The sequence below is a fragment of the Catellatospora methionotrophica genome (genome assembly GCF_011297335.1).
In the GTDB taxonomy this organism is placed as follows: domain Bacteria; phylum Actinomycetota; class Actinomycetes; order Mycobacteriales; family Micromonosporaceae; genus Catellatospora; species Catellatospora methionotrophica.
In genome coordinates this window covers 1,599,653-1,641,278 of sequence record NZ_JAAOTJ010000001.1, presented here as the reverse complement: position 1 = coordinate 1,641,278, position 41,626 = coordinate 1,599,653, and the positions used below count along the sequence as shown (strand labels likewise).

59 protein-coding genes and 1 pseudogene (1 of these 60 only partly in view) are annotated in these 41,626 nt (G+C 70.3%); 37 read left to right on the top strand and 23 right to left on the bottom strand.

Annotated elements, in window-relative coordinates; genetic code table 11:
* Positions 1-39 precede the first annotated feature (39 nt).
* Positions 40-2,784 carry a beta-L-arabinofuranosidase domain-containing protein gene (locus HAV40_RS07340; RefSeq protein ID WP_166379974.1) on the bottom strand — a complete coding sequence of 915 codons (2,745 nt, stop codon included), beginning with the start codon at positions 2,782-2,784 and terminating at the stop codon, positions 40-42.
* A gap of 263 nt (positions 2,785-3,047) precedes the next feature.
* On the opposite strand from HAV40_RS07340, the gene HAV40_RS07335 reads away from it, so the two are divergent.
* Positions 3,048-4,076: a LacI family DNA-binding transcriptional regulator gene (locus tag HAV40_RS07335; protein ID WP_166379973.1), complete on the top strand. Its 1,029-nt coding sequence runs from the start codon at positions 3,048-3,050 to the stop codon at positions 4,074-4,076.
* Here the strand turns inward: HAV40_RS07335 and HAV40_RS07330 are convergent.
* Positions 4,073-4,597 carry a GNAT family N-acetyltransferase gene (locus HAV40_RS07330; RefSeq protein ID WP_166379972.1) on the bottom strand — a complete coding sequence of 175 codons (525 nt, stop codon included), beginning with the start codon at positions 4,595-4,597 and terminating at the stop codon, positions 4,073-4,075. The two genes, HAV40_RS07335 and HAV40_RS07330, sit on opposite strands and share 4 nt — an antisense overlap.
* Positions 4,598-4,697: 100 nt before the next feature.
* On the opposite strand from HAV40_RS07330, the gene HAV40_RS07325 reads away from it, so the two are divergent.
* Positions 4,698-5,765, top strand: a complete 1,068-nt coding sequence (locus tag HAV40_RS07325) for a DUF2855 family protein (RefSeq protein ID WP_166379971.1) — start codon at positions 4,698-4,700, stop codon at positions 5,763-5,765.
* Positions 5,766-5,844: 79 nt separating this feature from the next.
* On the opposite strand, the gene HAV40_RS07320 is transcribed toward HAV40_RS07325, so the two are convergent.
* Together HAV40_RS07320 and HAV40_RS07315 are read right to left on the bottom strand one after the other, a co-directional pair.
* Positions 5,845-6,408 (bottom strand): YdeI/OmpD-associated family protein, encoded by a 564-nt coding sequence (locus tag HAV40_RS07320; protein WP_166379970.1) that lies wholly within the window; start codon positions 6,406-6,408, stop codon positions 5,845-5,847.
* Positions 6,409-6,481: 73 nt separating this feature from the next.
* A complete protein-coding gene (locus HAV40_RS07315; RefSeq protein ID WP_166379969.1) occupies positions 6,482-8,497 on the bottom strand; it encodes a cellulose binding domain-containing protein in 2,016 nt (671 codons plus the stop codon).
* Between the two features lie 179 nt (positions 8,498-8,676).
* Here HAV40_RS07315 and HAV40_RS07310 point away from each other — a divergent pair, with 179 nt between their 5' ends.
* Positions 8,677-9,765: a hypothetical protein gene (locus HAV40_RS07310; RefSeq protein WP_166379968.1), complete on the top strand. Its 1,089-nt coding sequence runs from the start codon at positions 8,677-8,679 to the stop codon at positions 9,763-9,765.
* 66 nt (positions 9,766-9,831) lie between these two features.
* Here HAV40_RS07310 and HAV40_RS07305 read toward each other — a convergent pair whose 3' ends face one another.
* The 3 genes from HAV40_RS07305 to HAV40_RS07295 all read right to left on the bottom strand — a co-directional run bounded on the left by HAV40_RS07305 (position 9,832) and on the right by HAV40_RS07295 (position 12,213).
* Complete coding sequence (locus HAV40_RS07305; protein ID WP_166379967.1) at positions 9,832-10,008, bottom strand: hypothetical protein; 177 nt, start codon at positions 10,006-10,008, stop codon at positions 9,832-9,834.
* Positions 10,009-10,127: 119 nt separating this feature from the next.
* The gene (locus HAV40_RS07300; RefSeq protein WP_166379966.1) at positions 10,128-10,517 is read right to left on the bottom strand and encodes a hypothetical protein; all 390 of its coding nucleotides are present in this window, start codon (positions 10,515-10,517) and stop codon (positions 10,128-10,130) included.
* 220 nt (positions 10,518-10,737) lie between these two features.
* Positions 10,738-12,213 (bottom strand): MFS transporter, encoded by a 1,476-nt coding sequence (locus tag HAV40_RS07295; protein ID WP_166379965.1) that lies wholly within the window; start codon positions 12,211-12,213, stop codon positions 10,738-10,740.
* 88 nt (positions 12,214-12,301) lie between these two features.
* Between HAV40_RS07295 and HAV40_RS07290 the strand changes: the two genes are divergently transcribed.
* Positions 12,302-13,024 (top strand): TetR/AcrR family transcriptional regulator, encoded by a 723-nt coding sequence (locus HAV40_RS07290; RefSeq protein WP_166379964.1) that lies wholly within the window; start codon positions 12,302-12,304, stop codon positions 13,022-13,024.
* Here the strand turns inward: HAV40_RS07290 and HAV40_RS07285 are convergent.
* A complete protein-coding gene (locus tag HAV40_RS07285) occupies positions 12,987-13,568 on the bottom strand; it encodes a hypothetical protein (RefSeq protein WP_166379963.1) in 582 nt (193 codons plus the stop codon). The two genes, HAV40_RS07290 and HAV40_RS07285, sit on opposite strands and share 38 nt — an antisense overlap.
* 131 nt (positions 13,569-13,699) lie before the next feature.
* Here HAV40_RS07285 and HAV40_RS07280 point away from each other — a divergent pair, with 131 nt between their 5' ends.
* Positions 13,700-14,167, top strand: a complete 468-nt coding sequence (locus HAV40_RS07280; RefSeq protein WP_203671474.1) for a GNAT family N-acetyltransferase — start codon at positions 13,700-13,702, stop codon at positions 14,165-14,167.
* A 72-nt stretch (positions 14,168-14,239) separates the two neighbouring features.
* Here the strand turns inward: HAV40_RS07280 and HAV40_RS07275 are convergent, their stop codons facing one another.
* Positions 14,240-15,430 carry an RICIN domain-containing protein gene (locus HAV40_RS07275; RefSeq protein WP_166379962.1) on the bottom strand — a complete coding sequence of 397 codons (1,191 nt, stop codon included), beginning with the start codon at positions 15,428-15,430 and terminating at the stop codon, positions 14,240-14,242.
* 98 nt (positions 15,431-15,528) lie between these two features.
* Positions 15,529-16,053 (bottom strand): GNAT family N-acetyltransferase, encoded by a 525-nt coding sequence (locus HAV40_RS07270; RefSeq protein ID WP_166379961.1) that lies wholly within the window; start codon positions 16,051-16,053, stop codon positions 15,529-15,531.
* Between the two features lie 126 nt (positions 16,054-16,179).
* Here HAV40_RS07270 and HAV40_RS07265 point away from each other — a divergent pair, with 126 nt between their 5' ends.
* The gene (locus HAV40_RS07265) at positions 16,180-17,343 is read left to right on the top strand and encodes a hypothetical protein (protein ID WP_166379960.1); all 1,164 of its coding nucleotides are present in this window, start codon (positions 16,180-16,182) and stop codon (positions 17,341-17,343) included.
* Positions 17,344-17,349: 6 nt separating this feature from the next.
* On the opposite strand, the gene HAV40_RS07260 is transcribed toward HAV40_RS07265, so the two are convergent.
* Genes HAV40_RS07260 through HAV40_RS07230 form a run of 7 tightly spaced genes read right to left on the bottom strand, consistent with a single transcriptional unit; the run spans position 17,350 to position 23,242 of the window.
* Positions 17,350-17,685, bottom strand: coding sequence for an STAS domain-containing protein (locus HAV40_RS07260; RefSeq protein ID WP_166379959.1), 336 nt, complete (start codon positions 17,683-17,685; stop codon positions 17,350-17,352).
* A 12-nt stretch (positions 17,686-17,697) separates the two neighbouring features.
* Positions 17,698-19,242 carry a fused response regulator/phosphatase gene (locus HAV40_RS07255; protein WP_166379958.1) on the bottom strand — a complete coding sequence of 515 codons (1,545 nt, stop codon included), beginning with the start codon at positions 19,240-19,242 and terminating at the stop codon, positions 17,698-17,700.
* A complete protein-coding gene (locus HAV40_RS07250; RefSeq protein WP_166379957.1) occupies positions 19,239-20,567 on the bottom strand; it encodes a sensor histidine kinase in 1,329 nt (442 codons plus the stop codon). Before HAV40_RS07250 ends, HAV40_RS07255 begins: the two co-directional genes overlap by 4 nt.
* A complete protein-coding gene (locus HAV40_RS07245; protein WP_166379956.1) occupies positions 20,564-21,568 on the bottom strand; it encodes a SpoIIE family protein phosphatase in 1,005 nt (334 codons plus the stop codon). The genes HAV40_RS07250 and HAV40_RS07245 overlap by 4 nt, the downstream gene beginning before the upstream one ends.
* A complete protein-coding gene (locus HAV40_RS07240) occupies positions 21,565-21,978 on the bottom strand; it encodes an ATP-binding protein (RefSeq protein ID WP_166379955.1) in 414 nt (137 codons plus the stop codon). Before HAV40_RS07240 ends, HAV40_RS07245 begins: the two co-directional genes overlap by 4 nt.
* A complete protein-coding gene (locus tag HAV40_RS07235) occupies positions 21,975-22,385 on the bottom strand; it encodes an STAS domain-containing protein (protein ID WP_166379954.1) in 411 nt (136 codons plus the stop codon). Before HAV40_RS07235 ends, HAV40_RS07240 begins: the two co-directional genes overlap by 4 nt.
* Positions 22,385-23,242, bottom strand: coding sequence for an STAS domain-containing protein (locus HAV40_RS07230; RefSeq protein ID WP_166379953.1), 858 nt, complete (start codon positions 23,240-23,242; stop codon positions 22,385-22,387). The genes HAV40_RS07235 and HAV40_RS07230 overlap by 1 nt, the downstream gene beginning before the upstream one ends.
* Before the next feature lie 289 nt (positions 23,243-23,531).
* On the opposite strand from HAV40_RS07230, the gene HAV40_RS07225 reads away from it, so the two are divergent.
* Both HAV40_RS07225 and HAV40_RS07220 read left to right on the top strand, forming a co-directional pair.
* A complete protein-coding gene (locus tag HAV40_RS07225; protein ID WP_166379952.1) occupies positions 23,532-23,708 on the top strand; it encodes a CsbD family protein in 177 nt (58 codons plus the stop codon).
* Between the two features lie 184 nt (positions 23,709-23,892).
* Positions 23,893-24,303 (top strand): ATP-binding protein, encoded by a 411-nt coding sequence (locus HAV40_RS07220; RefSeq protein WP_166379951.1) that lies wholly within the window; start codon positions 23,893-23,895, stop codon positions 24,301-24,303.
* A gap of 40 nt (positions 24,304-24,343) precedes the next feature.
* Here HAV40_RS07220 and HAV40_RS07215 read toward each other — a convergent pair whose 3' ends face one another.
* Positions 24,344-24,673 carry a YkvA family protein gene (locus tag HAV40_RS07215; protein WP_166379950.1) on the bottom strand — a complete coding sequence of 110 codons (330 nt, stop codon included), beginning with the start codon at positions 24,671-24,673 and terminating at the stop codon, positions 24,344-24,346.
* 43 nt (positions 24,674-24,716) lie between these two features.
* A complete protein-coding gene (locus HAV40_RS07210; RefSeq protein ID WP_203671473.1) occupies positions 24,717-25,766 on the bottom strand; it encodes an arabinan endo-1,5-alpha-L-arabinosidase in 1,050 nt (349 codons plus the stop codon).
* A gap of 284 nt (positions 25,767-26,050) precedes the next feature.
* Between HAV40_RS07210 and HAV40_RS07205 the strand changes: the two are divergent.
* A pseudogene (locus HAV40_RS07205) lies at positions 26,051-26,575 on the top strand (membrane protein); the annotation flags it as partial.
* A 12-nt stretch (positions 26,576-26,587) separates the two neighbouring features.
* Here HAV40_RS07205 and HAV40_RS07200 read toward each other — a convergent pair.
* The 3 genes from HAV40_RS07200 to HAV40_RS07190 form a co-directional block, all read right to left on the bottom strand.
* Positions 26,588-28,027 carry a recombinase family protein gene (locus tag HAV40_RS07200; RefSeq protein WP_166379948.1) on the bottom strand — a complete coding sequence of 480 codons (1,440 nt, stop codon included), beginning with the start codon at positions 28,025-28,027 and terminating at the stop codon, positions 26,588-26,590.
* Positions 28,028-28,031: 4 nt separating this feature from the next.
* The gene (locus tag HAV40_RS07195) at positions 28,032-28,469 is read right to left on the bottom strand and encodes a hypothetical protein (RefSeq protein WP_166379947.1); all 438 of its coding nucleotides are present in this window, start codon (positions 28,467-28,469) and stop codon (positions 28,032-28,034) included.
* 184 nt (positions 28,470-28,653) lie between these two features.
* On the bottom strand, positions 28,654-29,151 hold the full coding sequence (locus HAV40_RS07190; RefSeq protein WP_166379946.1) for a helix-turn-helix domain-containing protein: 498 nt from the start codon (positions 29,149-29,151) through the stop codon (positions 28,654-28,656).
* Between the two features lie 154 nt (positions 29,152-29,305).
* Here HAV40_RS07190 and HAV40_RS07185 point away from each other — a divergent pair, with 154 nt between their 5' ends.
* From HAV40_RS07185 to HAV40_RS07065, 25 genes are all read left to right on the top strand, one after another.
* Positions 29,306-29,560, top strand: a complete 255-nt coding sequence (locus HAV40_RS07185; protein WP_166379945.1) for a hypothetical protein — start codon at positions 29,306-29,308, stop codon at positions 29,558-29,560.
* On the top strand, positions 29,557-29,721 hold the full coding sequence (locus tag HAV40_RS07180; RefSeq protein ID WP_166379944.1) for a hypothetical protein: 165 nt from the start codon (positions 29,557-29,559) through the stop codon (positions 29,719-29,721). Before HAV40_RS07185 ends, HAV40_RS07180 begins: the two co-directional genes overlap by 4 nt.
* Before the next feature lie 162 nt (positions 29,722-29,883).
* Positions 29,884-30,231 carry a hypothetical protein gene (locus HAV40_RS07175; protein ID WP_166379943.1) on the top strand — a complete coding sequence of 116 codons (348 nt, stop codon included), beginning with the start codon at positions 29,884-29,886 and terminating at the stop codon, positions 30,229-30,231.
* Entirely contained in the window at positions 30,228-30,959 is a 732-nt protein-coding gene (locus HAV40_RS07170) for a hypothetical protein (RefSeq protein ID WP_166379942.1), read from the top strand. The genes HAV40_RS07175 and HAV40_RS07170 overlap by 4 nt, the downstream gene beginning before the upstream one ends.
* Positions 30,959-31,255: a hypothetical protein gene (locus HAV40_RS07165; RefSeq protein WP_166379941.1), complete on the top strand. Its 297-nt coding sequence runs from the start codon at positions 30,959-30,961 to the stop codon at positions 31,253-31,255. Before HAV40_RS07170 ends, HAV40_RS07165 begins: the two co-directional genes overlap by 1 nt.
* Positions 31,255-31,533, top strand: coding sequence for a hypothetical protein (locus tag HAV40_RS07160; RefSeq protein WP_166379940.1), 279 nt, complete (start codon positions 31,255-31,257; stop codon positions 31,531-31,533). Before HAV40_RS07165 ends, HAV40_RS07160 begins: the two co-directional genes overlap by 1 nt.
* Positions 31,534-31,637: 104 nt before the next feature.
* The gene (locus tag HAV40_RS07155; protein WP_166379939.1) at positions 31,638-31,844 is read left to right on the top strand and encodes a hypothetical protein; all 207 of its coding nucleotides are present in this window, start codon (positions 31,638-31,640) and stop codon (positions 31,842-31,844) included.
* Positions 31,841-32,089: a hypothetical protein gene (locus HAV40_RS07150; protein ID WP_166379938.1), complete on the top strand. Its 249-nt coding sequence runs from the start codon at positions 31,841-31,843 to the stop codon at positions 32,087-32,089. The genes HAV40_RS07155 and HAV40_RS07150 overlap by 4 nt, the downstream gene beginning before the upstream one ends.
* On the top strand, positions 32,086-32,313 hold the full coding sequence (locus HAV40_RS07145) for a hypothetical protein (RefSeq protein ID WP_166379937.1): 228 nt from the start codon (positions 32,086-32,088) through the stop codon (positions 32,311-32,313). The genes HAV40_RS07150 and HAV40_RS07145 overlap by 4 nt, the downstream gene beginning before the upstream one ends.
* Positions 32,310-32,567: a hypothetical protein gene (locus tag HAV40_RS07140; RefSeq protein WP_166379936.1), complete on the top strand. Its 258-nt coding sequence runs from the start codon at positions 32,310-32,312 to the stop codon at positions 32,565-32,567. The genes HAV40_RS07145 and HAV40_RS07140 overlap by 4 nt, the downstream gene beginning before the upstream one ends.
* Positions 32,564-32,986, top strand: a complete 423-nt coding sequence (locus HAV40_RS07135; protein WP_166379935.1) for a hypothetical protein — start codon at positions 32,564-32,566, stop codon at positions 32,984-32,986. The genes HAV40_RS07140 and HAV40_RS07135 overlap by 4 nt, the downstream gene beginning before the upstream one ends.
* Positions 32,983-33,369: a hypothetical protein gene (locus HAV40_RS07130; RefSeq protein WP_166379934.1), complete on the top strand. Its 387-nt coding sequence runs from the start codon at positions 32,983-32,985 to the stop codon at positions 33,367-33,369. The genes HAV40_RS07135 and HAV40_RS07130 overlap by 4 nt, the downstream gene beginning before the upstream one ends.
* A complete protein-coding gene (locus tag HAV40_RS07125; RefSeq protein ID WP_166379933.1) occupies positions 33,366-33,557 on the top strand; it encodes a hypothetical protein in 192 nt (63 codons plus the stop codon). Before HAV40_RS07130 ends, HAV40_RS07125 begins: the two co-directional genes overlap by 4 nt.
* Positions 33,557-34,399, top strand: a complete 843-nt coding sequence (locus HAV40_RS07120) for a hypothetical protein (protein WP_166379932.1) — start codon at positions 33,557-33,559, stop codon at positions 34,397-34,399. The genes HAV40_RS07125 and HAV40_RS07120 overlap by 1 nt, the downstream gene beginning before the upstream one ends.
* On the top strand, positions 34,396-34,830 hold the full coding sequence (locus tag HAV40_RS07115) for a hypothetical protein (protein WP_166379931.1): 435 nt from the start codon (positions 34,396-34,398) through the stop codon (positions 34,828-34,830). The genes HAV40_RS07120 and HAV40_RS07115 overlap by 4 nt, the downstream gene beginning before the upstream one ends.
* Positions 34,830-35,909 (top strand): hypothetical protein, encoded by a 1,080-nt coding sequence (locus HAV40_RS07110; RefSeq protein WP_166379930.1) that lies wholly within the window; start codon positions 34,830-34,832, stop codon positions 35,907-35,909. The genes HAV40_RS07115 and HAV40_RS07110 overlap by 1 nt, the downstream gene beginning before the upstream one ends.
* Positions 35,906-36,091, top strand: a complete 186-nt coding sequence (locus HAV40_RS07105) for a hypothetical protein (RefSeq protein ID WP_166379929.1) — start codon at positions 35,906-35,908, stop codon at positions 36,089-36,091. Before HAV40_RS07110 ends, HAV40_RS07105 begins: the two co-directional genes overlap by 4 nt.
* Positions 36,078-36,692 carry a hypothetical protein gene (locus HAV40_RS07100; protein WP_166379928.1) on the top strand — a complete coding sequence of 205 codons (615 nt, stop codon included), beginning with the start codon at positions 36,078-36,080 and terminating at the stop codon, positions 36,690-36,692. The genes HAV40_RS07105 and HAV40_RS07100 overlap by 14 nt, the downstream gene beginning before the upstream one ends.
* On the top strand, positions 36,689-36,868 hold the full coding sequence (locus tag HAV40_RS07095) for a hypothetical protein (protein WP_166379927.1): 180 nt from the start codon (positions 36,689-36,691) through the stop codon (positions 36,866-36,868). Before HAV40_RS07100 ends, HAV40_RS07095 begins: the two co-directional genes overlap by 4 nt.
* Complete coding sequence (locus HAV40_RS07090) at positions 36,865-37,047, top strand: hypothetical protein (RefSeq protein ID WP_166379926.1); 183 nt, start codon at positions 36,865-36,867, stop codon at positions 37,045-37,047. Before HAV40_RS07095 ends, HAV40_RS07090 begins: the two co-directional genes overlap by 4 nt.
* A complete protein-coding gene (locus tag HAV40_RS07085) occupies positions 37,044-37,403 on the top strand; it encodes a VRR-NUC domain-containing protein (protein ID WP_166379925.1) in 360 nt (119 codons plus the stop codon). Before HAV40_RS07090 ends, HAV40_RS07085 begins: the two co-directional genes overlap by 4 nt.
* Positions 37,387-38,316 carry a hypothetical protein gene (locus HAV40_RS07080; RefSeq protein WP_166379924.1) on the top strand — a complete coding sequence of 310 codons (930 nt, stop codon included), beginning with the start codon at positions 37,387-37,389 and terminating at the stop codon, positions 38,314-38,316. Before HAV40_RS07085 ends, HAV40_RS07080 begins: the two co-directional genes overlap by 17 nt.
* A complete protein-coding gene (locus HAV40_RS07075; RefSeq protein ID WP_166379923.1) occupies positions 38,313-38,981 on the top strand; it encodes a DNA cytosine methyltransferase in 669 nt (222 codons plus the stop codon). The genes HAV40_RS07080 and HAV40_RS07075 overlap by 4 nt, the downstream gene beginning before the upstream one ends.
* Positions 38,982-39,120: 139 nt before the next feature.
* Positions 39,121-39,354, top strand: a complete 234-nt coding sequence (locus HAV40_RS07070) for a helix-turn-helix domain-containing protein (RefSeq protein WP_166379922.1) — start codon at positions 39,121-39,123, stop codon at positions 39,352-39,354.
* Positions 39,351-39,590, top strand: coding sequence for a hypothetical protein (locus HAV40_RS07065; protein WP_166379921.1), 240 nt, complete (start codon positions 39,351-39,353; stop codon positions 39,588-39,590). The genes HAV40_RS07070 and HAV40_RS07065 overlap by 4 nt, the downstream gene beginning before the upstream one ends.
* Before the next feature lie 5 nt (positions 39,591-39,595).
* Here the strand turns inward: HAV40_RS07065 and HAV40_RS07060 are convergent, their stop codons facing one another.
* Positions 39,596-39,790, bottom strand: coding sequence for a hypothetical protein (locus tag HAV40_RS07060; protein WP_166379920.1), 195 nt, complete (start codon positions 39,788-39,790; stop codon positions 39,596-39,598).
* Positions 39,791-39,944: 154 nt separating this feature from the next.
* On the opposite strand from HAV40_RS07060, the gene HAV40_RS07055 reads away from it, so the two are divergent.
* The 3 genes in view from HAV40_RS07055 to dnaB are tightly spaced (each overlapping or abutting the next) and all read left to right on the top strand, a layout consistent with a single transcriptional unit that may run on beyond the window.
* On the top strand, positions 39,945-40,835 hold the full coding sequence (locus HAV40_RS07055) for an ArsR family transcriptional regulator (RefSeq protein WP_166379919.1): 891 nt from the start codon (positions 39,945-39,947) through the stop codon (positions 40,833-40,835).
* Positions 40,835-41,005, top strand: a complete 171-nt coding sequence (locus tag HAV40_RS07050; RefSeq protein WP_166379918.1) for a hypothetical protein — start codon at positions 40,835-40,837, stop codon at positions 41,003-41,005. Before HAV40_RS07055 ends, HAV40_RS07050 begins: the two co-directional genes overlap by 1 nt.
* Positions 41,002-41,626 carry the 5' portion of a replicative DNA helicase gene (dnaB, locus tag HAV40_RS07045; protein ID WP_166379917.1) on the top strand. The gene runs 692 nt beyond the window's last position, so 625 of the gene's 1,317 nt are visible here — the first part of the coding sequence; it begins with the start codon at positions 41,002-41,004; the stop codon falls past the right edge of the window. Before HAV40_RS07050 ends, dnaB begins: the two co-directional genes overlap by 4 nt.

The following is a 41,626-nucleotide window of genomic DNA, read 5'->3' as shown; positions in this document are numbered from 1 at the left end:
CGGGGCGGGAGGGCTGGTGGGGTGGGGTGGGGGGTGGGGTTAGAGGAAGCGCCAGAGGCGGTCGGGGGTGGGGGAGTCGTCGGCGGTGATGATCTGGGCGCCCTGGGTGGGGGAGGAGGAGGTGACGGCTAGGACTTTGGCGCCGTTGGCGCACTGGATGCGGAAGGTGCCGTTGGTGGCGTGGCGCAGGCGCCAGCGGTGGTCGGCGGTGCCGTTGTCCGCCCATTGCATGATGCGGGCGCCGGTGGCGGTGGACATGTTCTCGACGCCGAGGACCTTGGCGCTGTTGGTGTTGCGCAGTCGCAGGTAGCCGCCGGTGTCGACGACGGCGGTCCAGAGGTGGTCGGCGGTGCCGGTGTCGGCCCACTGGAGCACCAGGCCGCCGTCGGCGGTGGACATGTTCTGTACGCCCAGGACCAGGCCCGAGCCGACGTTCTGGATGCGCCGCGCGCCCTCGGGCACGAACCGCCACAGGTTGTCGGCGCTGCCGTTGTCGGGATCCTGCACGGCCTGCGCGCCGTTGGCGGTGGAGCCGTTGAGGATCGCCAGCAGCTTGCCGGTGTGCACGTTGCGGAGCTTGTGGGAACCGTCGCCGTTGTCGGTGATCGTCCAGCGGTGGTCGGCGGTGCCGTTGTCGGCCCACTGCATCACGCGGGCGTTGTCGGCCGTGGACATGTTCTCCACGCCGAGGACCCGGCCGCTGTTGGCGTTGCGCAGCCGCAGCGCCGAGCCGTCGACGATCAGCTCCCAGTGGTGGTCGGCGGTGCCGCTGTCGGTCCACTGCAGGGCTAGGCCGCCGTCGGCGGTGGACATGTCCTGGATGCCGAGGACGAGTCCGCTGGCCGCGTTCGCGAGCCGGAACACGGCCCCGCCGGTGCCGCTGCCCTGCCCGGAGGCGTTCCAGTAGACCGTGTAGTTGTAGCCGTGCGCGTCGTGGAACGGGGCGAGGTTGACCGTCGCGCCGTTCGCCGTGGCGGTGAACGCCAGCGCGCTCGTGCTGCTGCGGGTGATGGTGCTCGTGGTGAGGGCGGGCAGCGCGGACAGGGCGGTGTTGCCGTAGTTGCCGGCGAGCACGACCGGGCCGTACGTGACGGCGGAGACGTTGGCGTTGTCGTTGGCCGCCTTCATGATCACCCGCATGGGCAGCTTGACGGTCACGGTGTCGCCGGAGGTCCAGGTCCTGGTCAGGGCCGCATAGGTGCCCGGAGTCGTGGTGATGGACTGGACGGTGCCGTTGACGCTGACGGTGGCCCCGGTGGTCCAGGACGGGATGCGCAGCCGCATCGTCCACGATCCGCCGACGCTGCCGGTGACGGCCAGCGTGGTGGTGTCGCTGACCGGGTACGTGGTGGTCTGGGTGACCGTGATGCCGCGCGAGGACCAGGTGAGCACCGACGGCGTGTAGAGGTTCACGGTCAGCGTGGTGCCGTTGTAGAAGTAGATCGAGTCGGCCAGCTTGGTGTTGGTCTCGATGCCGGTGCCCTGGCAGCACCAGAACGTCGTGTAGTCGGTGCTCCAGGTGCCGCCGCCCCAGGCCGGGCCGACGCCCCGGCGGCCGCCGGGGTTGAGCGGGGTGAAGTACGTGAAGTGACCGTGGCCGTCGGCCGGGTTCTGCTGGCCGATGAGGTGGTTGAGCAGCGCGCGCTCGTAGAAGTCGAAGTACGCGGCGTTGTCGGGGTTGAGCAGCCACAGCTCGCGGGTCAGCTTGAGCATGTTGTACGTGTTGCAGGCCTCGGCCGTGTCGCCGGTCAGGTATGCGGCGATGGCGTTCGGGGCGCGGAAGTGCTCGGCCTGGCTGTTGCCGCCGATGACGTAGCTGTGCGCGTTGACGGTGATGTTCCACGCGTTGGCGGCGATGTCGCGGTAGCGGGTGGTGCCGGTGGCCTTGTACTCGCGGGCCGCGCCGATCCACTTGGGCACCTGGGTGTTGGCGTGCAGGCCGTTGAGCTGGTCGGAGTTGGACGCGAGCGGGTTGAAGACGGCGGCGTGGTCGAAGCGCTGCGCCGCGGTGAGCCAGCGGGCGTCGCCGGTCTGCTGGTAGAGGTCGGTCAGCACGGCGTTCATGCCGCCGAACTCGGTGCCGAGCATCGCCTGCATCTGCGTGCCGCTGAGCCGCCCGGTGCGCCAGTCGACCCAGCCGGCGAGGCTCAGCAGCACGTCGCGGGCCTGGGTGCTGCCGATCAGCCGCCACACGTCGAGCAGACCGGCGAGGGTCTTGTGCAGGGCGTAGTAGGGCACGTTGCCGTTGCTGAGGGTGCGGGCCTCCAGGGCGGTGAAGTCGGATTCGGGGAAGCCCGACAGGTATCCGGCGCTGAACCCGGCGGTGCCGTTGTTGGCCTGGCAAGCGGCCAGGGCGGCCACCATCTGGTTGGCCTTGTCGCGGCACGTGGTGTCACCGAGCACGGCCCAGGCCTGGGCCCACGCGGTGAGGAAGTGGCCCTGGCTGTGGCTGCGGAACGGGAAGGTGGGGGCCTCCCAGCCGCCGGTGGCCGCGGCCCCGTTGGTGGACAGGCGGTGGTTGGCGCGGAACACGTACAGCAGCCGGTCGACGTTCACGTCGCGCAGGTAGCTCAGGGTGCGGTTCTGGTTGTCCAGCCAGCGGCCGCTGGTGAGCCGCACCTGCCCGAGGTCGAACGCGTACGCCGAGACACCGGCGTCGGCGCGGGCCGGGGGGATCGCCGCCGCCGCGGCACGGGTGGCGACGAGCGCGGGTGCCGCGGTGGCGGCGGTGGCGACGCCGGCGGCTTGCAGCAGGCGTCGCCGACTGAGGGACGGTGACCACATGGGAGCTCCTTGACAGGGATGGCGTTACCGATCACACAAGGGGAAGGGGAGGTGACGGCAGAACGGCAGTTCTGTCCGACACGGAGCAGCTTGCAGCAGTGGATATCGGATGCCCTCGATCCCGCCCCATGAATGTGACCGATAACAATCGGGGCGTCAAGACGTTCCGAAAATGTTTCCGCCGGGTTGCTGGTGAGCGCGAGGTTTGCGGGCGGCGGGCGAAGATCGAAGGTGCGGTACGATGCGCCGACTAGGGGGTCGTTTTGAGTCAGCAGCCGGCCGCCCGAGCGGCAGTGATCAAGGACGTCGCGCGCCTGGCGGGCGTGTCGCACCAGACCGTGTCCCGGGTGCTGAACGACCATCCGTCCGTACGCGACGAGACCCGCGAGCGCGTCCTGGTGGCCGTCAAGCAGCTCAACTACCGCCCCAACGCGCTGGCTCGCGGCCTGGCCGGGCGGCGCTCGCGCGTCATCGGCGTGGTCAGCTTCGACACCATCCTGCACGGCCCCGCCGCGACCCTGCTCGGCATCGAGCGGGCCGCGCGGCGGGCCGGATACGGCATCAGCATCGTGGCACTGGAACGCCTCGATCGCAGCGGTGTCATCGAGGCGGTGAACCGGCTGGCCGAGCAGTCCGTGGCCGGCGTCGTGATCATCGCGCCGCTGCTGACGGCGGCCGCCGCAGCCGGCAGCCTGCCGACCGGTGTGCCGGCGGTCGTGGTCGAGTCGGACCTCGCCGGTGACCTGCCGACCATCTCCGTCGACCAGGTCGCGGGCGCGCGGCTGGCCGTGGAGCACCTACTGGAGCTGGGGCACGAGACGGTGTGGCACCTGTCCGGGCCCAAGGACTGGCTGGAGGCGCGCGACCGCATCGACGGCTGGCGGGCGACGCTGGAGGCGGCGGGGCGGCGGGTCCCGCCGGTGCTCGCCGGTGACTGGAGCCCGAAGTCGGGTTACGAGGCGGGCCGCCAGCTCGCCGAGCGCGGCGAGGTGACCGCGGTGTTCTGCGCCAACGACCAGCAGGCGCTGGGCATGCTGCGCGCGTTCAGTGAGCGCGGCGTACGCGTGCCCGAGGACGTCAGCGTCGTCGGCTTCGACGACATCCCCGAAGCGGCATACCTGTCGCCGCCGCTGACCACCGTGCGGCAGGACTTCGACGAGGTCGGCCGCCGCTGCCTGGCGGCACTGCTGGAACTGCTCGGCGTCGACCGGCCACCGGGCGTCGCGCGCCACCCGCGGGTGCCGCCGTCGCTGGTCGTGCGGGCCAGCAGCGGCCCGCCACGGGCGGCCTAAACCGCTGCGCGCGCGTCGGTGAGCCGGACCTCGGCCACGCCCGTCGCGTCGTCGCCGTCGCCGTCGAGCCGGGTCGTGCCGTCGAGGGTGAATCCGGCCCGCTGGTAGAAGCGCACCGCTCCCTCATTTGGCTGGTAGGCGTACACGCAGACGGGCTGGCGGCCCCGGGACCGCAGGTCGGCGACGGCGTGCCCGAACAGCGCGGCGCCGATCCCCGCGCCCGTGCGGTCGGGGTCGACGTACAGCCCGTACACCTCGGCGGCGGCCGGGCCGAGGTCGGGATCGTCGGCGGCGGGGCCGGTCCGGCAGAAGCCGACGACGGCACCGTCCTGACCGGCGACCCACAGCCGGTGCTCGGCAGGCATGGCGGTGACATACCCGGCCCAGTCGCTGGCTTCCTGGTGCGGGTCGAGTGCGCCGAGCACCGTCGCGGGCATGAACGCCGCGTACGCCGCACGCCAGGCGCGGACCTTGATCCGGCCGATGGGGGCGGCGTCGTCGACAGTGGCAGCACGGATCATCAGCACAGGCTACGGACCCTCGGTGGCCGTGGGTCAGCGGATTGCTCACATTGATGCACTGAAGATGCAAAAACAGCGGCGGATCGGTTACCGTGACGCCGTGACGGAATCGTGGACCCTCGCCATCGCACGTGACGACCTGTCCCGCACCCACCTGGCGCGCCATCCGGTGCCCGAACCCGCTGACGGCGAAGCGCTGCTGCGGGTCGACCGGGTCGGCATGACCGCGAACAACGTGACCTACGCCGTGCTCGGCGACGCCTACCGCTACTGGGACTTCTTCCCGGCCGCCGCCGCAGGGCTCGACGAGCGGTGGGGACTCGGTCCGCTGTGGGGGTTCGCCGAGGTCGTCGCCTCGCGCACCGACGGCGTCGACGTCGGGCAGCGCGTCTACGGCTACCTGCCGCCCGCCTCGCACCTGCTGGTCCGGCCCGGCCGGGTCGACGAGCGCGGCTTCCGCGACGCCAGCCCGCACCGGGCCCACCTGCCCTCGCCCTACAACGCGTACGCGGCGACCACCGGCGACGCGTCCTACGAGGCCGACCGCGAAGACCTGCTCATCCTGTTCCGGCCGCTGTTCGTGACCTCGGCGATGCTCGCCGACCGGCTCCAGGACGAAGGTTTTCACGGCGCGGGCACGCTGGCGCTGTCGTCGGCGTCGAGCAAGACGGCGTACGCGGCCGCGTTCGAGCTCCAGGGCAAGGGGCCGCGCCTGATCGGCCTGACCTCACCGGGCAACGTGGCGTTCACCCGTGACCTGGGCTGCTACGACGCGGTGCTGCCGTACGACGGGCTCGGCGAACTGGACCCGGCGGCCGCGACGGCCTATCTCGACCTGGCGGCGAACCCGGCCGTGCGCGCGGCACTGCGCGCGCACCTCGGCGACCGCCTGGTGCACGACGTCGCGGTGGGGCTGACCCACCAGGAGCGGGCGACCGACGCGCCCGCCGTGTTCTTCGCCCCCGACCAGCTCCGCAAGCGCACGATCGACTGGGGCCGCCCGGAACTGGACCGGCGGCTCGCCGAGTCCTGGCGGCGCTTCGCCCCGGTGGCCGCCCGCTGGGTCGACATCACCGTCAGCCACGGCCCGGACGGGCTGCGCGACGCCTGGCTCGGCACCCTCAACGGCACGACCCCGCCCCGCGTCGGCCACATCATCGCCGTCTGACGGCTCCCCGCTTCGGTGGAGATCACTGTTTGCGGTCAGAAAGCGCGGTCTAACCCCAGGTTCTGACCCCAAACGGCGATCATGCCACCGGGCGTCTGCCTGCGGTGAGGTCGGTGAGGGCCTTGGCGAGCCGGTTGGCGCGGGTCTGCGGGTCCACGGCCTTGAGCAGCGGCAGCATGACCAGGTACTGGTCGGTCTTGCCGAGCTGGGTGAAGAAGTCCCCGGCCGCCGGGTTCGCCGCGAGTGCCGCCGCCAGGTCCGGGGGTACGGTGGCGTCGCTCTGCTTGACGTACGCGGCGTCCCAGCGCCCGTCGGCCTTAGCCGCCTCGACCTCGGCCAGTCCCGGCGCGCGCATCCGTCCCTGCGCCGTCAGCGCCTCCACGCGTTCCACGTTGACCCGTGACCACGAGCCCCGAGGGCTGCGCCGCGAATACCGCTGCAGGAAGTGGTCGGCGTCGTGGGACTTGCGGTGGCTGTCGATCCAGCCGTAGCAGAAGGCCACGTCGGCGGCCTCGGCCACGGTGATCACCGGCTGCCGGGCGTTCTTCCTGCGCACCTTCAGCCACGCCCCGTCGGGGCTGGTGTGGTGCTCGGCCAGCCAGGCTTCCCACTGGTCGGGGTGCTCGAACGTCAGGATCTCCACACCGCCGACTCTAGGCGCGGCGGCCGACGGGAACCGTCCGGCCGGTCCCGATCGGACCGGCCGGACGGCGGGTTCAGCGCGTGGTGCAGAGGTTGCCGTTGAGCTTGAACAGCGGCGGGAGCACGTTCGGTCCCTGGTAGTTGCCGACGAAGCCGATGTTCACCGTGGCTCCCGGTGCGATGAGTTTGTTGAAGTCGGCGTTGGAGACGGTGACCGTCGAGCCGGTCTGCGTCCAGGTGCCGTTCCAGCCGCTGCCGAGCTGCTGCCACGCGGTCGGCCAGCCGAACGCCAGCGTCCACGTGTCGACGGGGTTGGTGCCGGTGTTGGTGATGTCGACGCTGCCGACCCAGCCGTTGCCCCAGTTGGAGGCGTCGGTGAGGGTGACCGCGCACGGCGCGGCGGCCGGGGTGCCCGTCTGGAAGGTCACCGGCGGTGAGGCCCAGGAGACCCGGCCGGAGCCGTCCCGCGCGACGACGTTGACGGTGTACCGGGTGCCGGGCGTGAGGTTGTGCACGGTGAACGTGGTGCCCGTGGTCTCGCCCCACTGCTCGGTGATCGCGCCGAGCTGCCGGTGGATCTCGTACTTGACCCCGGCGGCCCCGGCGGGCCAGGTGAGGGTGGCGGTGCCGGCCGTGACGGCGGAGGCGACCGGCCGGCCCGGTGTCGCGGGGCGGGCCGTGGACGCTGCCGGGCGCAGGACCAGCGTCGTCAGGGAGTTCGGGGCGAGCGTCACCGCGGTGGCGCTGCCGGAGCCCGTCGTGATCGCGGTGTCGCCGTTGCCGAAGGTGTGCACCTGGGCGGTCGCGGCGGGGGAGTATCCGGCGTAGCTCAGGCTGACCTGTTTGCTCGCCGTCTCGTCGGTGTTGACCAGCAGCACCGCGAGATCGCCGTTGGCGCGCCGGGCGGCGTGGGCCCGGATCGCCGGATCGGACGCGGCCGCCCTGACGAGCTGGTCGCCTGTCGTGACGAAGCGCGAGGTCATGGCGAGCCCGAAGTACGGGGCGAACGGGGTGTTCATCGGAGGTTCGCAGACCGTGCCGTCGGCGTTGCAGGAGGCGCTGGAGAGCAGGCCGAAGTCGCCGTAGTCGGTGTGCCCGGCGACCGTGGACACGGTGCCGATGCCGTTGTGCACGTTCCACCAGTCGATGTTGAACACGCCCGCGGCGAGCAGGCTCGCGTAGGCGTCGGCGGCGAACAGGGCTCCGGGCTGCGTGTTCTGGCCGTACCCGGTGTTGATTTCGGTCAACGCGATGCCCAGGTTCTTGCCCGCGTACCGGTTGATCTGCTGGCGGGCCAGCCAGACCGCGTCGGTGACCTGCGCGGTCTTGGACAGCGCCTCGGCGGAGGAGGAGCCGCCGGGATACCAGTGCAGGATGGCGAAGTCGACCGACGGGCCCGCGATGGACAGCACGACCTGGTTCCAGGTTCCGGCGTCGCCACCGGCCACGATGCCGTCGGGCCAGTTGCCGGGCGTGGTCAGTACCAGACCGATCTTGATGGTGGGGTCGACGGCCTTCATCGCCTCGGCGTACTGCTTGGCGACCGTGGCGTAGCCGGCCGGGCTCTTGTCGGCGTGGTCGTCGGCCTCCCAGCCGGAACCGTAGTGGCCGTTGCCGTAGAGCTCGTTGCCGATCTCCCAGTACTTCACGCCGTAGTTCTTCTCGACGTTGGCGTAGTGCACCCACTCGGCCGCCTCCTGCGGCGTGCCGGTGCCGTAGTTGGCGATCACCATGGCCTGCGCGCCCGCCCGCCGCACCCCGGCCATGAAGTGGTCGAAGTCGGTGTCGGGGGCGACGTAGCCGCCGGGTGCGGTGTTGGTCTTCCAGTGGTAGATGTCCGAGTAGGACCCGCCGGGGTAGCGCATGGTCTGCACCCCGGCATCCTTCATCAGGTCGGCGACCGCGTTCGTGCCGAGCTGCGAGTCCCAGACGGCGTGGTTGACGCCGATCGCGGCGTCGCCGACGGTCTCCAGCCCGGCGCGGGCGTTGACGGTCACGGTGACGGCGGGGTCGGCGGTGGCCGGGGACGGGACGGTGAGGGTTGCCGCTGCCAGCGTGAACGCCAGCAGGGCGATGCGGCTCTTTCTCATCGTCGGACCTCCTTTCGGGAGTATGGATTGGAAGCGCTCCCAAGAGTCGTACGCCCATCGATCGATGTCAACCGTGCAGCCCGGACGGTTCTGCTGGCAGATCAACGTCGCTGCATCGAAAGCGGGCGATGGGTGCCCTAGATTGACGGCACCCTATCCCACCTCGTCGGAGGTACCCCGTGAAACTCCGTCGCGCCCTAGTGGCGCTGCTCACCACCGTCACGGCGGCCGGTGCCGCAGCGGTCGTGCAGGCCCCGGCCGCGCACGCCGCCACGCCCGACCGCTGGGCGTTCGCGTTCATGAACAACCCCGTCCCGCCCGCCGGGTTCCTGATGGACCCGACCCGGCAGTGGAAGAGCGACAACATCCCCGACAGCACGGTCAGCCCGCTCGTGGTCGGCCGGTACCGGGTGAAGTTCCCGAGCATCGCCTCGGCCAACGGCGTCGCCCACGTCACCGCCGTCGCCGGTGACCCGCGCTGGTGCCAGGTCTGGAACTACTTCCCGTCCGGGGCCGACCAGATCGTCGACGTGCAGTGCTACAAGTACACCGGCGCGGCGATCACGCCGGACTGGTCGGCGTTCACGGTCATGTACTCGACCAGCTCGGGTCCGCTGGCCGGACCGGGCACGTACGCGTACGTGCAGGGCAAGTCGACCGGCGGCACCCAGACGTCGTACAACCCGGTCGGCGGTGTCAACACCGTCACCCACGGCGGCATCGGCACCGGTGTCTACAAGGTCTGGTTCCCGGGGGTCGGCACCGGAGTGCAGGACGGCAACCTGCAGGTGACCGCGCAGCACCCGAACAGCCCGCGCCGCTGCAAGATCGACAACTGGATTCCCGGCGGGGGCGGGCTCGACGTCGTCGTGCGCTGCTACGACCACACCGGCGCGCCCGCCGACAGCTGGTTCGACCTGACCTACCACCGCGCCCGCTCGGTGTACGGCGCCTTCAACCCGCCGAAGAACTTCGCGTACCTGTGGACGCCCGGATTCCCCGGTCCGTCCAACTACAACTCCGTCGGCTCGATCAACACCCTGTCGGGGGCCGGTGCGGGGCTGCAGTACGTCGAGTTCCACAAGGTCGGCTACCGGGAGGGGCACGTTCAGGTCAGCGGACACAAGAGCGGCTCGGACTACTGCAACCTGCAGAACGTGTGGACGCTGTCCGGCGCCGTGGTGAAAGTCCGCAACGTCATCTGCTGGAGTCCCGCCGGTACGCCGGTGAACCCGGAGTTCTTCATCAGCTACAGCTCACGGGTCTGATCCACGCCGGACATCCTGCGGTCGGTGTCCCGGCCGCAGGATGTCGGTGCGGAAGCCCGAGGTGGGCTAGGCGTCGCGCCGGGCGCCGAAGACGCCGCGCAGGGCCCACAACACCCCGATGACGATGCCGCCGATGGCGGCGAACCTGCCCACGAAGTCCGAGCCGAGGATCGCCAGCACGGCGATCGTCGCACCGTAGGCGATCGACAGTGCGATGAGCGCCCGTGAAGTCATGTCCTGCATGACCGGCACTGTGCCATACCGCGGCCAGCTCCGCTAGATCGTCCGACCTGCCAGGCACCCGTGCGTATCGTGACGCCGCATTCGCCCATGTGCCGGGCAGGTCGAACGATCAAAGGCGGTCACGGGGTCCGGGACGGCGTCGGTGTGGGTGCGGCCGGTGGTGGAGGAGTCAGTGCGGGCGGGCGGGGAGACGCCGGGGCGGGCGGGGCGGGTGCGGGTGGCACCGGGCCGGGGCCGGGCGGCACCGGGGCAGGCCACGGGTGCTGCCGGTCGCGGTCCCACCATTCGGGGCGGTCGTGCCACCGGTCCCGGTCGTGCCAGCCGTGCTCCATGCGCTCGTGGCGCATCGCGTGGGACGCGGCGACCAGCGCCGCCCCGGCACAGCAGGTCAGCACGGACCCGGCCAGGAACGCCCCGACCAGTGCGAGGGCGAACCTGCCGGTCGGCTCGCGCCGCTCGGGACGCGTGACGACGGGTTCGTCGGCGACGGGTGCGGGCTCATCGGTCATGTCTCCATCGTGGGGCAGAACCGGGCCCGGACCGGGCCGCGTCGCCAGATGACCCCGGATTCAGTGCCTGGTGGGACGTGAGACACCCACCGTGACGCGTCCGGTCGCGCTGTCCACGCCGTCGGCTTGATCGTCCGACTGGCCGGGCAGGTGGGCGAATGGCGGCCCAGGATACGCACGGGTGCCAGGCAAGTCGGACGATCACGACGGCGGTGGGGCGTCAGTGGGCGTGTTCCTCCTCGCGGGCCTGGCGAGGGAGCAGGAACGCGGCGAGGAAGGTGACCGCCAGCAGGGCGACCTCGACCCAGAGGACCAGGTGCATCGCGTCGGCGAAGGATGTCGGGTCCGGGCCGAGCGGGCCGAACCGGACGGTGTCGAAGAACAGGGTGCCGAGCAGGGCGATGCCGATCGCGCCGCCGAGCTGCTGCACCGCGGTGAGGGTGCCCGCCGCGGAGCCGGTCTCGTGCGGCTGCACCCCGGCCAGGATGATGTCGAAGAACGGGGCCATGACCAGGCCCATGCCGATGCCGAACACGCCGAGCGCAGGGGAGAGCTGCCACGGTGTGACACCGGCCCCGGCCTGGTCGAGGGTGATCACGAAGCCGAGAGTGCCGGCGGCCATCACGGCCAGGCCCAGGTGCAGCAGGCGGCGGCCGAGCTTGCGGGTCAGGCCCGCGCCACCGGCGATGCCGAACCCGATGACGATGCCCAGCGACTGCGGCACGCTGGCCAGTCCGGCTTTGAGCGGGCTGAAGCCCAGGCCGAGCTGCACGTACAGGCTGAAGGCGAGCCCGAAGCCGATCATGCCGGAGAAGAAGGCGAGCCCGGCGACCAGTCCGCCGGTGAACGCGCGGCGGCGGAACAGCGACGGCTCGACCAGCGGGTCGCCACCGGCGCGGCGGCGGGCGATCTGCTGGCGGCCGAACAGGAGGAAGACCGGCAGGCTGGCGGCCATCATGACGAAGGTCCAGGCGGGCCAGTCCAGCTCACGACCCTGGACCAGGGGGTACAGCAGCAGCAGCGCACCGGCGCTGACCAGCGCGACGCCGCCGAGGTCGAGCCGGGACGCCTGCGCGGAGCGGGACTCGGGCAGGAACTTGGCCGCGCCGAGCAGGGCTAGCAGGCCCAGCGGCAGGTTGATCAGGAAGATCATGCGCCAGCCGGTGCCGAGCAGGTCGGCGTCGACCAGCCACCCGGCCAGGATCGGGCCGCCGACCGCGGACAGGCCCATGACCGGCCCGAACGCGCCGAAGGCCGCGCCCGCCTCCTTCGGCGGGAACATCTCCTTGATCATGCCGAGGCCCTGCGGGAGGAGCACGGCGCCGAGCAGGCCCTGCAGCACGCGCGCGCCGATCAGCATCTCCGGCGTGGTGGCCACGGCGCACAGAGCCGACGCGGCGACGAACCCGGCCGCGCCGATCATGAACATGCGCTTGCGGCCGTAGAGGTCGCCGAGGCGTCCGCCGGTGATCAGGCCGACGGCCATGGCCAGGGTGTAGCCCGCGCCGAGCCACTGGATCAGGCTCTCCGAGCCGCCCAGCTCGGCCTGGATCGAGGGGCCCGCGATGGTGGTCACCAGCGCGTCGAGCAGGTCCATGACCTCGGCGGCGAGGATCACGAACAGGGCGGCCCAGCGCCAGCGGTACGCCGCGGGCCGGGTATCGGGTGGGGCGGCGGGGTCGAGGGCGGTGGTCATGAGGATGCTCCCTACTATCGAACAGTGTTCGTTGAACGAACACTGTTCTACAGACCGAACGCTGTTCGCGTCAAGTACGATGTGCGCCATGTCCGAGATCCCGGCCCCGCCCTGGCGTGCCCCGCGCCGCAGCGTCAGCGCCCGCAAGCCGCTCAGCCGGGACACGATCGTGGACGCCGCGCTGGCCCTGCTGGACCGCGAGGGCCTGGACGCGGTGAGCATGCGGCGGGTTGCCGAGGAGCTGAACACCGGCGCGGCCTCGCTGTACGCGCACGTGGCGAACAAGGAGGAACTGCTGGAGCTGGCGTACGACCGGGTGCTGGGCGAGATCGAGCTGCCCGAGCCGGACCCGGCGCGCTGGCGCGAGCAGCTGCTGGAGATCGCGCGGGCGTCCTACCGGGTGCTCGGCGCGCACAGCGACATCGCCCGGGTCAGCCTCGCCAGCGTGCCGACCGGCCCCAACGCGCTGCGGATGGGCGAGGCGATGCTCGGCGTGCTGATCAGCGGCGGCGTGCCGCCCCAGCAGGCGGCCTGGGCGGTGGACCGGATCGCGCTGTACCTCAGCGCCGACGCCTACGAGGGCTCGCTCTACCAGGCACGGCAGCGGGCCAGCGGCAAGCCGGTCGACGAGTTCGTCGCCGACTACTTCGGCCAGGTCCACGACTACTACCGCACCCTGCCGACGGGCCGGTTCCCCTACCTCAACAAGTACGCCGACGTGCTGGTGCAGGGTGACGGCGAGGTGCGGTTCGAGTTCGGGCTGGAGCTGATCATCAACGGGCTCGCCCGCTACCTGCCCGGCGGCGGCTGAACCGGGCGGCCACGCCGCGCTTGGCGGCGGCGGGGCGGGGCCCGTCGACGGGCAGGCCCAGCGCCTCGCGCTCGGCGGCGGTCAGCATGCGCTTGCCGCTCTCGGCGACCGGTGTCGGCGCCACCGCGGATCGGGGCTCCGGCTCCGGCTCCGGGCTCGGCTCCGACTCCGGGTCCGGCTCCGGTGGTTCCGCGACGGGGGCGGCTTTCGCCTTCTTCGGCTTGGCGGCCGCGGCGGCGGCCTTCACCCGCTCGGTCTCACCCGCCACACTGATCAGTTTGCGTACACGCGGCACGGTCGCGAGGTTGGTCTTCGCGGCCACCTGCTCCACCGGCATGCCCGAGACCACGAGGTCGGCCAGGGCGCGGCCGCGGGCCAGCTGGATCGCCGCGACGATGCCGTCGAACAGGACCTGCTGGTGGGTGAGGTCGGCATAGCGCTGCAGCGGATCGGGCTCGCCCAGCGCGTACGCGCAGAGGTTTCGCACCATGCCCTCGATCTCGGCGGCGCTGACCGTGTAGCCCTCGGTCGTCGGGTCGGACATCGTCGGCTCCTTTCACCGTGCGACGGTGGGTCCTCGTCGGGCGGCGAAGGGACTGTATCGGCAACCGCCGACCTTCGGCCACGATCGACCGGCGGCTTGTGCAGGTAGCGGTCCTGGGCCAGGATGACGCCGTGATCGACGACACCACGGTCCGCCGCGCGACGCCCGCCGAGTTCCGTGCCGCGGCCGTGCTGCGGTGGCGTAGCGAGTACGAGCGCGAGGCCGATCCGCCCCCACCGTCCGAGGACTACGTGTCGCGCTTCGCGCAGTGGGCCGCGGAGCACGCGGACACCCATCACTGCATGATCGCGGTACGCGGCGACAGCGTGCTCGGCGCGGCGTGGCTGGCGCTCACGCCGCGGGTGCCGATCCCGCCCGCGTTCGACCGCCGGTCCGGCGACGTGCAGAGCGTGTACGTGCTGCCCGCCGAGCGCGGCCGGGGCCTGGGTGACCGGCTCGTCGGCGCGGTGTTGAACCTGGCCGCAGAGTTCGGCGTGGGGCGGGTGACGGTCCACTCCGGAAGCCGGGCGGTCGAGGTGTACCGCCGCCGGGGGTTCGCCTCGTCACCCCAGCTGCTCCAGGTCGATGTCAGCGCCTGACGGGCCGGGCAGGCGTGCCCGCCCTCCCGGGTTCGGCTGCCCGGGAGGGCGGGGGTCACGGGTGGCGAGCGGTCAGCTCAGCCGCCACTGCTGGTTGCCGCCCAGCGGGTTGCCGCAGTCCCAGATCTGGAGCCGGGTCCCGTTGCCGGTGCCGAGCTCGACCGCGTCCAGGCACTTGCCCGAGTTGGGGTTGACGATCGAGCCGTTGCTGTTGACGACCCACTGCTGCGCGCCGTTGTTCAGGCAGGTCCACAGCTGCACGGCCGCGCCGTTGGTGGTACGCCCGCCCGACACGTCCAGGCACTTGCCCGAGTCGAGGCTGACGAACGTGTTGCCGGACCGCCGCCAGCGCTGGTTGTTGTTGTTCGGGAAGCAGTCCCACAGGTGCACCACGGTGCCGTCGGTCTTGCCCCAGCCCGCCACGTCGACGCACCGGTGGGACGCCGCGCCCCGGATCACCGAGACGTCGTCGCCGCCGCCGCCACCCGCGGCGTTGCCGTTGACGTTGAAGTCGAACAGGTTCACCGCCAGGCCCGCCGCGCCGATCCACGGCTCGAACCCGGCCTGCACGCTGGTCATGAACCAGTTCGGGTCGATCTTGCCGCGGCCGACGGAGTCGTTGATGAACGCCTTCAGGCTGAAGTTGGCGAACGTGTTGCCGGGCGTCGTGCGCACGTACGAGATGACGTTCCAGCCGATGTTGCCGAACCAGACGTCCCAGGTGCCGCCTTCGAGGTTGACGGTGGCGATCCGGCCGCCGATGGGCTGCGGGCGGCCCCGGTGGTTGGTCCAGATCATGACCTCGGCGCCGTAGTTCTGCCCCGGCGGGTTCGCGCTGGCGTCGAACCACAGGTCGAACGCCGCGTCCCACTCACCCGCGTTCGGGGTGCTGATGTTGAACGTGGCGCGGGGGTTGTTCAGCGCGTTCACCCGGGCGGGCAGGCCGCTGCCGGCGGTGCACGCGCCGTAGTGGCAGCCCGCGTAGATCGACGGGTACGACGCCGGGGGGCCGTTGGTGGCGTTGTTGTGGTCGGCGCGGGTGACGGTGAACCCGGCGTTGGTCACGTCGATGCACTGGGCCGTGCTCGCACCCCAGCGGTTGTTCTGCACGATGTACTTGCCGCCCTGGACGGGCGCGGTGCCGTACTGCTCGCAGATGACCGGGGCGGCGGTGGCCGGCGAGGCTCCGGCGGACAGCAGGGCGGCTGCCACGACGGTGCCGAGCGCGGCGGTGAGGGCGATCGGGCGCAGTCGCCACTTCATACGCGTTCTCCTTGGAGCGGGAACGCCGTGGGAGGGCTCCCACGGACATCCGCCAGGGTCCATCCGCGACCCGCGATACATCAATCAGTTTCGAAACTTCACGGCCGGTCGTGGGCGAGTCGCTGGAACAGGATGTGGTCCTGCCAGACGCCCTCGATCTGGAGATACTTCTCGGCCAGGCCGAAGCGCACGAAGCCGTTGCGCGCCAGCACCTTCTGCGACGCGACGTTGTGCACCAGCGTGCCCGCCTGGACGCGGTGCAGGCCCTGCTCCTCGAACGCGACCTGGATCATGGCGGCCGCCGCGGCGGAGGCGACGCCCCGGCCGTTGACGTCCTGGCTGACCCAGTAGCCGAGGTGGCAGTTCAGGAACGGGCCGCGCACGATGTCGTTGAGGTTGATCCGGCCGACGATCCGGCCGTCGAGCAGGATCACGTGCGGCACGCACTCGCCGCGCGCGTGCCGCTCCAGCGCGGTGGCGAGCACCTCGCGCTGGCCCTCCGGGCCGAACCAGCCGTCGGGGCGGATCGGCTCGAAAGGCAGGAGGAACTCCATGTTCGCCTGGTAGAGGGCGCTGACGGCGGGCGCGTCGTCGAGGGTCGCGAGCCTGGTGCTGACAGTCATCCGACCATGATCGCAAATCGACCGGCGGCACGCCCTGTCGCCGATGGGATGATCGCCGCTGACCTCGGTGCCTTCGGTCGCACAAACTGGCCGATTGATGTCGCCGACAGTGGGCATCATCGAAGGATGCTGGAAAAGCTCGACACCGTCGGCTGGAGCGGGCTGACGCACGCCTTCGGCACGGCCGAGGAGATCCCCGCCTTCATCACCGCGCTGCGCGCCGAGGACCCGCAGGTGCGCGGCGACGCCCGCGACGAACTCTGGACCAGTCTGCTGCACGAGGGCAGACGCTACGAGGCCGACGTCTACGCGGTGCCGTTCCTGGCCGACCTCGCCACCGACCCCGCCACCTACGACCGGGCCGCGATCGTCGATCTGCTCACCGCCATGGCGATCGGCTCGGACCACCCGTACCTGCTGACCGGGTTCCCCATCGAGCGGCTGCGGCCCACGCCCGACGCCGTCGACGAGTCCTGGCACCTGCTGCACAGCGAATGGAGCGGCCGGGCCGTGGGCGAGCCGCGAATGCCGGGCGAGGCCGACGAACTGCGGGTGTACGACGCGGTGCGGGCCGAACTGCCCCGGATCGCGGCGCTGCTCGACGACACCGACGGCGACGTCATCGAGGCGGCGGCATACCTGCTGGCCTGGTTCCCGGAGGCGGCGCACGACACCGTCGTGCCGCTGCTGGCGGTCGCGGGACACCACGACTGGCGGCGCGACCTGCGGGTGACCGCGCTGCTGGCGGCAGGTCTGGCCGCGCGCGGGCCGGTGCCGGAGTCGGCGGTGATCACGAGTTTGGCGCACGACGGCGACGAGGAGGTCCGCTGGGCCGCCGCGGTGGCCTGGACGCTGACCGCGGGCACGGCCGTGCCCGAGGATCCCCGGGCCGTGCTGCGGGCGCGGGCCGGTGCCGGGATCGGCCCCGACGAGCCCGTGCTGGCGCCGTGGGGGATGGGCCGGGCCGAGTGGTCGGTGCGCCTGCTGGAGCACCTCGGCGATCCGGGAGCCGCCGACGCGCGGGCGGCACTGGTGCGGGCGGAGGCCACCCGGCGGCCGCACGGACCCTGGGCCGAGCGCCTCGGCGAGGCGTTCTACCTGGCCTTCGGCGACGACGAGCGGGCTAGCCCGGCGGGCTACGCCGAGCTCACCGCCGCCCAGCGCTGGCTCGTCGACCACCTGGTCCGGCACCCGGACGCGCTGATCGCCGAACCCGACGAGGTGACCGAGCTGCTGCGCTGGCACGGGCTGCCCGACAGCCACCCGGCGCTGACCGCGTACGCGGCCTGAGCGGCCTCAGCCGCCGGCGGTCAGGTGGTCGTACACGGCGACGATCTCCAGCACCTCGCGGACGGCGCCGGACGCCCTGGTGAGCCGGAACGTCCCCCCGTGCTGTGCGGCCACGGCGTGCGCCTGGAGCAGCACCCGGATGCCGCTGGAGTCGATGAAGCCGACGTCGTGCATGTCGACCTCCACGGGGCGTCCCGGATCGGCCTTGATCGCGTCGACCAGCCAGCTGGTCAGCGCCTGCTCGTTGGCCAGATCGAACTCCCCGGCCAGGGTGATCCGGACACTGTTGTCCAGAACCTCCACTTCGTGGGTGGCCTGCGGCGGGTTGGTTGCTCGATCCATGGGGGAAGCCAATCACAGACGTCTGACGGCCACAACGGCGACGTCGTCCGCGTGGGGTGGGTTGGTCAACTGCTGGAGCAGCCGGTCGCAGTAGACGTCGAGGTCGTCGTCGACGGTTCCGGCGATGCGGCTGAGGTCGGCGATGCCGTCACGGACCGTGATGTCGCGGCGCTCGATGAGACCGTCGGTGTAGAGCAGCAGGGTGCCGCCCTCGGGAATGACGAACTCCAGGTCCTCGGAGCGGGGGTGGTTGATGCCCAGCAGGGGCGCGCGATGCCAGATCTCGCTGACCTTGCCGTCGACGATGAGCAGCGGCGGCAGGTGGCCCGCGTTGGCGAGGCGGGCATGACCGGTCCGGGGGTCGAGCGTCAGCAGGCACAGCGTCGCCATCTCGCCGGGCAGCAGCCGGACCATCAGCTCGTCGATCAACGAGACGATGCGGCCGGGGGTGTGGCCCTCGATCGCGTACGCGCGCAGCGCATGGCGGATCTCGGCCATCACGGTCGCCGCGTGCAGCGAGTGCCCGACGACGTCGCCGATGGCGATGAGCAGCTTGTCGTCGAGGACCGACAGCTCGTAGAAGTCGCCGCCGATCTCGGCCTGCGGGCTGGCCGGTTCGTAGCGTACGGCCAGCCCGATCCGGTCGACCGTGGGCAGGTGCCGCGGCAGCAGGCTGCGTTGCAGCATGATCGCGATCTGGTGGTCCTGGTCCTGCGCGCGCTGGGCCTCGGCGGCCGCGCCCAGGGCCTGCGACAGCTGGGTCAGCAGCCCGGTGTGGTCCTCGTCGGCGACCTCGCCGGTGAACAGGTAGAGCGACGGACGGGCGGCCCGGAACCGGGCGGTGGTGACGGTGACCGAGCCGGTGTCGGCCCAGCCTGCGGGTAGCTGCCAGTGAGCGGCGCGGCCGGTGAGCCGGTACGAGCCGACCGGCACGTCCTCGGCGGGCGGCTCCCAGCCGGTGACGGTCACGTCGCCGGACGTGTCCGCCAGCGCCAGCGCCCAGCCGGTGTCGGCCTCGGTGGCGACCGCCGCGGGCGTGCCGAAGAGCCGGGCGGCGCCGGCGGCGGCCTGGCCGAGCAGCTCGGTGAAGTCGCGTGCCATGGTCACCGCGAGCGTCGTCTCGGCGAGCCCGGCCAGGCCGTCGGCGAGCCGTTCGGCTTTGCGCCGGGCCTGGTAGTAGCGCAGCACCGCCTGGACCGTGGCCACCAGCTCGTGCGGGTCGATCGGCTCGACGAGGTAGGCGTCGGCACCGCCGACCAGGCCCAGGGTCCGGTCGGCCGCGTCGACCGCGTGGGCGGAGACGTGGACGACCGGTGTGCTGGTGGTGGCGGGGTCGGCCTTGATCCGCTGGCACACCTCGAGCCCGCTCATGTCGGGCAGCTTGATGTCGAGCACGATCATGTCGTATGGGCGCTGCTGCACCTTCTCCAGCGCATCGTGACCGTCCACGGCCTCGTGCACGGTGAAGCCGGCTCTGGTGAGCCAGTTCTTGAGCAGGTAGCGCTTCGGGGCGCGGTCGTCGACCACCAGGATGGTGGTCGCGGGCAGGTCGGTCATGGTCGCCTCGCGACGGGCAGGGTGACGGTGAAGGTGCTGCCCGTGCCCGGCTCGCTGGCCAGCCGCAGCTGCCCGCCCAGGATGGTGACGAGCCTGCGGGCGTACGGCAGGCCCAGTCCCGTGCCCTGCGCCTTGAGGCGTCCGGGCAGCTGCACGAACTCCTCGAAGATACGTTCCTGCTGCCCGGCGGCGATGCCGATGCCGGTGTCGGCGACGGTGATGGTCCAGCGTTCACCGTCGGAGGCTGCCCGCATCGTGACGGTCCCCTGGTCGGTGAATTTGATCGCGTTGTGCAGCAGGTTGCGCAGCACCTGGGTCAGCAGGGCCTCATCCGACTCGATCCACGCGCCGTCGCCGGGCATCTCCACGACCAGCTCGACGTCGGGGCTGGTCAGGACGGCCTTGAGGGTGCCGCGTAGCTGCTTGAACAGCTGGCTGAGATCCACCAGCCCCCACGCGGGCTCCAGGTGGCCGGACTCGGCCTTGGCCAGGTCGAGCAGTTCGTTGACCAGCGCCAGCAGGTCGGAGGCCGAGCCGCGTAGCAGCGCCATCTGCTCGGCCTGCGCCTCGGTCAGCGGATCGGAGTCGGGGTCGGACAGCATCCGGGTCAGCCCGATGACCGCGGTCACGGGAGCGCGCAGCTCATGGCTGACGTTGGCCAGGAAACGGGTCTTGGCCTCGCTGGCGGCGCGCAGCTGCGCGGACTTCTCGTCCAGCTCCGCGTACAGCGCGACCACGCCCCGGTTGGTCTCCTCCAGCTCGGAGCTGAGCTGGAGGTAGAGGGCCATGACGCCGCGATTGGTCTCTTCCAGCTCGTCATTGAGGACCTTAAGCTGTTCCTGCTGCTGCCGGGCTTCTTCCAGCGCCGCCAGCAGGTGGTCGTTCTGCGACGCCAGCTCGTCGAGCGGGCTGGCCACCACGGAGCCCGCCATCTTGTGCCGGACCTGCTCGACGCGGTCTGCGGTGAGCTGGTCCGGGGCGGGAAGGCGACGTGACAGCATGACCACTGTCCTCTGCCCATCTTCGGCGACTTCCAAAACATCGACCAGCCGACCGGCCGGGCGCAGCGCCTGCTGGTCCACCGGGCCGGGCACGGCGAGTTCGATACGCAGGCTCTCGGGCTGCCCGTGGATGCGGAAGGTCACTTCCACGTCGGCAGCCTTGGCGAGCAGCTGGCGGGCGACGTCGCTGAGCGCGGTGGCGATCCGGATCTGGTCCTGGTGCTCGAAGCCGAGCGCCGCGGCGGCCTCGCGGCCCCGCTGCCTGACCGCGAAGACGTCCTGCTCGCGGCGTAGCACCAGCCGCAGCAGGACGGTGTCGGTCACGGCCGGATCCTGGCCGCCAGCACGCAGGCGTCGTCCCGGCGTACACCCGCGTCCCGCAGCACCGTGGCCGCGATCAGCAGCGGGGACTTCGTGCTCAGGCCGGGACTGGTGCTCAGGCTCCACTTGTCGCTCACCCCGTCGGAGTGCATGACCAGTAGCGACTCCACGCCGAACGGGTACTCGAACTCCTTGATGACGGCGCGTCCGTGGCCCGCGATGCCGGGCATGGACACGGTGCCGCGCCGCTGGTCGCCGGTGATGACGGTGGCCGCGACGTTGCCCATGCCGCAGGTGCGCACCACGTTCGCCTCGGCGTCGATCTCCGCGATGGTGACCGCGGCCCCGCGGGTGTGGGACAAGCCTCGGTGCAGACGGTCCACGAGCATCGCGGGCGGCTCGGCGGGCGCGGTGAGGAAGATCTGCTGCGCGGCCTGGGAGGCGGCAGCGGCGAGCGGGCCGTGGCCGAGCCCGTCGCAGACCATGACCTGCCGCCTGCCGTCGGCGGTCCGCACGGCGTAGGTGTCGCCGCTCACGGTCTCGCCGCTCAGCGGCCGGGTGAGGCCCTCCGCCCAGGCCGGTGGCGGCCGCTCCTCGCGCCACACCTGGGCGTCGAGCACCGAGCCGCGATCGGGCAGCGAGTATCCCTCCCACCGGTGCGCGAGCCTGGCCACCGCGCCCAGCCCGATGCCGAGGGTGCCGGTGGTGGAGCGGCCGTCCTCGTGCATGGCGGCCAGGTCGGCCATGCCGGGGGCCGAGTCGATGCTGAGGATCTCTACGCCGACGTTGTCGTCGTGCCGGATCGTGCGCACCAGCAGCGTCCCGTCGACGGCGTGCTTGACCAGGTTCGAGGCGAGTTCGGTGGCGATGATGGCGAGGTCGGCGGCTGTGCGTTCGCCCAGATCGACGGCACCGGCCAGCTCGACCGCGTACCGGCGGACGGCCCCCACGTTGCTCTCGTCGTCGAGCCGGAACCAGGCGGCGGTCGGGGTCAGCGCGCTCACCGCGCCCACTTGACCACCGCTATGGTGGTGCCCGCCCCGACCGCGGTGTCCAGTTCGAACTCGTCGCAGAGCCGCCGCGCGCCGCTCAGGCCCAGCCCGAGCCCGCCGCCGCTGGTGTAGCCGTCGGTCAGGGCCAGATCCAGGTCGGCGATGCCGGGGCCGGAGTCGCTGAACACGACCCGCACCCCGCGCCGCTGGCCGTTGTCCACGGTGGATACGGCAGCCTGGCCGCCCCCGCCGTAGACGAGGGTGTTGCGGGCCAGCTCGCTGGCCGCCGTGACCACCTTCGTCTGATCGACCAGGGACAGCTTGGCGGCGACGGCGACGGTGCGGACCAGTTGGCGGACCCGCACCACGTCCTCGTCGCTGCCGATGGCCTGCACCTGGGCTTCGCCCTCGGCTCCCGTCACGGCGACGTCGTCTCAGGTTCGTCGAGGAAATCCAGGTCGTCGACGGTCTCCGGCTCGGCGTTGCGGGCCAGCAGCTCCAGGCCGCGTTCCACGTTGAGGGACGTGCGGATGCCGTCGAGGGACAGGCCCAGCTCGACCAGGGTGATCGCGACGGCCGGCCGCATGCCGACCACGATGGTCTCGGCGTCGAGGACCCGCGAGATCGACGCGATCGTGGACAGGGTGCGCCCGACGAAGGAGTCGACGATGTCCAGACCGGTGATGTCGATGATGACGCCCTTGGCGCCGGTGTCGACGATCCGCTGGCCCAGGTCCTCCTGCAGCTGCAGGGCCATCTGGTCCTGCATGTCGACCTGGATGGAGACCAGCAGCACCGAACCGATCTTGAGGATCGGCACCCGCTCCATCACGCCTCCCGGTTCGCGGCGCGGGCGGCGGCCGCGCCGCGCCGGATCGCGTGGCGCAGCGCGTCGGCCAGCGTGGCCTTCGTGGCGATGTCGCCGAACTCGATGCCGAGCGTCACGATGGTCTGTGCGATCTGCGGGCGGATGCCGGAGATGATGCACTCCGCGCCCATCAGCCGCGCCGCCATGACCGTCTTGAGGACGTGCTGCGCGACCTGCGTGTCGACCGCAGGCACGCCGGTGATGTCGATGATCGCGTAAGGCGAGCCGGTGTCGACCAGCGCCTGCAGCAGCCGCTCCATCACGACCTGGGCGCGAGCCGAGTCCAGGGTGCCGACCAGTGGGACGGCGACCACGCCGTCCCAGAGCTTCACGACCGGCGTCGACAGCTCCAGCAGCTGCTCGGTCTGCTCGGTGATGATGTGCTCGCGGGCGCGGGCGAACGCCTCGAAGGTGAACAGGCCCAGTTCGTCGATGAACAGCGACCAGGCCACGTAGTCGCGCAGCGCGCTCTCGCCACCCTTCTCGACGTCGACCACGTCGTACAGCGCGGCCTTGAGCGCGAAGATGCTGGTGGCGGTCTCGCTGGCGGTGAAGCCCTGCCGCGCCCGGCCGCGCGACAGCTCGGTGAGCACCGCACGCAGCTCGGTGGTCTGCGCGCTGCGCAGGTCGGCCGCGCCGTCGGCCAGCGCCTTCTGGAGCTGCGCCTGTAGCTCGGCCGTCTGGCGGCCGGACTCGGCGACGGTCAGCCGGCCCTTGAGCGGAGCGGCGGCGATCTCCGCCCACCGCTTGGCGATCTTCTCCGCTCGCTCCGCCAGCAGCTTGCCGAGTCGTTCGCTTTGCTCTGCTTTCAGCGCCATCGTCATCCCTACGCTATGTCGCTGGCCGACCCAGCAGAGTGGTGACTGTACCACCGCTGTTCAGGCAGTCCGGGTGCCGTGCGGCGTTCGGTGATGTATGCCGGAGGTGCCCCCCGCAGGAGGCCGTGTACCCGGAAAGGCCGGGCCGACACATTCAGGTTCAGCGATCGATGTGCCCCTGGTGCCGGGGTGTGCGCGAGCTGGCGGCGAATAGGCGGTTTCGGCGGACGTCCGGCTGGGCAGTCAGTGGCTGGTGGTCGGTGGGGCCGCCGCGGAGAAGGGGAGCATGATGGGTGACATCTCGAACAAGGCCGAAGAGCTCGTGGGCAAGGCCAAGGAGGTCGTCGGCGACCTGACCAACAACGAGAGCCTGGAGGCCAAGGGCCTGGCCGAGCAGGCCGCGGCCAAGGCCAAGCAGGCCGCCGAGGACGTCAAGGACGCGGCGCAGGACGCCACCGGCAGGTGACTTCGCCCACCAGGGTGTGAATCGGCCAGGGCAACAGACACCGACGTGAAGAGTGCCACGCCGACCCTGGCTGTGGCACTCTTTGCGTCGGCGTCGGCGTCGGCGTCGCGCACGGCGGCCGACGCCCACACCACCGAGGTCCGCCAGCTCATTCGAACATCCACCCCGGGCCCGCGGAGGAGTCTTGCGCCAGGTAGTCAGGCCGTTCGCGCCGCCACCGACGGGCGCGGCCACGATCTCGTTCACGACCGCGGACGACCTCGCGGCGGTGCGGGAGTTCGTCGGCGCGCACGCGCACACGTCAGGGCTCGCCGCGGGGCGGGTCTCCGGCCTCAAGCTCGCGATGAGCGAGCTGGTGACGAACACGCTGCGGCACACCACCGGGGGCGGTGTCGTGCGGGTGTGGGCCGACGGCGCCATGATCATCAGTGAGCTGACCGACGGCGGCACGTTCCGGCCGCCGACGGTTGCTCCACCCACGCGGCCGGTGGCCTCGGGCGGCTGGGGGCTGTACATCACCGGCGAGGTCTGTGACGAGTTCCTCTACTACAGCCGTCCCGGCCATACCGTGTGGCGGCTGATGTTCAACCGTTGAGAAAGGCCGGGACCGCAGTTCGGGTCCCGGCCTTTCGGCTCTAGCGGGGCGTTTCCTGTTTGGCGGGCTTGTCGCGCTGGCCGGGCAGCAGCTTGCCGCCGTTGCGCTTGCGGAGCAGATTCGTGAGGTAGAGCAGGGCCAGGCCCAGCACGCCCATGTCGTCGAGGTAGATGGGGTCGGGGAGCAGGTCCACGGGCAGGATGGTGTAGACCAGGGCCCCCCAGAAGGCGACCTTGCCGCCCGTGCCCAGCTCGCCGAGCATCCGTTTGGTGACGAACAGGCGCTTGCCCATTTTGATCGCGCCGATCAGCGTGATGACGCCGACGATCGCGACGGCGATGCCGATGATGATCCAGGTATCCCGATCCACGCACGATTTCTACCCCGGCCGGGGATCGTTAATCCAGCGCGGCTCAGTACACGAACGGCCACCCCGCGCTGTCCCAGCCCAGCAGGTTGATGCCGAGGCGGGCCGCGCCGCTGTCGGTGTAGTAGTGGTAGAACAGCACGTCCTGGCCGTTGTCGAAGAGCACCGCCTGGTGGCCTGGCCCGTGGATCGACCCGTGCCCGGCCAGGATCTGCGTCCCGCCGCCGGAGGTCAGGGCGGTGCCGTTGCGATCGGTGTACGGCCCGGTCGGCGTGGTGGCGCGGCCGACCATGACGCGGTAGGTGCTGGACGCGCCCCGGCAGCACAGGTCGAACGACATGAACAGGTAGTAGTAGCCGCCGTGGCGGTAGACGAACGGGGCCTCGACGGCTCCGGACGCGGTCTGCCGCTGGGCCAGTGCCCGTACCGCGGTGTCCGTGGTGGACCGCTTCCCGGTGGCCGGGTCGAGGCGGATCGCCTTGAGGCCGGTCCAGAACGAGCCGAAGGTCAGCCACCACTGCCCGGCGGCGTCGACGAGCAGGTTCGGGTCGATGGCGTTGTAGTTCACCGCGCCGCTGCTCTCGATGATCAGGCCCTGGTGGGTCCAGCTGCCCGACGCGCCGGTCGGGCTGGTGGCGAGGAAGATCGCCGAGCGCTGGGAGCCGAAGCTGGAGGCGGAGTAGTACAGCAGGTAGCGGCCGTCGCGGTAGGAGATGTCGGGGGCCCACAGGTTCGCGCCGCCGCCGGTGTACGCGGTGGTCCAGGGTGCGCCGCCGGGCCACACGACGCCCGCGTCGCGCCACGCGGTCCGGTCGGCGGAGGTCTTCAGCGGCAGGTTGTTGCCGGTGGCGGCCAGCAGGTAGGTGCCGTTCGGGCCGCGTACGACGGCGGGGTCGTGCGCGCCGGTGGAGCCGGTGACGCGACCCGGGTTGGGGTAGGACGGCGGAGGGATGGTCGGCGCGGCGGCTGGCAGCGCGGCGGATGGTGCGCCGGGGGCGGCGGCCTGGGCGGCGGTGACGGCGGTGGCCAGGGCGGTCGCGGCGAGCACGGCGACGGCGGTGCCGACGGCGGCGAGGCGGGATGACAGGTGGGGCATGGCTGACTCCGATCGCGGAACGGATGGGTCGATCCGCGCGCGCGACGATCGGGGGTTTCGGCACGCGGCACTGCCGCCGGTCCGGCCTGCCCTGTCCGGCCGGCGGTGAAGGGGCAGCTCCCGAGGGAATGTTAGCGGTCTCATCAGTGATTGTCGATCGAGTCGTCCCAGGTCACCCGATCGGAGCAACCCTGCCCGGATCGCCGTTTCCCTGCGGGGTCGGCGGGGAATGAGCGAGCTGGACCCGAAACCCCCTCGTTTCCCCCCTGGAGAGGAAGAAGCCCATGGACCTCGGAGAGGTGATGACCGACGCGTTGCGCTCGGTCGCGCTGTTCCTGCCCAAGGCGCTGGCCTTCGTGGCGATCCTGCTCGTCGGCTGGCTCGTCGCGCGCGGCATCCGCATGCTCGCCGACAAGGGCCTCGAACGGGTGCGCTTCGACCAGCTCGCCGCCCGCGGCGGGGTGACCGCCGCGCTGGCCCGCGGCGGCGTCGACCCGTCCGACCTGGTCGCGCGGCTGGCGTACTACGCGGTGCTGCTGTTCACGCTGCAGCTCGCGTTCGGGATCTGGGGGCCCAACCCGGTCTCCGACCTGATCAACGCCGTGGTGTCGTGGCTGCCCAAGGCATTCGTCGCGATCGTCATCGTGGTGGTGGCCGCGGCCATCGCCTCCTGGGTCAAGGACCTGATCGGCAGCGCGCTGGGCGGCCTGTCGTACGGCCGCATCCTGGCCACGACCGCGTCCGTGTTCATCATCGGCCTCGGCGTGATCGCCGCGCTGAACCAGATCGGCGTCGCGACCACGGTCACGCCACGCGAACTGTCAGTATAGAAACACCTGCGTACGGTCCGCGGCAGGCTCACGCCACCGCTTCGGCCGATGAATGACGACCTTCTCCACCACCGTACCGAGCACCCTGTTCCGCTCCGGCACCGTCATGTCCCCCCACATCGCCAGCAGCTTCTTTCCCGCGTCCGCCAGTTGGACTGGCGAGGGCAACTGCACCACCGTCTCGGCCGCAGCCAGCGCCTCCGACAAGGAGGCTTCCGACGCCCGGTAGTCCGCAATCGTCGCCTGGTACGTCGCGTCGTCGACCTGCTCCAAACCCCACTGCTTCGTGATCTTCACCATCGCTGTACGAACCGCGTCACGCTGCTTCTCCAGCCCGGCCCGCTCCACCCGCGCCGACGTCTGCCGCACCTGCCGCGCCTCACGCGCCGCAACATCGTCCTCCAGCAGGCGCACATGCTCCGCGACCTGGTCCAGCACCCACTCCTCGACCTCCGCCAGCCGCGGCTGGCCCATGTTGCAGCCAGTCGAGTACTGCCGGTGCCCGCAGAGCAGCCGGTCAACCTTCGGGCCGCCTTTCGTGTCGGGTTTCGTGTGCCGGTACGCGGCGTGGCCCTGCTCGCAGAACGTGAACCCGACCATCGACCACGTCGGCTCCAGGTGCCGCGCGGGCATCGTCGCCTCGCGGGCCATCCGCTTCTGTACCAACTCCCACGTTGCGGGCGTGACCAGCGCCTCATGCTTGCCGTCGAAGACCGCCCCGTTGTTGACGACCTTCCCGACGTAGGTCGGGTTCCGGAGCTGCTGCCGGAGCACCGACGGGTATACGGTCCTGCCGAGCGCCTCGGCAAGGCGGCGGACGATCACGCTCATCCGTTCACCTGCTGCCGCGTCACGGAAAGCCTGGGCAATGGCAGGCCCGTCAACTGGGTGCACGTGCAGGGCGTGATCTTTGCGGATGTAGCCGGTGGGCTGCCCGTGCCCGAGGCCCTGTTCAGCGCGGCGGGCGATGACATCGGCCCAGTTTTTCCCGATGATGTTGGAGTAGAACTCTGCCAGGTTCAGGAACTGCTGCAGCATGAGCCGACCAGCGGGGGTGGTCGTGTCGATGTTCTCGGATGCGGAGATGACGCCGACGCCTAGCGCGGCGAGGTCGTCGATGAATGCGAGGGCTTCTTTGGCGTTGCGGCCGACGCGGGACAGGTCGTAGACGGCGACGACGTCGACCTGTTTCGCCTCGGCCATGGCGCGGATCTTGTCGATGCCTTCGCGGTTGAAGTTCCGGCCGGTCTGGTCGATGTCGTCGATGACGGCGACCTCGCGCATTCCGGTGATCAGTCGTCTGATGCCGCCGAGCTGGACGTCGGGGGAGTGGAAGTCGTCGCCGCCGCGGCCCATGAGCGCGGACACGCGTACGTAGCAGACGACGCGTGACGGCTGGTCGGGTACGGCGCGGAGGTTGCGGGCGGGCATGGTGTCAGTCCACCAAGTTGAGGTGCCGTCCGCCAGTGTTGCCGCGCTGTCCGACGATTTTCGCGGCGAGGGCGATACCTGCGGCTTCGCGCTGGTCGCCGTAGGAGTGGACGTCAGCGTCGATCTCTTCGATCTTGCTGTCGATCGGTGCGAGGAGCTGGGCGACCTCGGTGCGGATCGTCTCGCGGAGCGTCGCGACGAGTTCCTTGCGCATCTCCTGCTGGTCCTGGCGCATCTCGTCGCGCAACGTCGTCGCAAGGTATCCGCACCACTGGACCATGTTCCCGAACGCGACGAGCCACACGGCCTGGTGCAGCGGTGCCCCGTCGAGGAGCCGGTCGGCGGTATACCCGAGGATCAGCATCGTGACCGCGCCGGCGGCGAGGAGGTTGATGACGCGTTTGCGTGACGAGTTCAGCTTGAGCTTGGCTTCGTTCCCCATGAGACGCCTCCACGTTGAGTTCCCCGGCTCGTTGGCGCGGGGTTGGCCCAGGTGGCTCGTGGCGTCTCATCCTCCGTCACGAGCAGGCTTTGAACGCTAGCGGCGTCCGTGATCGTTTGGTAACCCACCGTTCACGTCTTTACTCATGTGCAAACGGTGGACCCCTACGTAGGTGTGGTCGCAGTCAGGCAGTCTTGCGCGTCCGTAGGTGTCTCTTGTATGGAGCCAGGACGGTCGTGATGACCGCTTCGAGGGCGGCCTTCTCGTCTGCCGGCATCCGCGAGTCGGGTCCGATGAGTTGGTTGAGGGTGACGACGAGCGGGTGCGCGACGGTGTCGAGGTTCGTCCCGGACTCGACGGATCGCGGGTAGGCCAGGGACATGAGGCGGGGGACGCTCATGTGCATGTAGGGGGCCATCTTCTCGATGGTCTCCGGGCGCGGGGTCTGGCCTGTCTTGTAGCGGCTGACCGCGCTGCTGCTGATGCCTGCGGCGTCGGCGAAGGCCTTGTCGACGCCGTCGTAGTAGGTGGCTACGGCGTAGGTCAGCGCTTCGGCGAAGGTGGTGAACTCTTGCGCAACGGCACGATCATCTTTGCTCACGTGGAAAGAGTAGCGGAGTAGATCGCCGGACCGCGACGGACTCCCGGTCCGTGGTACCGCATCCGTGAGCAGGGCGTTCATGGCAGCCAGCTTCCGAGCGTGGGGGAACGCATAGATAGAAAGGTACACGTCGTTTCCACGTGAGGAAACCTTTCATCCCTCACTCGCAAAACTGACCGTTCGTACGACGCAGATGCAATTGCATTCCCTCCCGAGGGACGCTAGCGTTCTTTCCATGGGAGCAAAGAGAACCCGCAAGCTCTGGCTCCGGACCAGCGCGTTCGACGACCTGCTCCGGAGGCACGCACTCGGCCACCTGCCGCAGTACGAGATCGCCGGACGGCTCGAACTGCACCCCACGACCTGGTCCTCATACCGGACGAACGACTACCCGGTGAGCATCCCGTTCCTGGACGCCGCGATGGACCTGCTTCCCGGCATCCACCCACTCAACTACCTGAGCAAGCAGCGAACCGAGGTGACCGCATGAGCACCGTCGCCCCGCTGGAGCCCGGCTCGCCCGTCGCCGAGAGGTTCCTCAACACCCTCGCCGACATCCAGCTCGCGATCAACGCCCGGAAACGGGCCGCCGCGATGCAGCAGGACCGGCCCGCGCCGCTGGCGCGGCAGCCCCGCCGGAAGGCGGCATGAACTCCGCGGCCTCCCCGTAGCCGCGGACGGCCCGCCGGTCGTACGGACGCCAACCTGACCGGCCAGCGGGCTACCCCGAAGACCTGAAGAACGAGGAAGACCCCGGACGACGCAACCGTCCGAGGCCTCCAGCAACAGCCGGATCACGCGAGAGGAAATGCCGTGACCACAACTCTGATCGAGCGTACGGCAACGCCGTCGTTCACTGAAACCGATGCGCGGGCGGCCGTGGCTGCCATTGTCGCCGCCGAGGGTCTGCCCGCGCCGACGCACGTCACTGTCTTCTCGACTCGCCGCCCGCGTGTTGGCCTGGTCATGGCCAGCCGGGATGCGGTTGATGAGTGGGCGGCGATGCTCGGGGTGGGTACGTACCGCTCGGAGAGCAACTACCAGCTCGACGCTGACGCGCTGCCGATGCACTCGCTGTTGCCGGGTGTGGTGCTGGACGTGTTCTGTGCTGTCGCGCCGATCTCGTGGCGTCCGCGCCAGACGGCGCAGGTGTCGGCATGACGCCCGCCGAGGAACTGCGCGCCGCAGCCAAGAAGATCCGCGCCATCTGCGCTGGCGTTCAGGCCACGCCGTGGACCGAGGACAACAACGACATGTCGTGGCAGCTGCGCGGCGGGGTGGTGGGCGAGTTCCAGCTCATCAAGGCCCCGAAGAAGGGCAGCACGCAGGCCGAGTACTGGCCGAACGCAGCCGAGCGGCAGCACATCCTGCTGTGGCAGCCGGACACGGCCCTGCTGGTCGCCAACTGGCTGGAGAACGTCGCCGAGATCGAGAAGCACGGGTTCCGTCCTGCTACCTCTGCGGCGCTGGCTGTAGCCCGCGCAATCAACGGTGAGCCGGAGGCGTCCGCAACGCAGCCGATGCCCGCAGTGACCGTCGCCGTACTGGACGAGCCGCGCACCAACTGGTTGCTGTACGAGCGGTGTGCCTGCGGTGCAGCGCCTGGCCAGCCGTGCGTGCAGAAGCGCCAGGAAAGGACCCGGCCTCACGTCAACCGTTCGATGCTGCCGCAGCCCCCGGCCCCGCTGGTCGAGGTGCCCGCACCGGTCAAGAAGTTGACCGCCGAGAACGAGCCGACGGTTCATCGCTACGTGTCCGTCTCGCTCTGGGCAGACGGCTGGCTCGGCAAGTGCTCGTGCGGCATCGTCGGCTTCGGCCACGACTCCAAGGAAGAAGCGCACGAGTCGCTGATGGCGCACCTCGGCGCGGACCACGAGGCGGGTGCGTGATGGCTGAGTTCGCTGCGCACACCTACTACGTCGGCGGGGCCTTCACCCACGGCGGCGACCGCGAAACCCACTACGACGCCCTGCCCCGCGACCTCGTCACGATCTGGGACCGCGACGACGAGCAGTGGCAGCGCGTCGACACCGACGCAGGCCAGCACTGGTACCCCGTCGACCACCACGGCGAGCCCGTCACCGGCGACGGCGGCTTCACCTGGCACGAGCTGCTGAACGAGGTCGGCCCGGTCTGGGATGGCCTGCTGGAGCCCGCGAACGAGCCCGATTGGGCGTGGGTCTGATGGCTATCACGATCAACGTTCCCGGCATGGGCCCGACCCTGTTCTCCCCGGTCATGGCCCACGCCCTGGAGCCCGGCGACCTCATCACCCACAACGGCGAGCCCAACGGCCTCACCTGGCGCGTCGTCGCCGTTCGCCAGTACCGGTCGCCGATCGTCGGCGGGCTGTGTGTCCGCGCGACGTACGACGTACCGGGCTTCGGTGACTCCGAGGGTGTCCTGAAGCTCAACGAGCCGGTTCTCCGCGCTGTCGGCGCGCGAGCGGGCGGTGTGCTGTGACCATCTACCTCTCACAGGCATCCACCCGCACCCAGGTAGAGATCGCCGCCCACGCCCTGCTCTGCGCTGACTCTCGGCTTCTCCCCGAGCCACCCGCCCGACGGATGCGCCAGACCACCCACCCCGACGGACACGTCGACCTCGAAATCGACGGCGTACTCGTTGGCGGAACCGCACCCGTCCCGGCCGTGCCGGACGAGTGGGAGCTGTGGTGGATGCGCGCCGACTGGACCGACGACGGCGCGTTCGAGCCCGGTGCGCAGGCCGCCGCTGACCGCCTCCGGGCCCTGGTGATGGGGGAGGCGTGGTGAACGACATCCACTTCTGGGTCCGCGACCTCAGCCGCTACACCCCAGCGCACGTCGTCGCCCGCTGGCACCGCAAGCAGGCCGCGCTGATGTGCGGCAACGAACCCACGCGCGGCGGCCACGTCATCACCCGCACGCAGGCCATCCAGCAGCAGGTCCACGTGTGTATCGGCTGCGCCCGAGTCCTCGGCGGCAAGCACGCCGACGTCGAAACCCTGTACACGTCCCACCTGGGAGGTTCCCGATGAACACCCGTGACCTGATCATGAATCTCATCGCTGGGGGCGTGCTGCTCTTCGGCCTCGCGCTGATCGGCACGCTGCCGCACGCGTTCCGCAGTGAGCACGCGAAGGACCCCCACGGGGGCGCGTCCGGGTTCGCAGTCGTCGTGGACGCCCGGCCGCACTGGTCCTGGTTCGCACGGGCGCTGGTCGTCATCGCACTGACCCTCCCGGCACGGGGTGCCCGATGAGCCACTACCGCCGTAGCCAGGCCCGCCGCCAGCGGGCGATCGAACGCCGCCGCCAGGCTGAGGCCGACCAGCGCAAGGCCGCCCTGTCCAAGGCGCGGGAGCTGCTGAAGCCGACCGACGAGTTCGCGTGGAAGCCCTGGGGCTACCTCATGCCCGAACGCGACGGCATCGACACCCCGACCGGCTACTACCGGGTCGTCGACCTCGTCTCCGCGCACTCGTACGCCGAGCTGCGCGGCCAGGTGACGGCATGAACTGGCTCGCCAACCTGATCGCCAACGAAGACGTCCGCAACGGCGCAACCGTGATCCTCGTCCTCGCCGCCGGGGGCGCGCTCATCGTCGCCGTCGACAAGTACCTCATCCGCGCCACGACCGGGCCTGGCGAGACGTTCGAGGCCGCCGGGATCGAGATCGCTGACGGCCCGGCCTGCCCGGACATCGTCGCCGACGCCAGCCAGAAGCCGCACTACGTCAACGGCTGCCGCTGCGCCGAGTGCGCCAACCCGGCCGACGCGGTCGTCTACGCGGACCGGCCCCGGTACCGCCGCAGGCCGCTCCCGTCCGAGCGGGCGATCCGCGACGACCTCACGGTCCAGCGGCTCACGAAGCACCTCGACGCCGAGTACCAGGCCCTGGTCGACGACCACAACCGCAAGGGAGGTGCCCAGTGAACACCCTCAACATCGACACGACCGCCGCTGGACGGCTCGTCGTCGTCGCCGAAAAAGACCCCTCCGAGACCCGTGGGCGACTGTGGTTCATCCGCCGCTGGGCCGCAACCGGGGCGTGGAACCTACACGTCCGCTGGCGTCACCGCGCCGTTATGGCCGAAGCCGCTCTCCGGCACGTAAAGGAGGAGCTGGCGCGGGAGCAGGAACTGCGCCGCGAGGAGGCCAAGCGCGCCGACGCATGGAAGCGCGAAGTGCAAGGAAAGGTCAACAAGCTCCTCCAGCTCAGCCGCGACCTCGACACTGCCCGCCAGGCGAACACGTTCCTGGAGAACCGCATCGAGCGGCTGACCGCCGAAGCCATCACGGGGGAGCCGCGGTCATGACCGCCACCGCCATCGCCCCGCAGCGTCTCGCCCCCGGCCACACGATCCTCCGCGACAGCCGCTGGCCGAAACTGTGGACCTGCACCTGCCGCGCCGAGGGCAGCGGCGACATCGACACCACCCTCCCGCCCGCTGAGATCGACATGCGGCACCTGGAGTTCAAGTTCAGCAGGGCGGCTGATCTCTGATGGCCGCCAAGAAGCCTGCCGAGCCTGCCCAGGGCGTCAAGAAGATCAAATGCGGTACTGGGCACCGCTACACCATCGACGGCATCAAGGTCGACGGCGTAACCACCCTCATCGGTGCCGGACTGCCGAAGCCCGCCCTCGTGAACTGGGCCGCCCGTAAGGTCGCCGAGTTCGTCGCGGACAACCTCGACAAGGTCGACGAGTGGCGGGCCATGAGCCGCGACGAACTGGTCCGCACGCTCAAGGTGATCCCCGAGCAGGTCCGGAACACCGCCGGCAAACGCGGCACCGACGTCCACGACTACGCCGAGCACCTGGTGAAGGGCGAAGAGGTCGAGTACGAGGAGCACCTCGCCGGGCACGTCGAGGCGTACATCAAGTTCCTCGACGAGTGGCAGGTCCGCCCCGTTCTGGTGGAGCGGTGGGTGGGGTCGCGGTCGTTCCGGTACGGCGGCACCACCGACCTTGTCGCCGACGTGATCACCCCGTGGGCGATCACCCCGGAGCACTGCCCCTGGCTCGCCGAGACCATCCCGGCAGGTACGCCGCTGCGGGTCATCTTCGACCCGAAGACGTCCCGGTCCGGGCTGTGGCCCGAGGTCGCCTACCAGCTCGCCGCCTACTGGCACGCCGACTTCTACATGGACGGCGACACCGAGATCCCCATGGCATCGCTCGGCATCCAGCACGCCGCCGCGGTCCACGTCCGCGCTGACGGCTACGACGTGCACTTCGTCGACGCCGGGCCGGAGACGTTCAAGACGTTCCAGCACATCGCCACTGTTGCTCGCCGCGCCAAGGACGGCCGCGAGCTTCTGATCGGAAAGGCCGTCACCTCATGAACGGCGCAGAGCACTACTTGGAGGCCGAGCGCCTGACCGCGCTCGCGATGGACTCGTTCACCGACCCCGAGGGCGGCTACGACGACAGTGACGGCGACCCCTCCGCAAAGGAGCTGGCAACCCGCGCCTACGTCCACACGGAGGCTCGCGGCGATGCGTCGGTCTACCTCGCCGCCGCCCAGATCCACGCAACCCTCGCGCTGGCCGCCGCTACGGCCCTGAACTCCACGCACCACTACGTGGGCGACAGCCGCGAGATCACCGAGTGGGCGCGCATCGCCCAGCCCGACGCCATGGCCACCAAGCCGTGCCCTGACGGATGCCGCGACATCCACGGCGACGGCTGCCTGCCCCGCTGTATCGACCTCCGCAACGCCCGTGACGCCCAGGCCGCCAAGCCCGCCCCGATTGACGAGGAGCCCCCGTTCTAATGACCGCCATCGCGATCCGTGAAGAGAACAACGAACTCGACGTCCGCGACGCACAGCCGCTGATGCCGACCCTGCCGTCCCGGCTCACCCAGTGGGCCAACGACGCCCGGCAGGCCAACCAGGTCGCCCGGAGCCTCGCCAACACCGCGTTCGTCCCGCAGTCCCTCCGGGGCCGCAATGCCGACCCCGACATCGCCCAGCAGATCACCGTCTCCCAGATCACCGCCGCGATCCTCGCCGGCCAGGAAGTCGGCCTGGAGCCGATGGCCGCCCTCCGGTCCATCGACATCATCGAGGGCACCCCTGGCATGCGCGCCCAGGCCCTCCGCGGGGTCGTGCAGGCGCAGGGCCACGAGATCTGGGTCGAGGAGTCCACGTCCACCCGCGCGATCGTGTGCGGGCAGCGGATGGGCTCCGACAAGGTCCAGAAGTCGGCGTGGACGATCGACCGGGCGAAGCAGATGGGCCTGGTCGGGAAGCAGAATTGGATCAAGCAGCCGACCGCGATGCTCGTCGCCCGCGCCACGTCGGAGGTGTGCCGGTGGATCGGCGGCGACGCGCTGCTCGGTATGCCGTACTCGGCGGAGGAGTTGGCGGACGGCATCGACAGCACCGAGACCCCAGTAGCCGCAGTTGCTGAGCCGGAAACTGCCGCACCAAAGCGCAGGGCGCAGCGCAAGCCCGTCGAGCCGCCGCCGCCCGTCGCGGAGCCGGTCATCGAGCCGCCGACCGCGGACACGCCGCTCGTCGACAACACCGACGACGTGGACGACGCCGTGCCGGTGAGCGCGGTCCCGGTGTCTCCGGCCCCGGCTGGTCCGCCGCTGATCAGCGACCCGCAGATGCGGCTGATGCAGAAGAAGCTGACCGAGGCCGGGCACAAGACCGGCGACGAGCGGCGCGCGTACATCGTGCAGCAAATCGGCCGTGACCTGGACTCGATGAAGCACCTGACGGTTGCGGAGGCGAACCGGGTCATCGACAGCCTGACCGTGCCGGAGGAGCCGATCGCGGCGGAGCAGTCGTCGTTCGACGAGTTCGCGTGGCCGGAGACGGCCCAGCCCGGCGGCGCGTCGTGACCGCGCTGCTGGCCGACCGGTGGGCTCTCCGTTGTGGGGAGCCCACCCACCTCTGGCACGGGCGGGTGTTCATGACCTGCGCCGAGCAGACGCCGTTGACGGCGTACCTCAACGAGACCTCCGCAACCTGCTTCGAACTCGTCGACCTGGCAGCCGTGGAGGTGCCCGATGCTGACCGCTGACGAACGCGCCCTGCTCCGTGAGGCGTTCACCTGGGCCCGCGCCCGCGGCTGGCGCACTGTGGTCACCGACCAGGAGTCACGGGAGTGGAGCCAGGGCGACGACTCCGACAGCCCGAACGTGACCCTTGTTGCGCGAGAGTTCGGGGCGGGTCACGACCTTCGGGTGTACGAGTGGGAGGAGCCCGCCCGGCACCGCACCTTCGTCGAGTCGGTCACCGTTCGGCGTGCACTGGACGTGCTGGTGGTTGTCGGCATTCTGCCGCCGCGCTTCTCCTCCGCATTCACCGCTGGCCGCGAGTCCATGAGCACCGCGCCCGTCCAGCCCGACGTGCCTGCCGCGTTGCCCGAGGGCTATGAGTGGTGCACGACGGAGAGCCGGACCAGGCGTCACATCTCCCGCGACCTCACCGAGGCGGCCCGTTTCGGCCGGCGATCGGTGAAGGGCCGGACCGGTCGGACCCTGTGCGGCCAGTCCGGGCGCGATGAGGAGTACGCGCAGTGGCAGCTCGACCAGTGGCGTACGTCGGGCAAGAAGCTGGTCGTCGCCAGCCTCAAGCCGTGCCGCCTGTGCCCGAAGTCGCTGCCGGTGGTGGCGGCATGAACCGTCTGCAGACCCTCGGCGCGGACTTCGCCCCGCTCGTCGTCGACGCCATGCGCACAGCCACCAAAGCCCGCGAGCAGCACCACGCCGCGTGCGACCTCCTCACCCAGGCACTGCCCCATGTTCCCGCAGAACTCGGCCTAGTCATCCGCCGCCACCTCGGGGACGCGTCATGAACGACCAGTACGCAATCCACTGCGGCAACCCCGAGCACCGCAGCTACGGGCCCGCCGCGACGTACGCCACCCGCGCCGAGGCCGAGCGGTACCTGCCGTACGCGTCTCCGTGCATGCGCGTCATGACCCGCACCGACAGGTCGTGGACACCGGTCGAGGCGCGCGAGGTGACGGCATGACGCCCCGACAGCGCAACTCCGGCATGACCGAGGCCATGCTCCAGTCGTCCATCCTCGAACTCGCCCGGCACCACCGGCTCCTGGCGTTCCACGTCTACGACTCACGCCGGTCTGCGGGCATAGGGTTCCCTGACCTGTGCATCGCAGGACCCGGCGGCGTGATCTTCGCCGAGCTGAAAAACGACGTCCTCCAACCCACCCCCGAACAGATGACCTGGCTCGGGACGCTGGAGGCGGGCGGGGCCGAGGTGTACCTGTGGCGGCCCACGCAGTGGCTCGACGACACCATCGCCACAGCCCTCGCCCGGATTGCCAAGCCGCGGGCGGAGGTGAGCGGCGATGCGCACCACGGCTAGCCGCAGTCCTCGCGCCGAAACCGGCCAGGTCCACAACGCTGCCCGGTACAAGAACAGCCGCAACCCCTGCCGCTGCTACAAGTGCAGCTTCAGCCTCGCCCAATACCGCATCCGGGTCGTCCGGCTGAAGCGGAAAGGCTGCTGGCAGCCGTTCGTCGACGCTGAGCCCGTCCGCCAGCACGTTCGCCGCCTCATGGCTGCGGGGGTAGGGCGTCGCCGCGTGGCGGAACTGGCACAGGTCGACGGCGCGTGCATCACCAGACTGCTGTACGGCCAGCGGGGCAGGCTCACCAGACAGGTTCGGCCCGGAACCGCGGAACGCATCCTGGCGATCCCGGTCGCCGAGTCCAGCAAGGCTCCGACGAGGGACGTGGATGCGCTGGGTGTCCGCCGACGGATCGAGGCGCTAAGCGCTATCGGCTGGTCCCTCGCCCAACAGGCGACGGAGATCGGCTGGGATGTGCGGAACCTCTGGGCGATGATGCGTCGCACTGTCGTCCGGGCACAGACCGCGGTGGCCGTCGAGGAGATGTACGACCGCCTGTCGATGACGCCAGCGCCCGTGGGACGGGGCCGTACGAGCGCGCTGGCTACGGCGCATCGCAACGGCTGGTTTCCGCCGTTGGCGTGGGACGACATCGACGACCCGGCCGCTGTGCCGTGCCTCATGCCCGCAGTCGACGGCTCCGACCCGGCAGCGGACGAACTGCAGATCCAGCACTGGGCCGCCGGCCACGACCACACCCTGACGCGGGTCGAGGAGGTCGAGATCGTCCGGCGGCTGCTCGTCGACGAGACCCCGTTCGCGGAGATCGCGCGGCGGCTCGGCCGGTCACAGGTGTGGGTGACGGCTGTACGCCGCGAGATCGAGGGCGGCGCGGGGCGGGTTAACGGGCAGGAGTTGACAGCATGAAGCCACGGCTACTTGATCTTTTCTGCTGCGAGGGCGGGGCCGCGGTCGGCTATCACCGTGCTGGCTTCGACGTCGTCGGTATCGACATCGAACACCAGAAGCGTTACCCCTACGAGTTCCACCGCGGCAACGCCATGACGTGGCCGCTCAACGGTTTCGACGCCGTGCACGCCTCACCGCCGTGCCAGGACCACTCCAGCATGTCGACCGGGCTGAACGACAAGCACGGCACCGGATGGATGTTGCACGCCACCATCGAACGCCTCACCACATGGGGTGGCCCGTGGGTCGTCGAGAACGTCGAGGGTGCCGACATGCCCGGTGCCCTCACCCTCTGTGGAAGCGAGTTCGGGCTCACCACCAAAACCCGCGACGGTACGGTCCGGCTGCTCAAGCGGCACCGGCGGTTCGTCTCCAACGTGTTCCTGATGGGCGCGGGTGGCTGCTTGTGCGCTAGGTATCGAGGCCGGGTCATCGGGGTGTACGGCAACGGCGGCGGAGGTGAGATGACCCGCGGCTACAAGGGCTATCCCGACGAGTCGCGTGACGTGATGGGGATGCCGTGGGCGTCCCAGCACGGCCTGTCGCAGGCTATTCCGCCGGCCTACACGCAGCACATCGGCGAGCAGCTGCTAGCCCACCTCGCTGCTGGGGTGCCGTTGTGACCCTCTTCCACTGGCGGGTTTGGAGCTGGCTCGCTCTGTGCGCGCTGATTGCCCACCCCTGACCCGATCCGCCCGGCGCGGCCACCCTCCGCGCCGGGCACCCCAACCAACCCGCACCACAAACCACCAGGGGGAGACAGTGACCCGCACATCAGACGACATGGGAGCCGTCCGGCCCCTCGTCGACTTCCTCAAAACCGAACGCGAACGCCTCGGCTACACCCGCAACTCGGTCGCCGTCGCCCTCGGCTGCAAGCACAGCCAGCTCGCTGCATGGGAAGACGGCCGCAACGCCCCCGGCGTCAACTTCCTCGCCAGCTGGGGCGCACTACTCGGCCACGATCTCGCCTTCATCCCGCAGGAGCAGCAGTGACCACAATGACGCGCCAACCGCAGCTAGACCCCGAGGCCATCTACGTCGCCGCCGACCAGCGCCGCCGTGGCCTGCGAATCTCTTGGAACGAGGTGGCCCGCCAGTCGGGGATCGCGTCCAAGGACGTGTTCATGCGCCTCGGCCGGGGGACTGTCCCGCACTCGCACAACCTGTTCCTGATCCTGCTGTGGGTCGGCAGGACGGATCTGCGGTCGTTCGAGAAGGCCAGCAGGTGAACGGGCTACTCGGGCAGGTCGGGCGCGTCGTGGTAGTCGCGCAGGGGCCTCGTCGGGCGCTTCGTGCCGGGCTCGGTCAGGTACCAGCGGATGAACTCACGCAGCACCGTCGACCGGTTCGGGTGAGCAGCTTCGCCGAACCGTTCCCACAGGTCTTCCTCTATGCGGATCGCTACCCGCTGGGTTCCGGGTGTCGGCACAGCTCCACCTCCGTCGTCGAGACACCCACAGCGTACAGGCAAGAAGGTTTGTGCAGACACCTAGAGTCCCATCTGTGCAGACACCCTGATAAGATTTGTTCAGACACCCTACCGCCTGCGGGCGTTGGGTTACGTAGATAGGTGGGGCGCGTCAGTGGCCACAAAGTGGGAGATCAACCGGGCGGTGAGGGCATCGAACCTGCCCGCGCCCTCGCGTCTGATCATGCTCACGCTCTCCGACATGGCCGAAGCCGCAACGGCGGAGATCCCCGAGCGGCACACGCCGTCGCTGACCGAGCTGGCCCGCCAGACGGGGCTTGGCCGGTCGACGGTGGCGCAGCATCTGCTGTCGTTGGAGGAGACGAAGTGGGTTGTCCGTGACCGGCCGGAGGTTGCTGCGGCACGGGCGAACGGGGAGCGGACGTGCTATCGGCTGACGGTTCCGGCCGGTGCTCCGGTAGTCCAGGAGCTGGACGGCCTAGTCCAGGAGCGGGACCACTCGGAGGCTGAGGTAGTCCAGGAGCTGGACCACCCTAGTCCAGCTCCTGGACTACCCCTAGTCCAGGAGCTGGACGGGGGTAGTCCAGGAGCTGGACCCAATAGAACGATCAGTACTACCAGTACAACCAATACGATCGTCGCCGCTGCCGCTGCCGCTGCCGCTGCCAAAGCAGCCCCTTCGGCGAAACCTGCTCCGACAGCCCAACCTCGAACCGTTGCCCCATCAACCGGATCAACGCGACCGCCCATCGTCCGCTTCGACGAATTCTGGGCCGTCTACCCGCTCAGCGACGGCGAGGCCAAAGCGCGTCAGGCATGGGCCAAGGCGATCAAGCGCGCCGAACCCGACGCGATCATCGCCGGAGCTGCCCGCTACCGAGACTGGCCGCGCCGCAACCCCGACTACACCAAGCTCGCCGCGAACTGGCTCGCCGACAACGGCTGGCAAGACGCCTACGTGGCCGCCGTGGCACCACGACAGCAGTCAACTCAGCCCGAGCCCGCCTACTACCGGCCGCTCAAGCCGACGAGGGCAACCGCCTGATGTGCGACTACTGCCAGCGCGCGGCCGTGTTCCTCGCCGAAGCCATCAACGAACTCGGCGGCACCCTCCGCCTCGCCTGCCGCGACCACCACGACCAGGCCCAGCACGACTGCACCGCCCACGGCACCCCCACCATCACCGAACTCAACCCCATCCAGGAGCACAGGTGAACGACCGCGTACCCCCGCACGACCTCGCCGCCGAGCAGGTCGTCCTCGGCTCCATGATGCTCAACCACGAAGCCGTCGCCATCGCCGTCGAACGACTCCGCCCCGAAGACTTCTACCGCAACGCCCACGGCGTCATCTTCGCCTCCATCATCGGAGCCTGGGCCGACCGCGAACCCACCGACGAAATCGCCATCGCCACCCGCCTCCAAGTCGCAGGCGACCTCGCCCGCATCGGCGGACCCATCGGCCTCCATGCCCTCGTCGAAGCCGTCCCCGTCGCCGCCAGCATCGGCTACTACGCCAAAACCGTCGCCGAACGCGCCAACGTCCGCCGCATCATCGAAGCCGGCACCCGCATCGCCCAAATGGCCTACGAGTCCAACGGTGAAATCGGCGAACTCCCCGCCCACGCCACCAAACTCATCGCCAACGCGGTCGACGACCGGCAGCAGGCCGGACTCACCCACGTGTCCGAGATGGTCAACGACAGCCTCGACGCGATCGAGGAGGCACGCAACGGCGGCAGGGGAGCGGGCATCCTCACCGGCATCCACGCGTTGGACGACGCCACCGGCGGGTTCCGGCCCGGACAGATGATCATCGTGGCTGGCAGGCCCGGCA

Coding starts and splice junctions, on each gene's coding strand:
- HAV40_RS07340 (WP_166379974.1), bottom strand. CDS start 2,784: ATGTGGTCACCGTCCCTCAGTCGGCGACGCCTGCTGCAAGCCGCCGGC.
- HAV40_RS07330 (WP_166379972.1), bottom strand. CDS start 4,597: ATGATCCGTGCTGCCACTGTCGACGACGCCGCCCCCATCGGCCGGATC.
- HAV40_RS07315 (WP_166379969.1), bottom strand. CDS start 8,497: ATGAGAAAGAGCCGCATCGCCCTGCTGGCGTTCACGCTGGCAGCGGCA.
- HAV40_RS07305 (WP_166379967.1), bottom strand. CDS start 10,008: ATGCAGGACATGACTTCACGGGCGCTCATCGCACTGTCGATCGCCTAC.
- HAV40_RS07300 (WP_166379966.1), bottom strand. CDS start 10,517: ATGACCGATGAGCCCGCACCCGTCGCCGACGAACCCGTCGTCACGCGT.
- HAV40_RS07295 (WP_166379965.1), bottom strand. CDS start 12,213: ATGACCACCGCCCTCGACCCCGCCGCCCCACCCGATACCCGGCCCGCG.
- HAV40_RS07290 (WP_166379964.1), top strand. CDS start 12,302: ATGTCCGAGATCCCGGCCCCGCCCTGGCGTGCCCCGCGCCGCAGCGTC.
- HAV40_RS07285 (WP_166379963.1), bottom strand. CDS start 13,568: ATGTCCGACCCGACGACCGAGGGCTACACGGTCAGCGCCGCCGAGATC.
- HAV40_RS07275 (WP_166379962.1), bottom strand. CDS start 15,430: ATGAAGTGGCGACTGCGCCCGATCGCCCTCACCGCCGCGCTCGGCACC.
- HAV40_RS07270 (WP_166379961.1), bottom strand. CDS start 16,053: ATGACTGTCAGCACCAGGCTCGCGACCCTCGACGACGCGCCCGCCGTC.
- HAV40_RS07265 (WP_166379960.1), top strand. CDS start 16,180: ATGCTGGAAAAGCTCGACACCGTCGGCTGGAGCGGGCTGACGCACGCC.
- HAV40_RS07260 (WP_166379959.1), bottom strand. CDS start 17,685: ATGGATCGAGCAACCAACCCGCCGCAGGCCACCCACGAAGTGGAGGTT.
- HAV40_RS07255 (WP_166379958.1), bottom strand. CDS start 19,242: ATGACCGACCTGCCCGCGACCACCATCCTGGTGGTCGACGACCGCGCC.
- HAV40_RS07235 (WP_166379954.1), bottom strand. CDS start 22,385: ATGGAGCGGGTGCCGATCCTCAAGATCGGTTCGGTGCTGCTGGTCTCC.
- HAV40_RS07230 (WP_166379953.1), bottom strand. CDS start 23,242: ATGGCGCTGAAAGCAGAGCAAAGCGAACGACTCGGCAAGCTGCTGGCG.
- HAV40_RS07225 (WP_166379952.1), top strand. CDS start 23,532: ATGGGTGACATCTCGAACAAGGCCGAAGAGCTCGTGGGCAAGGCCAAG.
- HAV40_RS07210 (WP_203671473.1), bottom strand. CDS start 25,766: ATGCCCCACCTGTCATCCCGCCTCGCCGCCGTCGGCACCGCCGTCGCC.
- HAV40_RS07200 (WP_166379948.1), bottom strand. CDS start 28,027: ATGCCCGCCCGCAACCTCCGCGCCGTACCCGACCAGCCGTCACGCGTC.
- HAV40_RS07195 (WP_166379947.1), bottom strand. CDS start 28,469: ATGGGGAACGAAGCCAAGCTCAAGCTGAACTCGTCACGCAAACGCGTC.
- HAV40_RS07190 (WP_166379946.1), bottom strand. CDS start 29,151: ATGAACGCCCTGCTCACGGATGCGGTACCACGGACCGGGAGTCCGTCG.
- HAV40_RS07185 (WP_166379945.1), top strand. CDS start 29,306: ATGGGAGCAAAGAGAACCCGCAAGCTCTGGCTCCGGACCAGCGCGTTC.
- HAV40_RS07180 (WP_166379944.1), top strand. CDS start 29,557: ATGAGCACCGTCGCCCCGCTGGAGCCCGGCTCGCCCGTCGCCGAGAGG.
- HAV40_RS07170 (WP_166379942.1), top strand. CDS start 30,228: ATGACGCCCGCCGAGGAACTGCGCGCCGCAGCCAAGAAGATCCGCGCC.
- HAV40_RS07165 (WP_166379941.1), top strand. CDS start 30,959: ATGGCTGAGTTCGCTGCGCACACCTACTACGTCGGCGGGGCCTTCACC.
- HAV40_RS07160 (WP_166379940.1), top strand. CDS start 31,255: ATGGCTATCACGATCAACGTTCCCGGCATGGGCCCGACCCTGTTCTCC.
- HAV40_RS07155 (WP_166379939.1), top strand. CDS start 31,638: ATGCGCCAGACCACCCACCCCGACGGACACGTCGACCTCGAAATCGAC.
- HAV40_RS07145 (WP_166379937.1), top strand. CDS start 32,086: ATGAACACCCGTGACCTGATCATGAATCTCATCGCTGGGGGCGTGCTG.
- HAV40_RS07140 (WP_166379936.1), top strand. CDS start 32,310: ATGAGCCACTACCGCCGTAGCCAGGCCCGCCGCCAGCGGGCGATCGAA.
- HAV40_RS07135 (WP_166379935.1), top strand. CDS start 32,564: ATGAACTGGCTCGCCAACCTGATCGCCAACGAAGACGTCCGCAACGGC.
- HAV40_RS07125 (WP_166379933.1), top strand. CDS start 33,366: ATGACCGCCACCGCCATCGCCCCGCAGCGTCTCGCCCCCGGCCACACG.
- HAV40_RS07120 (WP_166379932.1), top strand. CDS start 33,557: ATGGCCGCCAAGAAGCCTGCCGAGCCTGCCCAGGGCGTCAAGAAGATC.
- HAV40_RS07115 (WP_166379931.1), top strand. CDS start 34,396: ATGAACGGCGCAGAGCACTACTTGGAGGCCGAGCGCCTGACCGCGCTC.
- HAV40_RS07110 (WP_166379930.1), top strand. CDS start 34,830: ATGACCGCCATCGCGATCCGTGAAGAGAACAACGAACTCGACGTCCGC.
- HAV40_RS07100 (WP_166379928.1), top strand. CDS start 36,078: ATGCTGACCGCTGACGAACGCGCCCTGCTCCGTGAGGCGTTCACCTGG.
- HAV40_RS07095 (WP_166379927.1), top strand. CDS start 36,689: ATGAACCGTCTGCAGACCCTCGGCGCGGACTTCGCCCCGCTCGTCGTC.
- HAV40_RS07090 (WP_166379926.1), top strand. CDS start 36,865: ATGAACGACCAGTACGCAATCCACTGCGGCAACCCCGAGCACCGCAGC.
- HAV40_RS07085 (WP_166379925.1), top strand. CDS start 37,044: ATGACGCCCCGACAGCGCAACTCCGGCATGACCGAGGCCATGCTCCAG.
- HAV40_RS07080 (WP_166379924.1), top strand. CDS start 37,387: ATGCGCACCACGGCTAGCCGCAGTCCTCGCGCCGAAACCGGCCAGGTC.
- HAV40_RS07075 (WP_166379923.1), top strand. CDS start 38,313: ATGAAGCCACGGCTACTTGATCTTTTCTGCTGCGAGGGCGGGGCCGCG.
- HAV40_RS07050 (WP_166379918.1), top strand. CDS start 40,835: ATGTGCGACTACTGCCAGCGCGCGGCCGTGTTCCTCGCCGAAGCCATC.